Origin of the sequence: Citrobacter sp. RHBSTW-00570 (genome assembly GCF_013739755.1) — a bacterium.
GTDB classification, from domain to species: Bacteria; Pseudomonadota; Gammaproteobacteria; order Enterobacterales; family Enterobacteriaceae; genus Citrobacter; species Citrobacter braakii.
The window spans coordinates 807,018-864,688 of the sequence record NZ_CP056399.1; the positions used below are offsets into that span (position 1 = coordinate 807,018).

General features: G+C 47.2%; 47 protein-coding genes, 1 tRNA gene and 5 pseudogenes (2 of these 53 cut by a window edge). 41 read left to right on the forward strand and 12 right to left on the reverse strand.

The window, feature by feature from the left end; genetic code table 11:
• The 40 genes and pseudogenes from vgrG to HV237_RS04085 all read left to right on the forward strand — a co-directional run.
• A protein-coding gene (vgrG, locus tag HV237_RS03890) for a type VI secretion system Vgr family protein (RefSeq protein WP_047358625.1) crosses the window boundary here: on the forward strand, window positions 1–525 show its end. Its footprint begins 1,848 nt before the window's first position; the window shows 525 of its 2,373 coding nt (coding positions 1,849–2,373); the start codon falls outside the window, past its left edge; the stop codon is at window positions 523–525.
• A gap of 12 nt (window positions 526–537) precedes the next feature.
• Window positions 538–1,374, forward strand: a complete 837-nt coding sequence (locus HV237_RS03895; protein ID WP_047358624.1) for a DUF4123 domain-containing protein — start codon at window positions 538–540, stop codon at window positions 1,372–1,374.
• A gap of 25 nt (window positions 1,375–1,399) precedes the next feature.
• Window positions 1,400–3,991 (forward strand): T6SS effector BTH_I2691 family protein, encoded by a 2,592-nt coding sequence (locus HV237_RS03900; RefSeq protein ID WP_065554314.1) that lies wholly within the window; start codon window positions 1,400–1,402, stop codon window positions 3,989–3,991.
• 1 nt (window position 3,992) lies between these two features.
• The gene (locus HV237_RS03905) at window positions 3,993–5,036 is read left to right on the forward strand and encodes a DUF6708 domain-containing protein (protein WP_047358674.1); all 1,044 of its coding nucleotides are present in this window, start codon (window positions 3,993–3,995) and stop codon (window positions 5,034–5,036) included.
• A gap of 36 nt (window positions 5,037–5,072) precedes the next feature.
• Window positions 5,073–6,101: a DUF6708 domain-containing protein gene (locus HV237_RS03910; RefSeq protein WP_047358675.1), complete on the forward strand. Its 1,029-nt coding sequence runs from the start codon at window positions 5,073–5,075 to the stop codon at window positions 6,099–6,101.
• Between the two features lie 3 nt (window positions 6,102–6,104).
• The gene (locus tag HV237_RS03915) at window positions 6,105–6,371 is read left to right on the forward strand and encodes a PAAR domain-containing protein (RefSeq protein WP_047358676.1); all 267 of its coding nucleotides are present in this window, start codon (window positions 6,105–6,107) and stop codon (window positions 6,369–6,371) included.
• Window positions 6,371–7,597 (forward strand): hypothetical protein, encoded by a 1,227-nt coding sequence (locus HV237_RS03920; protein WP_047358677.1) that lies wholly within the window; start codon window positions 6,371–6,373, stop codon window positions 7,595–7,597. The genes HV237_RS03915 and HV237_RS03920 overlap by 1 nt, the downstream gene beginning before the upstream one ends.
• 399 nt (window positions 7,598–7,996) lie before the next feature.
• Window positions 7,997–11,161, forward strand: a pseudogene (locus HV237_RS03925) (ImcF-related family protein); the annotation flags it as partial.
• Entirely contained in the window at window positions 11,161–12,762 is a 1,602-nt protein-coding gene (gene tssA / locus HV237_RS03930) for a type VI secretion system protein TssA (RefSeq protein ID WP_047358678.1), read from the forward strand. The pseudogene HV237_RS03925 and the gene tssA, both read left to right, overlap by 1 nt.
• Window positions 12,763–12,804: 42 nt before the next feature.
• The gene (gene tssF, locus HV237_RS03935; protein WP_181541731.1) at window positions 12,805–14,559 is read left to right on the forward strand and encodes a type VI secretion system baseplate subunit TssF; all 1,755 of its coding nucleotides are present in this window, start codon (window positions 12,805–12,807) and stop codon (window positions 14,557–14,559) included.
• Window positions 14,523–15,608, forward strand: a complete 1,086-nt coding sequence (tssG, locus tag HV237_RS03940; RefSeq protein ID WP_047358680.1) for a type VI secretion system baseplate subunit TssG — start codon at window positions 14,523–14,525, stop codon at window positions 15,606–15,608. Before tssF ends, tssG begins: the two co-directional genes overlap by 37 nt.
• The gene (gene tssJ, locus HV237_RS03945) at window positions 15,586–16,131 is read left to right on the forward strand and encodes a type VI secretion system lipoprotein TssJ (RefSeq protein ID WP_047358681.1); all 546 of its coding nucleotides are present in this window, start codon (window positions 15,586–15,588) and stop codon (window positions 16,129–16,131) included. Before tssG ends, tssJ begins: the two co-directional genes overlap by 23 nt.
• A complete protein-coding gene (tssE, locus tag HV237_RS03950) occupies window positions 16,131–16,583 on the forward strand; it encodes a type VI secretion system baseplate subunit TssE (protein WP_047358682.1) in 453 nt (150 codons plus the stop codon). Before tssJ ends, tssE begins: the two co-directional genes overlap by 1 nt.
• Before the next feature lies 1 nt (window position 16,584).
• A complete protein-coding gene (locus HV237_RS03955) occupies window positions 16,585–17,925 on the forward strand; it encodes an ImpA domain-containing protein (protein ID WP_047358683.1) in 1,341 nt (446 codons plus the stop codon).
• 1,463 nt (window positions 17,926–19,388) lie between these two features.
• A complete protein-coding gene (locus HV237_RS03960) occupies window positions 19,389–19,907 on the forward strand; it encodes a hypothetical protein (RefSeq protein ID WP_131351417.1) in 519 nt (172 codons plus the stop codon).
• 715 nt (window positions 19,908–20,622) lie between these two features.
• Complete coding sequence (locus HV237_RS03965) at window positions 20,623–21,153, forward strand: fimbrial protein (protein ID WP_233598386.1); 531 nt, start codon at window positions 20,623–20,625, stop codon at window positions 21,151–21,153.
• A 105-nt stretch (window positions 21,154–21,258) separates the two neighbouring features.
• Entirely contained in the window at window positions 21,259–21,804 is a 546-nt protein-coding gene (locus HV237_RS03970) for a fimbrial protein (RefSeq protein ID WP_047358687.1), read from the forward strand.
• On the forward strand, window positions 21,804–24,305 hold the full coding sequence (locus HV237_RS03975; protein WP_047358688.1) for an outer membrane usher protein: 2,502 nt from the start codon (window positions 21,804–21,806) through the stop codon (window positions 24,303–24,305). The genes HV237_RS03970 and HV237_RS03975 overlap by 1 nt, the downstream gene beginning before the upstream one ends.
• Before the next feature lie 120 nt (window positions 24,306–24,425).
• Window positions 24,426–25,124 (forward strand): fimbria/pilus periplasmic chaperone, encoded by a 699-nt coding sequence (locus tag HV237_RS03980; RefSeq protein WP_053389978.1) that lies wholly within the window; start codon window positions 24,426–24,428, stop codon window positions 25,122–25,124.
• Between the two features lie 55 nt (window positions 25,125–25,179).
• Window positions 25,180–25,773, forward strand: a complete 594-nt coding sequence (locus tag HV237_RS03985; RefSeq protein ID WP_240489686.1) for a fimbrial protein — start codon at window positions 25,180–25,182, stop codon at window positions 25,771–25,773.
• Window positions 25,773–26,318, forward strand: coding sequence for a fimbrial protein (locus HV237_RS03990; protein WP_052951275.1), 546 nt, complete (start codon window positions 25,773–25,775; stop codon window positions 26,316–26,318). The genes HV237_RS03985 and HV237_RS03990 overlap by 1 nt, the downstream gene beginning before the upstream one ends.
• Complete coding sequence (locus HV237_RS03995; protein WP_131351414.1) at window positions 26,315–26,932, forward strand: fimbrial protein; 618 nt, start codon at window positions 26,315–26,317, stop codon at window positions 26,930–26,932. Before HV237_RS03990 ends, HV237_RS03995 begins: the two co-directional genes overlap by 4 nt.
• A gap of 20 nt (window positions 26,933–26,952) precedes the next feature.
• Window positions 26,953–27,459 carry a fimbrial protein gene (locus HV237_RS04000; RefSeq protein ID WP_052951276.1) on the forward strand — a complete coding sequence of 169 codons (507 nt, stop codon included), beginning with the start codon at window positions 26,953–26,955 and terminating at the stop codon, window positions 27,457–27,459.
• A gap of 78 nt (window positions 27,460–27,537) precedes the next feature.
• Complete coding sequence (locus tag HV237_RS04005; RefSeq protein WP_131351411.1) at window positions 27,538–27,930, forward strand: hypothetical protein; 393 nt, start codon at window positions 27,538–27,540, stop codon at window positions 27,928–27,930.
• Window positions 27,927–29,684 (forward strand): O-antigen ligase family protein, encoded by a 1,758-nt coding sequence (locus HV237_RS04010; RefSeq protein ID WP_047358692.1) that lies wholly within the window; start codon window positions 27,927–27,929, stop codon window positions 29,682–29,684. Before HV237_RS04005 ends, HV237_RS04010 begins: the two co-directional genes overlap by 4 nt.
• Window positions 29,681–30,841 carry a glycosyltransferase family 4 protein gene (locus HV237_RS04015; RefSeq protein WP_052951277.1) on the forward strand — a complete coding sequence of 387 codons (1,161 nt, stop codon included), beginning with the start codon at window positions 29,681–29,683 and terminating at the stop codon, window positions 30,839–30,841. Before HV237_RS04010 ends, HV237_RS04015 begins: the two co-directional genes overlap by 4 nt.
• Complete coding sequence (locus HV237_RS04020) at window positions 30,838–31,620, forward strand: ABC transporter permease (protein ID WP_047358693.1); 783 nt, start codon at window positions 30,838–30,840, stop codon at window positions 31,618–31,620. The genes HV237_RS04015 and HV237_RS04020 overlap by 4 nt, the downstream gene beginning before the upstream one ends.
• Window positions 31,620–32,378: an ABC transporter ATP-binding protein gene (locus tag HV237_RS04025; RefSeq protein ID WP_047358694.1), complete on the forward strand. Its 759-nt coding sequence runs from the start codon at window positions 31,620–31,622 to the stop codon at window positions 32,376–32,378. Before HV237_RS04020 ends, HV237_RS04025 begins: the two co-directional genes overlap by 1 nt.
• A complete protein-coding gene (locus HV237_RS04030) occupies window positions 32,375–33,535 on the forward strand; it encodes a UDP-galactopyranose mutase (protein WP_047358695.1) in 1,161 nt (386 codons plus the stop codon). The genes HV237_RS04025 and HV237_RS04030 overlap by 4 nt, the downstream gene beginning before the upstream one ends.
• Window positions 33,532–34,413 carry a glycosyltransferase gene (locus HV237_RS04035; protein ID WP_052951278.1) on the forward strand — a complete coding sequence of 294 codons (882 nt, stop codon included), beginning with the start codon at window positions 33,532–33,534 and terminating at the stop codon, window positions 34,411–34,413. The genes HV237_RS04030 and HV237_RS04035 overlap by 4 nt, the downstream gene beginning before the upstream one ends.
• The gene (locus HV237_RS04040; RefSeq protein WP_047358696.1) at window positions 34,406–36,220 is read left to right on the forward strand and encodes a DUF4422 domain-containing protein; all 1,815 of its coding nucleotides are present in this window, start codon (window positions 34,406–34,408) and stop codon (window positions 36,218–36,220) included. Before HV237_RS04035 ends, HV237_RS04040 begins: the two co-directional genes overlap by 8 nt.
• A 60-nt stretch (window positions 36,221–36,280) precedes the next feature.
• A complete protein-coding gene (locus HV237_RS04045; protein WP_131351402.1) occupies window positions 36,281–37,369 on the forward strand; it encodes a glycosyltransferase family A protein in 1,089 nt (362 codons plus the stop codon).
• Window positions 37,366–38,790, forward strand: a complete 1,425-nt coding sequence (locus tag HV237_RS04050) for a glycosyltransferase (RefSeq protein WP_052951279.1) — start codon at window positions 37,366–37,368, stop codon at window positions 38,788–38,790. The genes HV237_RS04045 and HV237_RS04050 overlap by 4 nt, the downstream gene beginning before the upstream one ends.
• The gene (locus HV237_RS04055) at window positions 38,783–40,132 is read left to right on the forward strand and encodes a hypothetical protein (protein ID WP_052951280.1); all 1,350 of its coding nucleotides are present in this window, start codon (window positions 38,783–38,785) and stop codon (window positions 40,130–40,132) included. Before HV237_RS04050 ends, HV237_RS04055 begins: the two co-directional genes overlap by 8 nt.
• A 113-nt stretch (window positions 40,133–40,245) precedes the next feature.
• Window positions 40,246–40,992, forward strand: coding sequence for a winged helix-turn-helix domain-containing protein (locus tag HV237_RS04060; protein ID WP_167593146.1), 747 nt, complete (start codon window positions 40,246–40,248; stop codon window positions 40,990–40,992).
• Complete coding sequence (locus tag HV237_RS04065; protein ID WP_047358699.1) at window positions 40,976–41,452, forward strand: hypothetical protein; 477 nt, start codon at window positions 40,976–40,978, stop codon at window positions 41,450–41,452. The genes HV237_RS04060 and HV237_RS04065 overlap by 17 nt, the downstream gene beginning before the upstream one ends.
• A 173-nt stretch (window positions 41,453–41,625) precedes the next feature.
• A complete protein-coding gene (locus HV237_RS04070) occupies window positions 41,626–42,018 on the forward strand; it encodes a FaeA/PapI family transcriptional regulator (RefSeq protein WP_165500015.1) in 393 nt (130 codons plus the stop codon).
• Between the two features lie 853 nt (window positions 42,019–42,871).
• Window positions 42,872–43,480, forward strand: a complete 609-nt coding sequence (locus HV237_RS04075) for a C10 family peptidase (protein WP_072058783.1) — start codon at window positions 42,872–42,874, stop codon at window positions 43,478–43,480.
• Complete coding sequence (locus HV237_RS04080) at window positions 43,419–45,029, forward strand: hypothetical protein (protein WP_135107973.1); 1,611 nt, start codon at window positions 43,419–43,421, stop codon at window positions 45,027–45,029. The genes HV237_RS04075 and HV237_RS04080 overlap by 62 nt, the downstream gene beginning before the upstream one ends.
• A gap of 374 nt (window positions 45,030–45,403) precedes the next feature.
• Window positions 45,404–45,786: pseudogene (locus HV237_RS04085) on the forward strand (transposase); the annotation flags it as partial.
• 238 nt (window positions 45,787–46,024) lie between these two features.
• On the opposite strand, the gene HV237_RS04090 reads toward HV237_RS04085, so the two are convergent.
• The 12 genes and pseudogenes from HV237_RS04090 to HV237_RS04145 form a co-directional block, all read right to left on the reverse strand.
• Window positions 46,025–46,963, reverse strand: coding sequence for a hypothetical protein (locus tag HV237_RS04090; protein ID WP_131405334.1), 939 nt, complete (start codon window positions 46,961–46,963; stop codon window positions 46,025–46,027).
• A gap of 254 nt (window positions 46,964–47,217) precedes the next feature.
• Window positions 47,218–47,481 carry a FaeA/PapI family transcriptional regulator gene (locus HV237_RS04095; RefSeq protein ID WP_072058784.1) on the reverse strand — a complete coding sequence of 88 codons (264 nt, stop codon included), beginning with the start codon at window positions 47,479–47,481 and terminating at the stop codon, window positions 47,218–47,220.
• Window positions 47,482–48,427: 946 nt separating this feature from the next.
• Window positions 48,428–48,904 (reverse strand): annotated as a pseudogene (locus HV237_RS04100) (IS3 family transposase); the annotation flags it as partial.
• Window positions 48,905–48,984: 80 nt separating this feature from the next.
• Window positions 48,985–50,493 carry a group II intron reverse transcriptase/maturase gene (gene ltrA / locus HV237_RS04105; protein WP_001189111.1) on the reverse strand — a complete coding sequence of 503 codons (1,509 nt, stop codon included), beginning with the start codon at window positions 50,491–50,493 and terminating at the stop codon, window positions 48,985–48,987.
• Window positions 50,494–51,165: 672 nt separating this feature from the next.
• Window positions 51,166–51,594, reverse strand: a pseudogene (locus tag HV237_RS04110) (IS3 family transposase); the annotation flags it as partial.
• 9 nt (window positions 51,595–51,603) lie between these two features.
• Entirely contained in the window at window positions 51,604–52,755 is a 1,152-nt protein-coding gene (locus HV237_RS04115) for an IS30-like element IS30 family transposase (RefSeq protein WP_001254932.1), read from the reverse strand.
• Between the two features lie 67 nt (window positions 52,756–52,822).
• Window positions 52,823–53,068, reverse strand: a pseudogene (locus HV237_RS04120) (transposase); the annotation flags it as partial.
• 161 nt (window positions 53,069–53,229) lie between these two features.
• The gene (locus tag HV237_RS04125; RefSeq protein WP_047358704.1) at window positions 53,230–53,697 is read right to left on the reverse strand and encodes a DUF6392 family protein; all 468 of its coding nucleotides are present in this window, start codon (window positions 53,695–53,697) and stop codon (window positions 53,230–53,232) included.
• A complete protein-coding gene (locus tag HV237_RS04130; RefSeq protein ID WP_167593147.1) occupies window positions 53,697–54,776 on the reverse strand; it encodes an S-type pyocin domain-containing protein in 1,080 nt (359 codons plus the stop codon). Before HV237_RS04130 ends, HV237_RS04125 begins: the two co-directional genes overlap by 1 nt.
• 37 nt (window positions 54,777–54,813) lie before the next feature.
• The gene (locus HV237_RS26105; protein WP_052951282.1) at window positions 54,814–55,476 is read right to left on the reverse strand and encodes a PAAR domain-containing protein; all 663 of its coding nucleotides are present in this window, start codon (window positions 55,474–55,476) and stop codon (window positions 54,814–54,816) included.
• A gap of 409 nt (window positions 55,477–55,885) precedes the next feature.
• Window positions 55,886–55,961 (reverse strand) — tRNA-Phe (locus HV237_RS04140).
• Window positions 55,962–56,066: 105 nt separating this feature from the next.
• Window positions 56,067–56,774, reverse strand: a complete 708-nt coding sequence (locus HV237_RS04145) for a DUF554 domain-containing protein (RefSeq protein WP_047357842.1) — start codon at window positions 56,772–56,774, stop codon at window positions 56,067–56,069.
• Window positions 56,775–57,242: 468 nt separating this feature from the next.
• Here HV237_RS04145 and HV237_RS04150 point away from each other — a divergent pair, with 468 nt between their 5' ends.
• Window positions 57,243–57,671, forward strand: the beginning of a protein-coding gene (locus HV237_RS04150) for an ornithine decarboxylase (protein WP_047357853.1). 1,707 nt of this gene lie beyond the right edge of the window; the window shows 429 of its 2,136 coding nt (coding positions 1–429); the start codon lies at window positions 57,243–57,245; its stop codon lies off the right edge, out of view.

Below are 57,671 nucleotides of genomic sequence, written 5' to 3' on the forward strand. Positions count from 1 at the left end.
CAGCTGCAACAGCCCGCCATTGTCGCGGGTGCTCCTGGTGGGATTGCCCTGTCCACTCCGCAACATATTCAGCTTAGCGCCAATCATAATCAGATGCTGACTTCCGGTGGAAGTACAGAAATCAGTGCGTTAAAGCGAATGGTGCTCGCTGCCAAATCGGGATTTGTTGCGTTTGTCCAGGAGCTTGGAATGAAACTGGTTGCAGCCAGAGGAAAGATGGAGATCCAGGCGCAAAGCGATGGCATGGATATTCTGGCCAACAAAGTACTAACAGTGATGAGCACCGATGACGAAATCATTATCAGTGCGAAGAAAAAGATAACGCTTAAGTGTGGTGGTTCGTACATCTCGATTGACCCGGCAAAAATAGAAAATGGCACGGGGGGCAATTTTAATATCAAGAGCGCAAATTTTGATTATGACGGCCCGGCAAAACAGGATGCACCTTTCCCTAAATTTACTGCTTGTGAAAATGCCGCTTCCGAAGCCCTGGCTAAGGGTGATGCTGTATTACCGCTGAGCTGAGGAGAAGGGCTAATGGATAGTTATTATCTGGAACAACCGCTGGCACCCGGTGAGCATGATTTTGCCATTATCGACAGAATGCAACATCCTGACATAAATGAAACATGGCCTGTACTTGAACTGGTCTCACCGATGCTAAAACCGCAGGCTCATCTTTATCCCTGGCTTTTGTCCTTAAAAGAGATGAAGGCTGGGGAGTGGAAAGCGCTAATAAGCGAGCTTGAACAGGCTGATTCTTCCCAAACTATGCCGGTATCCTGCCTGCTGTTTCGCAGTGAACAGCCATTGTCGGAAGTCCGGAGTCAGCTTATCAGGTCGCTCTGTTTTACTGATGAAAATCACCGGGGGCATATTCTTCGCTATTACGATCCCCGGGTGTTCTTTCACCTGGGCTGGATGTTACCACCCTGGTTGCTGGCTCAAACATTTCCTTCTTACATGTTTAGCTATTGGACGTTCTGGCTTGAAGGTCACTGGCATACGGTGACTTTTCCCTCCCCAGAGGTGGTGCAGTTCAATGAGGCACGAACTTTCCCCCGACAGCAACTTCAACGTTGTGGAATGATAAATCAGGTGCTTGGCAGATATCCACCCTATGGTGATATCGCACAACGAGAGCAGGTAAGTCACCGAATTGATGTACTTCTGGTGCAGGCCGCAGAACTGGGACTACCAACAGCGGAAGACCAGGCTGCATTTGCATTTCATGGCCTCAATCTGCGGGATTCATTCTGGACATCCCCCAAACTTTTACCTTTGCTGCAACAGGCCAGAGAAGTACCTGATTTTTTCCATGATGAAACCCGGTTATGGGATGAAGAACGCTGGAATGCCATGACGCAGCGCTAATCCGTATCAGTGAATGGAATGAAAAATGAATACAGAACAAGGTTGTAAATTTTGCCGCCGTTATGGGTTGCCGGTACTGCTTGCTCGTCCAGCCGTGATGGCAGCGGATGACAGCTTACCGCTACTGCCTGCTGACATTACTGTTTCTGTCCCTGTTCAGGGACAGACTGCTTATACAGCCAGGCTGCTGCGGGCCGGTTTTTTAAACATCTGGTCCGAATCGGGCGCACGATGGATTAATTACTATGTCACCAACGAGGGGTATTACTACCCGTTGCCTGAGAATGGTGATGTGCCTGCTGATATTGTAGACGGAACACGAAAGCCCTGTGTCAACAAACCGGAAGAGCTGGCAACCGCATCGCTGATCACTTTGCCGGTAAAACCTGCTGGAATGAAAAATGGCGTATTCTGGTTCGGCTGGTCGGAAGTGGAATGGACGGATGCAACGCGTAAAAAGCATGAAGATGCGACGTATCGTAGCCAGTACATGCAGGGTTTCGATATGGATGCATGGGTGAATGGCGGGAGCGAAAAACAAGCCTTACCTATTTCAGGGCTTGCAAATACGCTCGCGGAATACAGCCCTAAAGCCGCTTCCTGCTCCCATAAAACCTGGTCTCCGGCTCCTTTCAGGAATAGCAGGCCCCACGAAGGGCAAAATCTGATACAGGCCGCAGATGCCCTGTATGCCGGGAAGGGCGCAATTCTGGTTCTGGCCGATCCCGTTGCGGTTGCTCAGGATATTTCTGCCCTGTCGAATCATCGAATAGAAAAACAATTTTCTCAAAACCCAAAATACTCCCGAGGATTAGCACTGTCTTCAGCGCTCAGTTCCCTGAAAGAGGTGCTTTGCACTCAATTTGAACGTGATCAGCTAACTCTTGATAGTAATGTGGAGAAACAGGCCGAGGGTGGGATTGCTGTTCAAGCCGGTGTGATGTTACCCAGCATGGCTAGTGCACAACACAGTGCGCTGTATAGCCATAACAACCAGTCACTCCCGCAGCAGGTCAATATGTACTGGGCGCAGTATGAAAAATATATTGATCGAACAAAAGAGCAGGCATTTCTGAAGGAATATGATGCTGCACTTTCAGCCTATGATCAGCAAGTTATTTCACCGATGGTGAATATGTATCTGGCCTGGCTGCAAGGCCAGACGTTGCTGAACTACCTGGACAGTAATTTTGACCCGGAAGATATTGGCAGCGGTGCGTTATTCACCCAAACGGTCATGTATTGTGTTCAGCATATGCAGAATAAATCAGATGTGACGACCTGGTTTATGGAACAACTGTCTCAGCCATCGATCAGTGAGACGAATATTCTTCTTCGCGCCACTGTGTTGAATAATACGCAGTGGACCCTCAAGGTCAGTGAAGTGGTTAGCACGAATAAAGATTACAGTGATGTCCCCTGGAAAGATAAGCTAATCGACTTTTATACAAAGATTATGGATAAAGAGGTGAAGAGTGTTCAGTTTGCACTGGAAGGTTATCTGAATGCCGTCAGCAGTGCGCTGGCAGGGATGTTGGATAAAGCCGCAGACAGATTACTGCCTTCTCTGGTGGCGCTTGCTGCGTCATATGGCATGGGACTCAAGGTGATCAGCAGCACCGGTGAGCGTAAATATTTCATCAGTGCCATCGTCAGGCAGCTGGGTGAAATGACCGATCTTGATAGTCGTATCTCTGCATCCCGGCTGCGGCACTATGTCGACATTGAAGTTCGCCGAATGGAAATTGCCGGTGTATCGATGGTGGGGATTCATCAACAGAAATCCCTGGTACTGATTGATGTTGCAGAAGCCACGCAGACGCGGGCACTGCCAGAAGCTGAACGTGCCAGTGCGGCTGCAAAAACAATGCGTTCAGCCGATGAAGTCAGCAGTACGTTGTTCTCTCGTCAGTGGAGAGAAAAACTGGCGCAGGCGAAGGGCAGCACAGTGAATAATCTGGCCAATGATGGTGCGCAAATCCTGCCCTTTGCAGGATGCGTTTTTGCCATGATCATGCAGGTCGGTGCCGTCAGTAAATCGGCAAGCAGCTTGATGAAGGGGCAGCTTTCGGGGGCAGAAAAGGTCACTAAATTTATCGCTGACACCATTGGAGCTGGCGGTACATTGCTGGATGCGGCGGAAAGGGTGATTTTTAAGTTTAAAAGCCTGCGTCTGAAATCGTTGGTTCGTTTGAGTTTTGGACGGGTAGGGGCTGTCGGCCTTGAAAAGGGCCTGCAGTTTGCCGGCAGAGCGTGTGCTGCATTTGGTTTTGTGGCAGTAGGGTGGGATTTTTATCATTTTATTGATGAAGTCCAAAAAGGCAATATGGGTATGGCGACAGCATATTTCATTTCTGCAGCAGCTGGTGGGACATTAGTAGCAGCAGCCGTATTCCCTTCATTAGTATTGGGGCCGATTGGTCTGGCCATTGCAATTGCTTTTGTTCTTGGATCAGCAATTTACATTGCGATGAAAAACCGTGATGAAATTCAGAAATGGCTGGCAGCAACCTGGTGGCGTCAAATACCTGATGGCGAAAGTGAGGTACCTGCAGTCTGGCCCACCATGCAGATGGAAATGTCGCAACTTCAGCAGTTAGTTGGGGGGAGGGGATAAAATGGCAATTTCACATACGCTGGGATTGTATATCCCTTTTAAGCTTAATCGACCACTGACCAAAGAAGAAAAACAAAGTTGTTTTGTTCAAGGCAAACGGAGAAAGGGTTTAGGCGAGGCCGCTGTACTGGATCTGGATACTGTTATACGAATGAATTCATCTTACCTGGAAGTGGTGGATAAGTTCTATCCGGTGAAAGGCGTAATTGCTGGTCCAATGATGTGTATGCTTCTATTTATTACAGGGATTAGCAGTTGGTTTTATTGGGTGGCAATGTTTTCAATGGACTATAAAGGTGGTGTTGTTGGGTGTTTCATGGTTCTGATTGCATTGTTGTTTTTTATTTTTTTATTTGGAAGGCCACTTCTAAAAGACTGGCTCAGTAAGACGCACTACCCGGTACGATTTAACCGAAAAAATCAACTGGTGTATATTTTCCAGGTAAAAGGTGAGGTGATCACACTACCTTGGAAAGATATTTACTTCACGACCAGTAAACAGAAAGTCAGTTACTGCATCGTTGGTCATGTTCTCGCCGAGGACAAGGAAACAGTGTTAAATACATTCAGTTTTGGACATGTAGGCCAAAAGACAGAGTTGTCTCTTTACTGGGAATTCATTCGCTGCTATATGGAAGAGGATTGCCTTCCAGAACTGGCTAAAACCGTTTTTTATTGCCCTCCTGTTGAGAAACAAAAAGAAGGATATATCACAGGGTTGCAAACGTTGATGAAAATGGATTCCAGGCTGGAATGGATACCCAACGTATTGCTATTCCCTCTTACTCTGGTAGAGAGTATTGCCCGCTATATCGGGATGCAAACCAGCAAAATCCCACAGTGGCCGCAGGAAGTTCTTGAGGCGTGCGCTGTCGATTCAAATGACCCAATTAATATCGGTGCTGAAAATAATCCACCTCATCGCTGGCGCACCGTGCTGGCTCATGAGATGCGGGAAGCGTATGACGCCAAAAATCAACATCTGAAATCAGTAAATCAAGAGATTAAAGAAAAGCTGGATAAGAAATACGGAACGGTTTCTTGAGCCGCGAAGGAAATGACAAGGAGAGGTAAGTGCATTATGGCAATTTCACACGATATCGGTCTTTTCTTTCCCTTTAAGGTTAATAGACCTTTAACAAAGGAAGAAAAACAAAGCCGCTTTGTTCAGGGTAAAAGAAGAAAGGTGTTTGGAGAGGCTGCTGTACTCGATCTGGATACCGTTATACGAATGAATTCATCTTACCTGGAAGTGGTGGATAAGTTCTATCCCACAAAAGGGTATGTGGCATCATTTATGATGGCATTTTGCGTATTGTTTATTATTGCAATTACAGCCATTGCAATAATTACTTTTGCTAGTGGCGATGGTATTCCATTTTTTTGTTTTTTCACTCTGGCTTTTGGATGTGCCATTTATTTTTTTGGCCGGTTTTTATTGAAAGACTGGTTTAGAAAAACACATTATCCCGTCAGGTTTAACCGAAAAAAACAGCTGGTGCATGTGTATCAGGTCAGCGGTGGGATAATCACGCTACCGTGGAAAGATATTTACTTTACGACCAGTAAACAGAGAATTAGTTATTGCATTGTTGGCCATCTTCTCTCCGAAGATAAAGAAACAGTCCTAAACACATTCAGCTTTGGTTATGTCGGGCAACGGGAAGAGTTGTCACTCTACTGGGAGTTCATCCGGTGCTACATGGAAGAGGATTGCCTTGAAGAACTGGCTGAAACAGTGTTGTTTTGCCCTCCCGTAGAGAAACAAAAAGAAGGCTACATAGCAGGTTTACAGCGGCTGGTGCAAATAGATTCACGCGGTGACTGGTTGCTGCTTGTCCTGAATTTACCTTTTGCACTGGTCGAGAGTGTTGCCCGCTATATCGCTATGCAAACCAGCAAAATACCGCAGTGGCCGCAGGATGTTCTTGAAGCGTGCGCTGTCAATCCGAATGATCCCATTAATATTGGTGCTGAGAATAATCCAATCCATCGCTGGCGCACCGTTCTGGCTAATGAAACGCGAGAAGTGTATGAGGCCAAAAATCAACGGCTGGGATCTGCAAATAAAAAGATCAAAGCAAAACTTGATGCTCGGTATGGAGGGTAAAATATGAAAGGCGTGATTCGTATTGGAGATAAAACAACGGGGGGCGGCCAGGTTCTGTCAGGTTCGTCAAAAATGAAATTTAAAGGTATAGGGGCTGCGCGACTAAACGACCCGGTCAGCTGCCCTATAGAAGGCCATAGCCCGTCATATATTTCACAAGGTCACCCGACAATGAAAGACAGAGGGATCCCGGTTGCCTTTCATGATTATGAGTGTTCCTGTGGCTGTAAGCTCATCTCATCTTTGACCAATGCAACAACGAGTAAATAATGCCTGTCGATCTTTCTGCTATACCTGATGTCGCCAGAAGAACCCGCCAGCCATCGATAAAAAGGTGGCTGGTGATTTTTCTTATTTTCATGGTACTTAGCGGTTTTATTACATCCTGGTTATGGCCTTCGAACAACCCTTCTCGTGGCGCATTTTTCTGGCACTGCTTCATTACCGCACCATTGGTGGTATGGATATTATTGCTGGGCACTCGCTGGTTGTGTTATCTCGCTACTGAATGGCCTGCTGAAGGTTGGGACGACGAACGCGAGCAGGATATTGCTAATGAGATTCATCGGGGGCAACGTTTCTTGGTACTCGCAGCGCAGAGTGTCCATCTTCCGCACGCTGTAACATCAGCGGGGTTGACTCAGCAGTTTATGTTGCCACAGGGCATTGTGTTGCCATCAGTTGTCGATGAGAAAACACAGTTAGTGAGTTTTCAGGCCAGCTTCAGTGACGGGGGGCAGTACGTACCGGATAAAATACATCAGCAACTGAGCGCGCTTCTGCGTGAGCGCACATTGCAGGCCGCGATAACACGGCAGTCTGGTCGTCAATTTACTACTGTGGTTCAGATCGATGGTGGCGATGCCCTGAGCGAGGATGATAGCGCTGTTATTGAGCAGTGGGTGAAGGCGCTATTGCCAGCCTCGTCACGAGTGTTGATCTCACCAACGTTTGGATTAACAGATATCGACAACTGGCTTGATGCTCCTGAGAGTTTTGGAACTTTGCTTATCTTGTCCATTTGTATTCGTCCAATAATCGCTGATGGTGAAGGAGAAGCTATCGTTGGACTGCTCCTCCATTTTGGCGATAACGAGTCTGATGTTGATATATTATCCGCTCGTCTTCATCGTCCGGAACATGCCTGTGATGTCGATTTTAAAACATCGGCGATGCAGGCTCTGCAATGGGGATGTACTCATGCGGATAAAGTTGCCTGGCTATGGCTGGCGGGGTTGGGGACTGAAAACAAAGCTCAGATGCTGCTGGCGAACAATAATATCAAATTCCCTTGTGTCGAGTCTTCTCAGCTCACTGATATTGATATGAAGACCGGGCATAGTGGGAAAGCATCTCCCTGGCTTGCTATCGCACTGGCGGCGGAGAATACCGGACAGAGCCCAAATCCTCAATTGATTCTGAGTATGCCTGATAAAGAGGATCTTCCATGGTGGCTGGTTGTTCACCCCGCATCTGAATCACAACCACATCATTGATAATTCGTACTGCATTCCGTTCACCGATAGCCATGAACACCATTGTGCTCGGCCGTTTCGTGCCAGGAGAAAAAAGTGAAACGCTTCATACAGGGACTAAAAACCACAACCTTTCAGTTGTGGTTCATTTTGTTTGTTTTTTTGTGTCTGGGGATCGCTGCATGTCTGATACTTAAAAATGATCCGTCACAATTGGGGATTTCCCCCGGTTCAGTCTGGCAGGAGAGATTGTTTTTTGTGGCGATGATGCTGACCGGCGGACTACTTCTTTTCATCATTGTGTTTTTTATATCAACATACATTTTTGGACGATCGGCTTATCGTAAAGCAAAGGCACTTACGGGGGGGGAAAGTTCTGCATCTTCAAAAGATAAAAACACAAATGATTCTCCCATCATCAGCAGTTTGCGCGAGTTAAAGTCGCATATGCGCCGTCGCTACCATCTCTTCTGGCGTCATAAAGTCCGCCTGCTACTGGTCACTGGCGACGAAGCCGCGATTGAGCAACTGGTTCCCGGCCTGCAACAGCAGCAGTGGCTTGAAGGCAACCGTACCGTCCTGATTTATGGCGGCAGCCTGACGGCAGAACCAGACAAAGAGAAGTACACCGCGCTGCGTAAACTGCGCCGTGGACGCCCACTGGACGGGATTGTCCGGGTAATACCTCAGTCTTTTAACCTGACACCACAAATCAGTGACAACGATTTACGCGGGCTGGAAAAAATCAGCGAACTGCTGCGCTATTCCGCCCCGATCTGGCTGTGGCAACTGTGCAACAGTCAGTGGTCACAGGTAAAACGCACTGAGCAGACGGTAGGGACCAGTTTCCCGCTGTGTGCTAAGACTGACGATATTACCCGCCAGCTAGAACTGATACTGCCGGTCCTACGAACGCAGGGGGTGAGTCAGGTCGCTGAGAACAACAGCCACGACTTCCTGTTGCGCCTGGGCCAGCACCTCAAAGACGGGGGCATCGCCCGCTGGACTCAGCAACTGGCGCCATGGCTTTATGCTTCCCAGCAACGTATTTCTCTACGGGGCCTGGTGTTCAGCCTGCCGGATAAACCTGATAATGCAGGCAACTCCGATACAGAAGTCACTGGTTCTGCCGCTGCCGAAGCCGACAGTTATGTTCCTCCGTCTCAACGTCACGCCCTGACGCTGCCCGCCACCTGGCAGGGTATCGTTGATGATTGTACCCACTTGCGTGGTCGCCGGGTCGGAATGGCGTGGGAGCAGACCCTGGCCTGGACACTGATGGTTATTCTCGGCATCTGGGGCGCGGGGATGCTGCTGTCATTTGTCGTTAACCGCCTGCAGATCAGCTCTGTTGCAGAACAGGCGCATGCGCTGGTTGAGCATCCCTCGGTATCAGATCACCAACTGACCGCACTGCATACTCTGCGCAATGATGCAGGCCGCCTGCAGCACCGTATTCAGGATGGGTCTCCGTGGTATCAGCGCTTTGGTCTCGATCATAGCCAGCAACTGCTGAGTGCGATGTTGCCCTGGTACGGCGTGGCGAACGACCGCCTGATACGCGACCCGGCAAATCTCGCGTTGCAGCATAAACTGAGCGCACTGGCCAGCCTGCCAGCCAACAGCCCGCAGCGCGCCGTTCTTGCAAAACCTGGCTATGACCAGTTGAAAGCCTGGCTAATGATGTCCCGCCCGGATAAAACTGACGGCGCGTTTTACGCCAGCACAATGAAAAACGTACAACCTGTTCGTCAGGGCATCTCCACCGGGCTGTGGCAGAGCTTGTCACCGGACCTGTGGGCTTTCTATATCAATGAATTGCCATCGCAACCACGGTGGAAAATCACCCCTGATGCGCAGCTGGTCAGCCAGAGCCGTCAGGTGCTGTTGCAGCAGATTGGCCGTCGTAATGCCGAAAGTACGCTGTATGAGAACATGCTCAAGTCGGTGCGTCGTAACTTTGCCGACGTGTCTCTGGAAGACATGACCAGCGGCACCGATGCCCGTCGCCTGTTCACTACAGATGAAGTCGTGCCGGGCATGTTTACTCGCCAGGCGTGGGAAGGGGGGATTCAGAAAGCCATTGAGACAGCGGCCAACTCTCGTCGTGACGAGATTGACTGGGTGCTGAGCGACAGCCAGAAAGCGGTTTCCTCAGACCTGTCGCCGGAAGCCCTGAAAGCGCGCCTGACGCAACGTTACTTCACTGATTTTGCGGGTAGCTGGCTGAATTTTCTCAACAGCCTGCGGCTTAACCCGGCAAACAACATTGCAGACGTCACTGACCAGTTGACGCTGATGAGTGATGTGCGCCAGTCGCCACTGATTGCTCTGATGAATACTCTCGCCTGGCAGGGGCAGACCGGCCAGCAAAGCGAGGGACTTTCGGATTCCATTATCAAATCGGCTAAGGATCTTGTCGGCGGGAAAGACAAACCGGTGATTGACCAGTCTGCGTCAGGGCCGCAGGGTCCGCTGGATGAAACCTTTGGTCCGCTGCTTCAGCTTCTGGGTAAAAACAAAGGCAGCAACGTCATGTCGGCTGACACTTCGCTGAGCCTGCAAACCTACCTGACCCGTATCACCCGCGTGCGTCTGCGCCTGCAGCAGGTGGCAAGCGCTTCTGATCCACAGGAGATGATGCAGACTCTCGCCCAGACCGTGTTTAAGGGCAAGAGCGTCGATCTGACCGACACCCAGCAATACGGTAGCCTTATTTCGGCAAGCCTTGGCGAAGAGTGGAGCAGTTTTGGCAGCACGATGTTCGTGTTGCCACTGACTCAGGCCTGGGAAACGGTGCTGCAGCCGTCGGCGGCGAGCCTGAATGATAAATGGAGCCGCGCCGTGGTGGCGAACTGGCACACGGCCTTTGACGGGCGCTTCCCGTTTGCGGTGAGTAAAAGTGATGCCTCTTTGCCGATGCTGGCTGAATTTGTGCGTAAGGACAGCGGACGTATAGAGCGCTTCCTGACGACAGAGCTCAACGGTGTGCTGCACAAAGAGGGTAGTCAGTGGGTACCGGATAAGGTCAACAGCCAGAGGTTGAACTTTAACCCGGCCTTCCTGCGGGCCATTAACCAACTGAGTCAACTGTCAGACATTCTGTTCACAGATGGCAGCCAGGGCATCAGCTTTGAACTGCAGGCGCGTCCTGTGCCGCAGGTGGTGGAAACCCAGTTGACCATTGATGGACAAAAGCTGCACTACTTCAACCAGATGGCCGACTGGCAAAGCTTCCGCTGGCCGGGAGATACCTACAAGCCGGGGACGATGCTGACCTGGACCACGGTCAATGCCGGTGCGCGTCTGTTCGGGGATTTCAGTGGGACCTGGGGCTTTATTCGCTGGCTGGACCAGGGCAAGCGCCAGCAGCTTGACCGCAGTCAGTGGATGATGAGTTTTACCGCCCCGGATGGTCGCACCCTGCAGTGGGTGCTGCGCTCACAACTCGGAAAAGGTCCGCTAGCGCTGCTGGAACTGCGCGGATTCACGCTGCCGGATCAGATATTCAGTGTTGACAGCGAGGCCACCGCGCAGGCGCTGATGGCCAACACCAGAAACAATGACATGGAGGGGGGCGAATAATGAGCACACTGCAGAATCTGGTTGCCGCCTGTCAGGCTGACGAAACTCAGTTGCGGCAACAGGCGCAGGTACGCACGGAAAACTGGCAGCCCTGGCTTGCTCCGGTAAATGACACCAGTCTGATCGGAGAAGACCCCGGTTATGACGATGATTTTCAGCGTATCCGCGAGGAGGTCAATAAACTTTCCGGCATCGATACTGGCCTGATTTGCACGCTTGCCGAAAAATTGTTGACCACAACTGCCAAAGACATCCGGATTGCCACCTATTATTGCTGGGCGCGCCTGCACCAGGATGGTGAAGCTGGCTTTGCCGAAGGGCTTGAACTGCTGGCGGGATTGATACAGCGTTATGGAACGCAGCTTCATCCTCAACGTGAGCGGAGCCGTAAACCGGCGCTGGAGTGGCTCGCAGGCTCCCGCGTTCTGGACAGCCTGTCACTCTGGCCGGAAGTGGTACGCGATGATGCACTGCGCACTGCCGGTGCGCTGCTGCTCATCCGCGACAGTCTGGAGCCAGAACCAGAAGCGTCACGGCCAGAGCTCAATGCACTATATAGTGCTCTGGAATCTCGCCTGATGAAGGCCGGTGGCGTGGATGCTGTGGTACCGCAGAACGCTGGTAATAAGGCTCAGTCACAGAGCGCTACGCATACCATCGAGTCAGACACGCCGGTTTTGAGCCGCATCACCTCTGGTCAGGATTTGCTGGCCCAGGCCCGTACCCTGACCGGATATCTGCGTGAGCAGCCCGATGGCTGGCTCGCCGCACACCGGCTGATGAAAAGCCTGCGTCATGACACGCTGAGTGCTATTCCGGCACCAGATGCCGAAGGGAAAACGCGCATCGAACCGCCGCGCGCTGACCAGCGGGCCATGCTCAAACGCCTGTATCTGCAGCAGAGCTGGCTGGAAATACTGGAGCAGGCGGACAATACCTTCTCGCGCGGTGCCAATCACCTCTGGCTGGATTTGCAGTGGTATATCCACCAGGCACTGATGAAGTCAGGGCAGGATGTACTGGCCGATATCATCACTGCAGACCTGAAAGGGTTGCTGCGCCGCCTCACCGGGCTTGAAACTCTGGCCTTTAACGACGGGACGCCGTTTGCGGATGAAGTGACGCTGAACTGGATAAATCAGAGCGTACTGGACGATATGTCCGGCTGGCGGGATGAGCCGGTCAGTGCCGTCAGTGAGACGGACAACGATATTCTGGCCCTTGAGCCGGAAGCGTTGGAGAAAGCGGACACTGACGGTCTGGATGCCACACTACACTGGCTGCAGACCCGTCCGGGCACCGACTCCACAAAAGACAAATGGCTGCTGCGCCTGCTGATGGCCCGTGTTGCCGAGCAGAAGGGCAAGAATGAACTGGCGCTGCATCTGCTGGGCGAGCTCGATGGTGCTGCGCAGTCCATCACCCTCACGCAGTGGACACCGGCGCTGCTGTTTGAAGTGAAATCGCGTCGCCTCAGACTGCTGCGTATGAAAGCTACACGCAGTGAAACCGATAAATCACGGCTTCAGCCTGAGATGGACCAGCTTCTGGCTGGTCTGATTGCGCTCGATCCGGCAGGCAGTGCAGTGCTTTGCGGGTAACACCACTTGGCATACCTTTAAAACACACATATTCAGGTTTTTATGGACGATTTAACCCTGCGTTATTACGACGCTGAAATGCGCTACCTGCTGGAAGCGGGCGAAGAGTTTGCCCGTGCTCACCCGGAGCAGGCGGCAATGCTCAATCTCGATAAAGCGGGCGCGCGCGACCCGTATGTGGAACGCCTGTTTGAAGGCTTTGCCTTCCTGATGGGCCGGCTGCGTGAAAAGCTCGATGATGACCTGCCGGAACTGACCGAAGGGCTGGTCAGCCTGCTGTGGCCACATTATCTGCGCACCATTCCGTCAATGTCGGTGGTGGAGTTCACCCCCGACTGGAGCGAAATGAAAGAGCAGATGCGTATCGTCAAAGGTTTCGAGGTGAACTCGCGACCGATCGGTGAGAAGGGTACGCGCTGCCGGTACACCACTACCAAAGAGATTACCCTTCAACCGTTGTCGCTGGAGCACGCCCGACTGTCCACCGACCCTGACGGGCGTTCGGTCATCACGCTGCGCTTTAATTGCAGCCATCTTGCCGACTGGAGTCGTGTCGATCTCAGTCAGCTCCCGTTCTACTTCAATGCAGACGCTCCGCTGGCCTGCGCCATGCATGAAGCTTTTACCATGAACACGGCCCGCCTATGGTTGCGGATGCCGGGAGACATGGACAGAAGACCGCTCGACGGATATTTCACTGCGCTGGGCTTTGGTGATGACGATGACCTGTGGCCGAAGGGAAGCAGCAGCTTTAGCGGCTATCAGCTGTTGCTGGAGTACTTCACCTTCCGTGAGAAATTCATGTTCATGGGGCTGCATGGGCTGGAGACCGTGGCCTTTCCGGCTGAGCTCCCATGGTTTGAAATCGACGTGGTACTGGCGGAGCGCTGGGAGCATGATTTCAGCTTTACCGAAAAGCATCTGCGCCTGAACTGTGTGCCGGTGATTAACCTGTTCCCGCTGGAATCCGACCCGCTGACGCTCAACTCCCTGCAGACCGAATACATGCTGCGCCCAATGCGCGTGCAGGATGGCCATACCGAGATATACGCGGTGGATTCGGTAATGTCATCGAGCCAGCACACCTACGTGCCGTTTTCGAGTTTCCGCCACAAAGGTGGAATGATGCGTCATGAAGCGCCTGAATATTACTATCACACCCGCGTGCGCCGCGGTCCGTCCGGGCTGTATAACACCTGGCTTATCCTTGGCGGTGAAGCCTTTGATAACCACACCGTACCGGAAGATGAAAGCCTGTCGCTGACGCTCACCGGCACCAACGGCCAACTGCCACGACGAGCACTGCAGAGCACGGTGCTTGATACGGTGATGAAAACTACCTCGACCAGTATTGCCGTACGTAACCTGTGTGCGCCGACGCTGCCCTGTTATCCCCCGGCACAGGATCGTTTTCACTGGCGTGTGCTGAGTCATCTTGGCAGCGGCTTCCTGTCGATGATGGACAGCGCTGAAGTGCTGCGCGGTACTTTGGCGTTGTACGAGTGGACTGACAGCGAGATGAACCGCCGTCGTCTTGAAGCGATTATTGACGTGAAGCACAGCGAAACCGAGCGCTTTGAGCAGGGCTACCTGGTACGCGGTGTGCAGATTGAGGTGACGCTGGACAGCCACGGCTTTGCCGGGCGGGGCGATATCTGCCTGTTCGGCGAGATGCTGAGCCGCTTCTTCGCGCTCTACACCGATATCTATCTGTTTAACCGCCTGATTATCATCCTGCAACCAACCGGAGAGCGCCTGGAATGGGAAGAGAAGCACAATCGTCGTATTCCCGGCTGACCCCGCGGCTGGAAGCCGACCTTCACCGCATCAACTTTTACCGTTTATGCCAGTTGCTGGAGAAGCGTAATCCGGGCAGGCCGCTGATGGGCTCAACCAGCCACCCCGCAGATGACCCGGTGCGATTTGCACCACACCCCGGGATGGGCTTTCCGGCGAGCGAACTCAAAGCAGTTGAGTATGACGAAGAGAATGACAGTAAACCACCGCTCATCCGCGCGACGTTTATGGGGATGTACGGCGTTGATTCGCCGCTGCCAACCGCCTATCTCGACGACATCACCCAGCGCCGGGAAGGGCATGAGGCATTACAGGGCTTTCTGGATATCTTCAGCCACCGTATCCTGACTCAGTTTTATCGCATCTGGCGTAAATACTCTTACCCGGCCACATTCGAGCCTGGAGGGACTGACAGCATCTCGCAGTCGTTGCTGGGCCTGGTGGGGTTGGGCATTCCCGGTACGGCAAACCATATTGCCACGCCGGTATCCCGATTTCTTGCGCTGCTGGGCGTACTGCAACAGCCCGGTAAAACCCAGGAGGGAATGCAGGCGCTGGTGACGCTGCTGGCCCCGGATACCACTGTGAAGGTCAGCCCCTACTGTCTGCGCCCGGTGGAGGTCAGCCAGCCACTGGGCTTTTACGGTGATGACGATTTTCTTCTGGATGGCAACACGCCGCTCGGCGACGAAGCGATGGATGCCAACAGCCAGCTGCTCGTTGCTATCACCACGGAAAATGAACAGGAAGTACAGGGCTGGAAGCCGGATGGCCTGCTGTATCAGGACTTTCTGGTGATGCTGCGTGTCTATCTCGGCTGGCGCTTCAAGGCAAAAATCACCCTGACCACCGCCACTCGTCTGCTGGCCGCGCCGCCCCTTGGCGAAGTCCCATTCTGGCTGGGGATGAATGGCGTGCTGGGCGCGGAAGACGAAGGTCTCCCGGACGATATCCCGCAGACCTATACGACCGAACTGGGCTATTACACCGGACTTCAGCCCGCGACACCACAACAAGGAAACCGACGTGTTACGTACAAGTTTAACTAAAACCACGCGCTGGCTGTTACCGCTGCTGGCATTAAGCCTTGCAGGCTGCGGGGTGACGCAAAGCATCACCGATGGCACCAAATCGTCGTTTAATGCCGTGTTCTACAAAAAAATTAAGGTACTGCACCTCGATTTCACCGCCCGTGAAGCGCTGAATACCGATTCGCGCGAGAGTAACTCGCTGTCTGAACCGGTAGTGATCCGTATCTACCAATTGAAAGACCGCAAAGCATTCGACAAAACGGTCTACCAGCAGTTGCTGATAGACGGGGAGACCATTCTGAAAGCTGACCTGCTGGCAAGCCGTGATGTGGTGGTTAAGCCGGGCGGTGATGCGACCCTGAATATGCCGATGGAGGTCGATACACAGTTTGTGGCGGTGGTGGGTCTGTTCCGTCACCCGGATATGGTCAACAACACCTGGAAGCTGGTGATAGGCCGCGAAGAACTTGACCCGGATAAGCCGCGCATTCTGGAAGCCGGTAACAACCATCTGACGCTGCAACCGCTCAAGGACGAATGATGACCCAGGGACATAACACGCCTTCGCTGTATGAAATGCTGACCGGAAATTTTACCGGTGGTCTCAATCTCAACCAGGTCAGTGAAGAAAATCAGGTCATCCTCTCGGTACTGGATAACATGCAACGCATCCTCAACTGCCGTGCCGGCACTCTGGCGCATCTGCCAGACTACGGCCTGCCCGATATGACGAAAATCCTTCAGGGCATGCCGGGAACGGCCCATGAGCTCATGGGGACATTGTCTGCTGTTCTGCTCAAATATGAGCCTCGCCTGAAAAAAATAACGGTTGTCCTGCTGGAGCAGCACGTTCCTGGTGAACTGCGCTATGCCATTGATGCTGAGCTGAAGGGAATTGGCCTTGTGCGTTACGGCACCGAGTTTATGCCCGAGGGGCGGGTTCTGATTCGGCACCTCAAGAGGCAGGGTTGGCTTGAGACTGGAGTGTACTGACATGGAAAAGAATCGCATCAGCACCGGGGGGGACCCGCGTGCTTTCATGGAGTTCGGGCAGTTACGTGATGAAATTAGCAAGCTGACTCACCCTGCGCGCCCGGACGTTGACTGGCAAAAAGTTGAACAGTTAAGCCTCGCATTGTTTCGTCATAATGGCGTCGAACTGCAAACACTGGCCTGGTACACCGTAGCCAGAATACGTAATGCGGGACTGGAGGGACTTGCCGAAGGCACGGAACTTCTGGAGGCCTTACTGACGCACCACTGGAATGCAATATGGCCACAGCAAACCCATGCCCGCGTTGAGATCCTGGCATGGCTGTCTGTTCGCTTACAGCAAGAATTGCGTACGTTAACGCTGTCATATGCTGATTTATCAAAGGTGTATCGGGTTGAACAAAGTTTAAAACATGCCTGCGCAGTGCTGCAACGGCTTGAATTGAAAGCGCTTAGTAAACTGGAGGCTATCGTGACCTGGATGCACAATGCAGCTTTGCGTCTGGAGAAGTCCGATCCCGATTCGGGATCGGCCGTAGTGATGATACCGGCTCCAGGTGCAACAAATAACGTTGTGACGTCTTTGCCACAGTTGGTCTTTGTGGTTAATGAGCCAGCGTCGTCCGGGCAATCGAGCACAGCGGTTTTAGCGACCAAAATCGATCATGGAACCCGACGTATGTGGCTGGGGTTTGCTATCGGTGTCATGGTTACAGCAGTGGTGAGTACAGGCGCTTTTCTTGGTATCAACTATATGCGAGCTGACGGATATGAACTGGTTAAGCCATTGCCGCAGGTGCTGACACCTGAACAATTGTCCACATTGAAGCAGTCCTCAGATTTGCAGGGGAAGAAGCAAGATATAATTGCTGCAACGCAAGGGCAATTGGACGTTTTACATCGCTTGTCACCTTTGTGGTCGCGGGAATATGCTGCATCATTAGCGCAGCAGTTAGTCACTCTGTGGCCGGAAGAATCGCAGACGACAGTATTCACGAGCAGATTACAGAAACAGTTAATCACGGAAGCGTTGCCGGAAAGTGCTCTGCAAAACTGGCATAATGCCCAGCAGGGGCTGGAAGCGTTAACCGCCCAGCTAAATGCGCTTGATGAACGCAAGGGTAAATACCTGACGGGGTCGGAGTTGAAATCAGCCATTTTCACTATCCGCCGCCAGCTTGACCAAACGCCGCCGACAGAAGAATTGTTGCGTCAAATCGATGAGGAATTAAAAAAACAGGGGAGTGTATCACCCGCTTTGTATCAGCAGCTCGATATGCGGCTTAACCAACTTCTTAATCGTTATACGCTGCTGAAGCAAAATGCCATTCGAGGGCGGTAGCACTGGAAATAAGCCAGCCAAAGATCATCAACTGATTTAGTTGGTTATATAAAATTGGTTGATGATCTTCGCTATTAAATCATGAAAAATTAATAATAATATTCATCAGGGATTATTACTGAGTGCCCTAAAAGGTTAACGCCAGGATCTCTATCGGGACCCCTACAGTGCACACAGCCCATCACTGCACCCTGATGCCATAGACGCGTCCTCGGAAACAGACAGCGGCGTATCATCCAGATCAGGATGGGATGCTACCGCCAGCGCCAGGATAGTGCTGTGATCATTACCGCAGGGATAGATACTGTGTTTCGTGAGGGACGGGCATTTACAGTATTGAAGAATCCATCGAGCAACTGAATTACTGCTGCGACGTCGGCCATAGATAATGACGGTCAAACTGGAAGACCCGAATCATTCGTAATGCATTAATGCCGCTGGCTTTACGCGCGGCAAGTGTTTTGCCGGATTTTTGTGTGCCCGTTGGTTACCCGCGGTGTTTAGCGACCGCATCTTAAGAACTCCCCCTGGTGCTGGCACTCACCATTTCGAATGGTGATGAGCAGGTTACCAGCGTAACAATCCATAACCCCCGACTATTTCGCAAAAGAACAGAGCAAACCCATTATGAATCATGACCCAGCCAACTTAAGTAATCGCTTTCCCGTCCTTGGTTGTGCTGCCAGTAGCTTCCCCAAGGGAAGATTGTGCCAGGTACAGTTGCGTAAAATCACTGGGATCAATATTGCTTCTCAGCGTTCATGTCGAGCCATTGCATTCTTTATTTCATTATTCCAGCGATAACTCAATACATTAAGGTCGCTAGTGTCCAACAGCAGAATGATATTGGCTTCGGCGAAATAACGTTCTATTTCATGCTCGAAATCCTGCCTCAGAGCATTACGCCGGTCATGCCATGCGCTTTCAAGGTGAGATCCCGTCAGGTAAGCAGGGAGAAAAAGCAAAAGTGTGGATCCCGGTGAGCCGATTTAATCTGCCTAAGTACAGTCTATTTTTGTGGTCTAAAATATCGTATTTATTGCTTTGTTAGGTGTAAATGTCGCCTTTGGATTGGGTTGTCATGAAAATATCGTGTTTTTTGGTCTGAATTTTTGTTGAATCTATGTTTAGATTTCTAGGCGTAAAGTCTTTCGTATTAATTGCCACAGTTTAGCAATGAGTAATAGATGTTAGAAAATAATTTTATGGCTATTATTTAGCAAAAATTAAGGGTTCCAGGATGTACGAGAAAAGTTTTGCATTACTTGGTTTATATGCTTTTGGGCAAGTGATGGTTGTTTTGTTTTTCTGCATGTTGTGTTTACTCATAATCTATCTCACTAAATCGCGATGAATCTTCCAATTGTCATCTAATCTATTTTAATAACTGAGTTATTTATAATATAAAGATAACAATGATAATGTTTAAATCTTTTACTCATTTTTTCTAGGGATGTAGGTTTATGGCTGTCACAGTTCTTACCAATAATTCTTATTTAAGAATAGGAATTAAGGAGTTGATGCGGAACAGTAATTTAGTGGATGATGTAATTGTACTGGATCTTGACTCATTTAATTCTTTATATGAATTAATAGGTGAACTTGAGGTGTTGAGGTTACCCAAAAACAAACGGCTAACCTATGTAGGTAGCAAAAGCATTATTTTCAGGCTTATGGACAAACTGAACCCCATTCCAGTCAGTGAATCGTTATTGCGGATCAAAAACGATATTAGCGCTATCAAATTATCAACCTTCAAAGAACTGAAAGAGATGGTTAATCAGTATCACCAGCTTTCTCTACTAACGGTGAGGGAGCGTCAATGCTTACATGCTTTATGCCAGGAGGAGAACATTTTGCGCTCCGCAAAGCTTACCAACATGACCGAGAAAACTTTCTACACCATGGTCAGAAATGTAACAAGTAAGCTGAATTTGCAGGGGCTTTTGCAGTTGAGGGTCTTTTTATCAAAGGAATTTTAACGTTTAAAGATTGAGTTTTACTAAAACTAATGTCCCTCCTGCCATGATATTCTCCCCCCCCTTTTTTTATCATCACATCGCCTGACTACGTTGGGTGAAAATCTTCATATACATACTCTCGTGTCGTCTGTAACCGCCTACACCGCTCTCATTGGTGGCGGAATAAAAGCTTAGTTTTTTAAAGTATTTTATTCTGCCGTCATAATGATTCTGTACACTCTACCTAGAACCCTCTTTCCTATTTTTACCTTTCTTAACTTTGCTAATATTATATTTTCTTTATTCAGGCATTAAATATTTATTTGATGATTTAAATTAAAATTAAAAATTTTTATGTGTTAAATGTGTGTTTTTTGTTGGTTTTTATAGGTTAGATTTTAACTTTTGGTAACATATGTTGGTAAATTTAATTTGCTTGGTTTATAAGTCTGTAAAATTGGCAGCGTTTAGGTTTTTAATCTCGTGTTTTATAAAATAACAGAATATTATATCTAGATTTTAATGTGGGAGTGTTTTTGCAGTGATTATATTTTTTATGATTTTGTGTGTTTTTGATTTTTCCTTTAAATTCAGTGGCTTGGTTTATTTTTAATGGGGTTTGACTGCGCTGCATATGCTGTTTAATAATAAGCGCGTATTCGGGAGTGTATATTTTCGAACTACATTTCATTCTAAATAGACAGGAATGTCTCTAAATTCAGGAAAAGTACTTATTATGAAAAAAATTCTTCTTGCGGTAGCTATGTCCTCTGTAATGATTACTGGTGCACATGCCGCTGAGGATCAGGGCCACGGTAAAATTACCTTTAAGGGTTCTGTTGTTGATGCCCCATGTTCAATTGATTCAGAAAGCCTTGATCAGACCGTTCAATTGGGTGCTATTGCCAAAGGTGCTTTAGAGGACGGCAACCGTTCTACTCCTGTAGATTTCAGCATCCAGCTGCACGATTGTTCTTTCGACACCATCAATGAAGTGAATGTGGCTTTTAACGGTTATGAAGGTGATAAAACTCAGGGTCTGGATAGTTCCTTTGCAGTTACTGGTCAGGCTCAAGGTGTGGGCGTAACAATTACTGATATGGGTAGCAATGTAATTACTCCAAATACAACTGCAAAAGCGATCGTACTTAACGATGGCGATAACGAACTGCAGTTCCAGGCTTATGTTCAGGGTGCAACTACTTCCGGCGCTGTTGTGCCAGGTACGTTTACCTCTACTGCTAACTTCGTAATGTCTTACGAGTAAGTTTTAACTGTTGTTCTGACATTTAGAATAACAATACAGGCGCTGACAAATGTTTGCGCCTGTATTTAAATCGCCAATGCTGGTAAGCAGGAAAGAACAGTAGTTATGCATTATTTTAAAAAAATAAAATCTACAACCCTAACTTGCCTCTTGCTTGCAGCATGTTCATGTCATGTTACCGCTTCTCAACAGAGTCGTGGCCGAGTCAACATGCAGGGGAGTATCATTGATACTGCCTGCAGTATTACTATGGATGATCGCTACCAGACCGTGCAAATAACAACGCAACCTGTTGCGATGGTTATTCAGCCCACTGAAAAGGTAAGCGTTTCGTTTCATATTAATCTCGAAAGCTGCTCGTTACAGTCTGATGGTCCTCCCCCAAAACAGTGGAGCCACTTTCAGGTCACTTTCGATGGTTCATCTGATGACGGAAAGTTATTTAATGTTACAGGTGAAGCCAAAGGTATTGCGCTTGAAATTAGCGATCATAACGGGAATATAGCCATTCCTGGAAAGGCGTTACCCGCAGGAATGCTTTCACCGGGGTTAATGGCACTGAATTACCAACTTCATTTGAAAGGTAATGGCCAGGAAATCAGGCCTGGTGATTACTATAGTATTATTCGCTTTAAGGTGGATTATTTTTAATGAAACATAATCCAGGATGTTTGGGGAAAATTCGTCCGCTTGCGCTCGAAATATTTTTGGTACTTTCCAGTTGTCAGATTGCAGTGGCTGACGATAATGTTCAGTTTAATACGGATGTACTTGACCTTAAAGATCGTTCTCAAATTGATTTGAGCCAGTTTTCACAGGCCGGGTATGTGATGCCCGGGAGCTATACCCTGGCTGTTCAGATTAATAACAATACGTTGCCGGAACGAGAGATTCAATTTTTTGCCCCAGATGATGATGCAAATAAAAGCTATGCATGCCTGACTCATGATGTCGTGGAACAGTTAGGGCTGACGGAAGCTTCTGCCAAAAAGCTCACCTGGTGGCACAATAACGAATGTATGGACCCCGCATCTCTTCCCGGTATGTCTGTGGCTGGAGACCTCGGTGCCAGCGCGGTGAAAGTTAATTTACCCCAGGCTTATCTGGAGTACACCTCAGAAAACTGGGATCCTCCGTCTCGCTGGGATGAAGGGATCCCCGGCGTATTGTTTGACTACAGTGTGAATGGTCAGACAACTCACCAGCAACAGGGCAGCGATGCTAAAACGCTCAGCGGCAATGGGGTTGCCGGGATTAACGTTGGCGCATGGCGTTTTCGAGCTGACTGGCAGGGAAACTACAGTCATCAAACGAATAATAGTGGTGGTAATCAGCAGGACTGGAGCTGGAATCGTTACTATTTATACCGGTCGATAGCTGCCGCCCGGGCGAAATTGACCCTCGGGGAAGATTATTTATCCTCCGACATCTTTGACAGTTTCCGCTACACCGGGGCCAGCCTGATTTCGGATGACAGCATGCTGCCACCTAACCTGCGTGGTTATGCACCAGAGGTTACCGGGATTGCAAAGACCAATGCCAAAGTCACGATCAGTCAGCAGGGGCGAGTGATTTATGAAACTACCGTTGCTGCTGGTCCATTCCGTATTCAGGATTTGAGCAATGCCATCAGCGGTAAACTTGATGTGAAAGTTGCGGAGGAGGATGGCAGTAGCAGCCAGTATCAGGTTGATACTGCGACCATTCCTTATTTGTCCAGGCCCGGACGTGTGCGCTATAAATTTTCGACCGGTAAACCGTCGAATTATGATCATCACAGCCAAGGGCCGGTGTTTGGCACTGGAGAGTTTTCCTGGGGTGTCACTAACGGCTGGTCACTATTTGGTGGGGGCCTGACCGCAGGGGACTACACTTCACTCGCGTTGGGGGTAGGGCGTGATTTAATGGCCTTCGGTGCATTATCATTTGATATTACGCAGTCTCGGGCGGTAGTACCGGAAGAGGGGACAAAGCAAGGTGGTTCATATCGCCTTAGTTATTCCAAGCGTTTTGATGAGACTGACAGTCAGGTGACGTTTGCAGGTTATCGTTTTTCGGAACGAAACTTTATGAACGTAAACCAATACCTGAACGCGAAATATCAGGGATATAAGCAGGCTAATAGCAGCAAGCAGCTTTATACCATCAGTTTTAGCCAACAATTACGAGACTGGCGTACATCGCTTTATTTAAATTACAGCCATCAGACCTATTGGGATCATCCGACAAATAACACATATAATATATCAATGTCGCGATATTTTGATTTCATGATGTTTAAAAGTATGAGTGCAAATGTTTCCGCATTTCGCAGTGAATATAATGGCTTGAAAGATGACGGTGCTTTTGTCAGCCTTTCCATTCCATGGGGTGGGGGGGGGACATTAAGTTACGATGCATCCTACAGTGGTGGTACAAATTCTCAAAGGGCGACTTACTCTAATAGCATGGGTGACCATGACAATTATAGTCTGAGTGCGGGGGTAACACGAGACAATAGAATCAGCGGTAGCGGCTATCTATCGCACCAGGGCGATTTCAGCGAAATGAACTTTAACAGTAGTTTCGAGGGAAATCGCTATCGCGCTGCGGGAGCCTCTATGAGAGGCGGGATTACAGCCACGACGAAGGGAGCGGCATTACATCGCATTGGTGCTACAGGCGGAACGCGAATGATGGTGGATACCGGTGGCGTGTCGAATGTCCCGGTAAGAAATACAGGTGCACCGTCGTACTCAAATATGTTTGGTAAAACAGTCGTTGGTGATGTGGCGAGTTATTACCGCAATAATATTAATATAGATTTGAATAAATTGGGCGAGGATGTGGAAGCCACGCGTTCGGTTGTACAGGGAACTCTGACTCAGGGAGCAATTGGTTATCGTCGTTTTGGTATTATCGCCGGACATAAAGCGATGGCCATTATCAAACTAGCGGATGGCAGTACACCACCATTTGGTGCAACGATACTGAATAAAAATAAAGACCAGACGGGAATTATCAGTGAAGACGGTATGGTCTGGTTAACAGGTATTAAACCTGAAGAAACAATGGAAGTGAACTGGGATGGGGAGACTCAGTGTGTTATCACACTGCCTGCCACACTGCCAGATGGAAATTTGTTATTACCCTGTGTTGCCGACGTAAAATAATTAATCGGTGAATCGGGTAGATGATTATCAGTAATATTAATAGATAAGCGAAATATGAAAATGACTATTCAATCCCGTTTGGCCATTACCTCCAGGGCGTGTGCAATTACTCTGGTGTTAATGGGGCTTTCACAATCTGCGAATGCTGCCCTTGCTCTGGATCGCACTCGCGTGGTGCTGGATGGAGGAGATAACTCTGTCTCAATGGGGGTGACGAACCAGAATAAAGAGCTGCCATATCTAGCGCAGGTTTGGATTGACGATGCGCAAGGTAACAAGATTACCAGCCCTCTGACTGCGCTTCCACCCGTGCAGCGTATCGAACCCGGCGCCAAAACCCAGGTAAAAGTGCAGGCCACTCCTGGAATGAACCTGCTGGCGCAGGACCGGGAGAGCCTTTACTACTTTAACTTGCGTGAGATCCCGCCGAAGAGTAGTAAACCCAATACGTTGCAGATTGCATTACAGACGCGCATCAAACTGTTTTATCGCCCGGCAGCACTGAAGGTTGAGCCAAACAGTAAGCCTTGGCAGGAGCAGGTGACTTTGACTAAAGAGGGGGGCAAATATGTGGTGCATAACCCAACGCCTTATTTTATCACCTTTACCGCGGTGTCGACGGAATCAGGCGGGGAAAATATAAATGATTTCAAACCATTGATGCTGGAACCTATGGGGAAAGCACCATTAGGCGTGCCGGTTTCAGCGGTGGGCAACAGCCCTGTCCTGACCTATGTCAATGATTACGGCGGTCGCCCAAAACTGATTTTTAGCTGCGCAGGAAATAGCTGCACGCTTAAAAGCACTAAGGTCGGTTAAGGCCATTCTACCGGATGTTTTCGCGAAGGACGTCTGGTGGAAAATGGAGGGGTAAATGATGCGTACCAGACTGAAATTGCTGACATCGTTTTTAACGGTAGTTATGGTGGCACTGCCTGTCACCACTTTCGCTGTGGATCATTGGGATGTGGAAGGAGCGCACGGGGAAATTCATGTGCGTGGTGCATTGACCGAAGGCGTATGTCACCTCGATATGATTTCCCGCTGGCAGGATGTTGAACTGGGAGCGACGCCCACTATCGAGTTGCAGCATCCGGGCGATCGCAGTGCAGCCGTTACATTTTTGCTGCGTCTGAAAGATTGCACCCGTAAAGGCGGCAGTCTGGTGGATAAACGAACCGGCAGTCTCGCCTGGGACGCTATTCAGCCCGTTCTTTCCGTTCGATTTCAGGCGCAGGCAGACGCTGATAACCCCGAGTTGGTTGGCGTAATTGGCGTAAAAGGTATAGGCCTTCGTTTGACGGATCACCGGGGGCTGGATGTTCGCTTAGGCGAGCAGGGGCCGGCTCAATTTATCTCACCAGAACAGGATGAACTGGTTTACAGCGTGAGCGTAGAGAGAACTTCCGCCCCACTTACGGCTGGTGAGTACTACGCCACGGTGAATTTCGCACTGGAGTATGATTAATGAACGCCCGGATGATTTTGGCCGTGTTGTTGGGTTATATGTCTATTATGCCTGTTCACTCAGTGGAAAATAATATTCAAATCACCGGCAATTTAGTCACCGAACCCTGCACGTTAGCTCCGGAATCAGCGGATATTCCACTGGATTTTGGCACGATTGTCGGTAAGTACTTTCAAACGGCTAAGCGCACGCCGGGTATTCGTTTTTCTATCAAGCTCACTGATTGCGATACCAGTATGGGCAACAGTGCGACGGTTACCTTCCTCGGGGCGGAAAGCGGGTCCTTACCGGGGCTATTGGCCACCAATAACGGTGAGGAAAATGGTCTGGCTTTCGGAATTGAAACCTTGCCAGATGCCGATTCGGAAGTGGCACCACAATTGATCCCCATTAACAAGCCAAGTCCGCTCTTTCTTCTGAGCAACAAAGAGTCGGTGATTACCTTACAGGGGTATATCGAGGCGGAGCCAGAGGCTATTGAAACTAACACTGTAAAGCCTGGGCCCTTCGCAGTGACGGCGACTTTTAAGGTGGATTATCCGTGAAGAGAAGAAACTGGGGCTTAATTACCCGAACGGTAGTGTGCCATCCCTTGTTGTGGGGCTCATGGATTTACCGTTTTGGGTTGGTCTTACTAATCCTTTTGCTATGTGCTGCAGGCATGGCGCATGCCGACAGTAGCTATGCAGCGAATCGGTCTGAAATAAATATTAATATTTCAGGCACGATTGTCGTGACAGGCAAATGCACCTTCAATCAGGGGGGAGAGCTACTGGTCGATTTTGGTGATATCCGTTTTAGCTCCACGAGTAATGAATTAGGAAGAACCTATATTGAACCGCTGGTCAGTGATATGACCTGCTCGGGTGATTCGGCGGGCTCGGCGACGATGAAGCTTTCCTCAAAAGACGGCAGTTCGCAAGATTACAACGGCAATAAATTGCTAAAAGTCGGTATCGAAGGCGGGGTGGCCGCCACAGGACTTGGGATCGCACTTAAAGTGAATGGACAGATTCAGGATGTGAATACGCCGTTTGCCGTGGAGGTTGGGCAGTTTCCCACTTTGGAAGCTCAACTGGTGCAAACAGACGTCAGCAATAAACTGATCAGCGGTAATCGAATTACCTCCTCCGCCACGTTATTAATGGCATTTGATTGAGAGGGGGAGGAGAAATGAAGATGAAAAAATTCATCCTGATGCTGGCTTTCATTTTTTTTGGGACAGTATCGTGTAGCATGCTGGCTATTTCGAAGCAAACGGGAGACAGCGTGGATTTCACCTTTACCGGGCTGCTTCAGGCTATGACGGCATGTTCCATTAATAATGACCGGACCATTGAAATCGCTTTTGGCAACATTGGGATCAATAAAATAGAAAGCGAAAATTATACACGAAACATTGACTACGAGCTTGATTGTGGCAGCGTTGGCGGAGCGAATACGGTTTTATTGACCCTTAAGGCAACACCAGTGCCATCTGACGGTAGTATTATTGACTCTGGTCGCAAAGGCCTATGGATCCAATTTTATAAAGATAGCGTTCCGCTGAAACTGAACGAAGAGTTTAAGGTTGAAAACGTTACTGCTCCACCTAAGTTAATGGTGAAACTAATTACTGATCCCGCAGAGGATCCTGAAGAAGGCCCGTTTTCATGCACTGCTACCCTTATAGCAGAGTATATATAATTATGAGTTTTATAAAAAAATACATTTCTTTTCTTTTCATTGGATTTTATATCGCATTGTAGTCTTGCGTGTTCTTCGGTGTTTGGGATTGGTGCTGCAAGTAAAAATAATCTCTGTAAACAAGGCGCTTTAGGTGCCTTAGAATTTAGCCATCAGACTGGTGTTCTCATTAAATTTTTTAGTAAAAGGTTGTGTATGCTTGACGCTCTTTTATGCGATATTTGTGAGTTAAAACGACTTCAGATTCTGGAGAACGCAGTTATTCATTATAGTGACGGTATTTTTACTCTTGAAAGAAGAGCATTGGTCGGAAAGTTCCTTCTGGAGAATAATAATCCTGAAGTGGCTAAAATACTGGCCGATATTGCACGCTATCTTCATGAGCTTATAGAAGCGGGCAAGTTAAGGGATAGTCCTCTTTATAGTGCTGATGATTACCAAAAACCACTAGACTCGTTAATTAGGGGGTGATTATTCCTTTTGTTTTCCAAAGTGGTCGAGATGTTTTTTTTTATATCGTGCTGGCCTTTCTTTTCATTGCCATTCAATTTCCAACAGATAATGTTACTTCTGTAGGGCTTAATTCAGCGCACAGTGTTGTTACCTGGGGAGTAATTGCTTTGCAGTCTTTGGTTATTGTTATCCGTCAATGGAGTAATTCTGCATTTCGCGGAGGGAAATATTACCACTGGCTGCTTATGGCTCTCATTTTAATGAATATATCACTATTCATCGTACATGATAACGGATGGCGAATTAATGCTCTATCCAGAGCTGCATTTATTATTTTTATGACGGTTTTTTTTGGGTTACTGCTGCAATGTAAGTTGACGTGGTTTGATGCACGAGTATTTATTGGGGCAATAGCCGGTGCCGCTTTACTTCAGGCCATCGCTGCCATCCTTCAGCTCTATGCGCCTTATTTTTCATGGCGCTGGTTGCATCACAATCCACTGGCGGCGGAAGGCCGGCCATTAGGTATGTTTGGACAGGTAAATCTTCTGGGATCATTTTTGGCGACGGGCCTCGGTGCGACGCTGTGGTCCGTGGTGCAATGCCGCCGTAAAAATTCAATTTTTGCCTGGGTTGTTATTCTATTGACGATCGGTTTCGCCCTTTATTTGACCCACTCCAGAACAGGATGGCTGGGGGCCACTATTGCCATGGTGGGGCTGGTTATTTTTTCTCCGGCGAAAATGCGTCGAAAAACAATACTACTGATAACCGGCCTGATCGTTGGCTGCTGGCTACTGGTGCAAATCATTCCATCGCCAGGGATCCCAATTCTCGTGCCAGCTGAACACCAGATGCAATCCCAGGCTGATAAAACGGCAATAAATTCTGATGCAAAAGATGCATCGGCTTTCAGCCTTGAGCGCATGCGGGCTGAATCTTCCATCCAGCGCAGGCAAATGCTGGAAGGAAGTGTTGCGTTGATAAAACAGCATCCTCTTTTGGGTGCGGGGGCTGGCAGTTTTGAAAGCGTGTGGCCTGATGCGCTCGCAAGTACGGGGCAAGTTTCCAGCTTTGAGCATACGGTGACGCATCCGCACAATGAAATACTCTTCGTGTTGGCTGAAGGCGGCATTGTGGCATTGAGCGGGCTGCTGTTGTTTGCCGGCATTTTTTGCATCCCTTTGATTAAGGGGTCGCATCGTTCGCGTACGATCTGGGCCCTCACGCTGCCTATTGCCCTGCACTGCATGACAGAGTATCCGTTTTATCTGTCAGCCGTGCATGCCGTCATTTTTTTGCTTTTGCTTCGTCTGAGCTGGCCGGTTCGTTTGCTTAAACCTCGGGAAGTTTCACTCAGCCTGAAACGCTTCATCCTGATTGCAGTGGGGGGCCTCTGCTTATGGGGCATGTTTTTTTTGCATACGGCCTGGCAGACGCGCGCAATCCTGCGCACCGCTGAAATAAGTGGGTTAACGGATACTGAGCTACTGAAGGATGTACCAAATTCAATCGCACAGTATGACCGATTGCAATTTAACCGGTGTGTCAGTGAGCTTATGGCTTTCAATCAGACCCGAAAAACCTCTCATTTGAATCAATTTGAACGCTGTGCCAGCGCGTGGCTGCATGTGCATAACGACGCCAATGTAACAGCGTCGTTAATTACCATTGCAAAATCGAAAGGTGACCTGGAGGCGGCGGAGCAATGGCGCATCCGGGGGCATCGTGATTTTCCTTTCGATCCCCGCTTCCTCCGAGGTGATCTTTGAAACTCTGCTTTATCGTTAACGATGCGGCCTATTTTGCCTTGCATTGGCTGGACCGCGCCTGTGCGGCGAAAAAGGCCGGTTATGACGTTCATCTTTTATGCCGTCAGGGTGATGAGTTTGTTATGCGCCAATTGCATCAGGCAGGAATTCACTGGCATGAAATTTCACTGAAAGGCCCGTCAGCAAGCCCGTTTAACCTGATACAAAGCGGATTGCAAATATCGCGTTGGTTGCGCCGTTTGAAGCCTGATCTGGTGCATTGTATTACGCTAAAACCCTGCCTGATTGGTGCCGGTCTTGCTGGCCGCTGGCCGGTAGCACTGACTTTCCCTGGATTAGGCCGCTTGTGGAGTAGCACCTTTCTGTTCGCGAGACCGGCCAGGGCAATCATTGGATGGTGGTGGCGTAGGGCTGCTCGAAAACCTCAAACCCTGCTGGTGTTTGAGCACGAAGGCGATCGCAAGACGCTCATGGACAGTTGCGGTATCACAATATCCCGCACGATGGTGACCGGTTGCTCAGGGGTTAATCCCGATGCTTTTCCTTATTCGTCTTTCCCCAGAAATCGCGTACCGGTTGTGTTATTTGCGGGGAGGCTCATTCGCCCTAAAGGGCTCGACACGTTGCTTAACATTTGTCGACAGTTGCGCTCAGAGGGCGTTGCTCTGCGCCTGCAGGTGGCAGGACTCGCAGCCCCAGGTGATGTGAATCGTATTCCCGAAGCAGAGCTCGTTCAGCTTCACCACGAGGGGGAGATTGAGTGGTTGGGGGCACGACATGATATGCCAGCGTTGATTGCTCAGGCCAATATTATTGCGCTTCCATCGCGTTATGCAGAAGGGGTGCCGCGCATTCTCCTGGAGGCGGCCAGCTGCGGTCGTCCTTCAGTGGCTTTTGATCGCGGTGGATGCCGTACCATTTTACCCGCTGATAACAGTTGTGGCGCGCTGATAAAAGATGGCGATGATATTGCGTTTGCTGCTGCCCTGAGGCGGCTATTGCAGGACCCTGCTTGCTGTGAACGCAAGGGTGAAGCAGGACGACAGCGTGTGCTTCATTCTCTGACGGCCTCTCATGCTGCGGCTAAGAACCTCTCTTGTTATGAGCGAGTGCTGAGTCTCTCCGCGATCTCTGGCGTCATGGAACTTGAAAAATGAAACGTTTTATTTTGTCGTTACTGTGGCAGCGGGATCTTATTCGTGTGCTGGTCCAAAAAGAGATAAAGGTACGCTACAAAAACAGTCTGTTCGGCTGGCTGTGGTCTGTAGGGCACCCGCTGATGTTCGGGGCTATTTACTGGCTGATCTTCGGGCAGGTCATGCGGGTGCCTATTGCTGATTACCCGCTTTTTTTGTTGTGCGGTCTTTTTCCCTGGCAGTGGATTACGTCCTGCCTGAGTACGGCACCTGCTTTGTTTTTTGTAAATAGTGCCATTATCAAAAAAACCACCTTTCCACGCATAGTCTTGCCTATTACTCAGGTGTTAACGGAGGGGGTACATTTTTTATTTAGCCTCCCGGTGCTGGCTCTATTTTTGCTGGTCAGCCGTACAGGTTCAGAACCTACATTTGCCTGGCTATGGGGCGGAGCACTGCTGTTTTTAGTGCAATTTATTCTTCTGACTGGACTGTCTTGTCTTTTATCGTCACTAACGTTGTTTCTGCGCGATCTTGAACGCTTTGTACAGCTTGGGCTGATGCTCTTGTTTTACGCCACGCCGGTGCTTTATTCGCCTGAAATGGTACCTGCACGCTGGCAATGGCTTCTCAATCTTAATCCATTGGCACCTTTGATTCTGGCATGGCGTGAACTTTTTATGCATGGACGACTTTCTGGCGAACATTTGCTGTCAATGTTTGTGTTTTCCGTCGTGATGTTACTGGTTGGATATCAAGTGCTCCGTAGGCTTGCTCCCCGATTCGCGGAGGTTTTGTGATGTCATCGACGGTTGAACTTGTCAAGGTAAGTAAGAGCTACCCGCTTTGGCACCACCTCGGTTCTGGTCTTAAATCGCTATTGCTACATCCAGGACAGCTTAAAGCTCTGATCAGGCAACATCAGCACACAGCGCTGGAAAATGTGAGTTTTCGTATTCGTCGTGGAGAATCCGTGGCGCTGATAGGCCGCAATGGCGCAGGGAAAAGTACGCTATTGGGACTTGTCGCAGGCGTGCTTTCCCCTACAACCGGACAGGTAAAGGTATGTGGCCGCGTAGCCTCAATGTTGGAGCTGGGGGCCGGATTTCATCCTGAGCTCACCGGTCGGGAAAATATTGCTCTAAATGCAACGCTGCTGGGTCTGCGTCGGGAGGAAGTTAAACGAGCGATGCCGGCGATTATCGATTTCGCTGAACTTGGACGCTTTATTGACGAACCGGTACGAATCTATTCCAGCGGAATGTTAGCCAGGCTGGGTTTTGCGGTTATGACTCAAATCTCTCCGGATATTTTGCTTGTAGATGAGGTACTTGCCGTGGGGGATGCTGCTTTCCGCCAACGCTGCTATGAAGTACTAAAACGCTTTCGGGCCCAGGGCGTCACCCTTCTTTTCGTCAGCCACAATCCAAAGGATATTCAACAATTCTGCGATCGCGTGCTGTGGTTCGAAAACCATCAGATGATTGCCGATGGCTCACCAAACGACATTCTTCCACTCTATCAAGAAGCTATGCAGCAGGAAGCGAGTAAAAAATGAAAAATAAAAATATCTATATCGTAGGGGCTGGTTTATCCGGCGCGACCATCGCTCGGCTGCTGGCCGAACAGGGTGCTCAGGTTAGCATCTTTGAACAACGTGACCATGTCGCGGGAAATTGCCACGATGAACGATGCCCGCATACTCAGGTGCGTGAGCACCGTTACGGACCGCATATATTCCATACCAACGATGAAGAAGTCTGGCAGTTTGTCCAGCGCTTCGCACGATTTATGCCATATCAACATCGTGTGTTTACGACCAGCCAGGGGCAGGTCTGGAATTTGCCAGTAAATTTGCACACCTTAAACCAGTTTCGCTCAGCGGCAATGACGCCCAATGAAGCGCGAAAATGGCTTGCTTCAATGACGATTTCAACGCCTGACGGCGCAGAAAATCTTCAGCAACATGCGCATGAACTTATGGGGGCCCCCCTTTATGAGACGTTTTTCCGTGATTACACCGAAAAGCAGTGGGGATGTTCGGCTACGCAGCTTCCGGCTTCTATTCTCAAGCGCCTTCCATTCAGGTTTGACTATACAGATGGCTATTTTGATAGCCGTTTTCAGGGTATGCCACAGGACGGGTATACCGCGATGGTTCAATCTATGCTGCAACACCCCAATATTAAGGTGCAGACTGACGTCACTGTGACGGCAGAAATTGCACGTGAGTTGATGGAGAAAGGACATGTTTTCTGGTCCGGTCCACTTGATGCCTGGTTTAATCATGATGCGGGTCGCTTGCGCTGGAGGACGTTGGATTTTATTCGGGAGGCTGCAACGGCTGACGCTCAGGGGTGTGCCGTCATGAATTATGCTGATAAATCTGTTCCCTGGACGCGCATTACTGACCATGCGCGTCTGAGTCCCTGGGAGCAGCATCAACAAACGCTTTTAGTCAGGGAAATCCCTCGGGAGGCCAAAGAGAATGATATCCCTTATTACCCGCTGCGAATGGCAGATGATGAACGGCTGCTGACTCACTACCGCGAACGTGCTTCGGCTCTTACTGGTGTGACATTTATCGGGCGATTAGGGACTTATCGCTATATGGATATGGACGTTACGCTACGCCAGGCCATATCGATCGCGAAGCATTTTATAACAACCCCAGCAGGTGAGCGCTTTTTGGCCTGGCCGGATGCTAACGCATGAAAGTGGCTGCGCTGATTGTTACCTTTAACAGGTTAACGATGCTGAAAAGGACGCTGGTCCACACGCTAAATATGTCATTCGACCAGGTGCTGGTGGTTAACAACGCCTCCACCGATGGAACCAAAGAATGGCTGGATAGCCTGGATGAGCTAAGGCTGACTGTATTGCATCAACCTGAGAATCGTGGTGGTGCGGGTGGCTTTGCAGCAGGATTAGAAGCGTTAACGGCGGTGACGGGTTGGACGCACGTCTGTCTTTACGATGATGATGCGCAACCTGCACCGGATTGGCTTTGTGAACTGGCAAAGCAGCCTCAGGCCGATATTTGGTTGAGTCATGTTCGAGATGCACTCAATCAACCTTGCCGAATGAACATGCCGTTTAAGCGTTTGCCGCAAACATTACGACAATCGTTGGGCTATCTTTTCTTCCCTGAGCGATGGCTGCCCCGAGAGCCCAATATAACGTCGGTCTGTACGCTGACGTTTGTGGGTTGCTGCGTTGAGCGTAGAGTCGTACGGCAATTGCTGGATGTACTGGATACAAGATTGTTTCTTTATTTTGACGATTTGGCCGCCGGAGCCGCGCTTGCAAGACAAGGTGTCAGGATGCTGTGGTGTCCATCGCTACGATTTCAACATGATATTAACAGCCGCAGCGGCGTCTCTCCCGAGCGCCGTAAGTTATTAACACGAAACCTTTTGTGGCTATCAAGAACCCGTTCGGGTGCTCCATGGAATAACAATGTCACTGCGTTGAGGGTGCTTGAGCAATTGGCTGGCGCAATGAGTGGCCCTGAAAAACTCCGCAATATATGGCACTGGGGTATAGGGCTTCGTGACGGTCTGGCTGGTCCGGGGGAGGAAAATAATGTCTGAACCCGTGGTCCGTTTTTTCGTATGCCATCATCGCCCGGCACCATACTTTCGAAATCGTTATTTTACACCCATTCAGGCAGGGCGATCTGTTGTTTCAACTCGTCTTGATTACGCGGCGGGGGACGACGAAGGGGACAATATTTCGTCTCAAAATCCCTTCTGGAGTGAGCTTACGGCCCTTTACTGGATATGGAAAAATGTCGATGCCGACTGGTATGGGCTGATGCACTATCGGCGCATGCTGACGTTTCGTAAGAATAAGATCCTGAACGGAACATTCTCTAAACTGGATGAAAATACCCTCCATTATTTCGGCTGGACGGAGAAACAGGTCAATGAGTGTCTGGAGTCATATGATGTTATGACCGCTCCTGCGCTACCGGTACATCCCCCTGGGTTGCCTGAACAGATAATGACGGTAGCAGAGTATTATCATCGTGCACATCATGGTGCCGATCTGGAAAGCATAGTTGAAAGAGTGAAGCGAGACTGGCCAGATTTCTATCTCCCTCTGATTGACTGCCTTTCACGAACTTCGATGGTCACGGGTAATCTTGTGGTGATGCGACATCCTTATTTTCAGGATTACTGTTCGTTTCTTTTTGGAGTATTACTACCGGAATCGCAACAACGCTCTCTTGAGCATTACACGCATTATCAGCAGCGAGTTTGGGGCTTTCTTGCCGAGCGTTTGACGCAGGCCTGGCTCATTGCGGCTCAGCAGCGTTGGCCAGAGATGAGGATTGGGCAAACAGGGGTAGCAACGGGCGTTTCTCCTGCATACCTCAAGCCTTCTCAACCCGTAGAGCCAGATCGAAGCCAGTTGATTGATGAGGCAATACAAGTCGCTATCGCAGTCGATGACGCCTATGTTGTTCATGCCGATACATTCTTGTCATCGCTGATTACAGGGCTACATCCGAAACAAAGACTCATCATCCATTTACTGTGCGATGAAACATTATCTCAAAAAAGCAGAGCGCTCCTGTCCAACGAAAGGGGTGACAACATCCGCTTTCAGTTTCATCAGGTTTCACATAACTCTCTTGAGTATCTCCCCAATAACCGACGCCATATTAGCCATCGAACGTGGTATCGACTATTGCTTGCGGAATTGCTTACTGATGTATCCCGAGTGCTGTGGTTGGATGCGGATATGGTGGTATGCGGCAACCTTCTTCCTCTCTGGCAGTATGATTTGCCGGCAAATGTAGTAATGGGAGCCTGCGCGGATGAGGGCGGAAGAGATCAGGCGCAGAGGCTTGGTATTGAGAGCCTTTACATTAATGCTGGGGTACTCCTTATCAACCTGGATGCACTCAGAGCGCGTTATCCGTCTCCATTAAAAGAATACCTGACCATTTATTACCGCTTTCAGCAAGTTATTCGATTGCAGGATCAGGATGTGCTGAATTTGGCGCATCAGGGAGAAATTCATACTCTGCCTTTAATTTACAACGTCCAGACGCGTTGTTACTTGCCGGACATCCTGACACCTTCTTTTAGTGCCCAGGAGCACGTTGCAGCGCTGGCCGGACCCGTCATATTACATTTTACAGGCCCGGATAAGCCATGGCTTCCTGGCTGTCGTCATCCGCTTCGACGCGAGTATTTTAGGCATTTAAGAACGCCCCGCACTCCAATGGGCAAGCTTCGGTTTACGTTATCGGATGGTTTAATTCGCATTTATCGCCATCTGTGGTTTCGGATCGGAGGGCAGAAGATACAGGATTGTATACGAGGTTCACGGCGTCTGAGGGCGCTGCGCCGGGCGTATAGCATCTACCAGAATTTAATTTTTAAGTGAGAGGGAATTAACCTGAAACCTGACATTATTCTTGATACTCGCAGTGCAGAAATACCGGTGGTGAGCATCGTCGTTCCTGTTTATAACACAGCTGCTTGGGTAGAAATGACGCTTGCTTCATTGTCCTCATCATTACTGACTAATGCTGAATTGATCGTCATTGATGACGGCAGTACCGATGATAGTTTCAAGTGTTTGCCGGATTTGTTGGCGAAATTTCCAGGACAGGTTCTTCTGTTGAAGCAACCCAATCAGGGACTGTCGGCTACTCGTAATAAAGGGGTGTGTCTGGCAAGAGGTGACTGGATTGCTTTTTGTGATAGTGATGACTGGTTAAATGCATTAACGCTAATGGTGGCCATTGATCGTGGTGAAAGGAATCATGCTGATGCTGTTTTTTGGCGCAGTATGGTTTATGACGATATTAATCAGACACTGTCTCCTTTCTATGATGAAAAGAGCTATTCTCAGTCGCGCAAGTATTGTGATGATGGGGTTACTACGTTTATTGCGGCCCCTGAATTATTAGGTCTTGAGCCAAATATTAATACCGGAGTTTATCGGAGGAATTTTTGGTTGCACAACGTTGGCTTTTTTCGTGATGGCAAAGTATTTGAAGATTTGGTTCCTCATTACCGTGTTCTTTTTAGCGAAGGAAAAATAATGTTGATGGACATAGTCGGTTACTATTATCGGGTAGGAAGGCCCGGTAAAATCACGGAGGAACGAAGCCATCGCCGACGCGATATGGTAGACGCAGTAGCGGGAGTCATTGACGCAGTGCCTGCAACACTTTCCAGTAATCATTGCAGAATATTAATGGGGCAGCTATTACGTATGTTGCACTGGAGTGGCGTCGCTTCTCTACCCGAAGATCGCAAACCCTACTATGTTGCATCGTGTTCGCTGTTTGAGCATGCCCGTCCGCGTCAGGTGCTTGCTACGGCATTCAAGGCTGGGTTGCCAGCGGGGCAGGCCATTATTGCTTTGGCGTTGTTAGTGGGTAGCTCACATGGACTGTCTCGACTGGCTGCTGGCTACCGATGGAGCAGTCTGCCGTTTTTGGTCCCCGGTTTACTGTTTCGTCCGATGTTATGGCTCGGTATCTTTCGTCTGATGGGGAAAATGATTAAAGGCGGTTCACAATGAAAGTTATTTCTTCCTGTATCGATGGCAGACACCCTTATTTTGCTCAGCGTCCTGATATCCCACTGATTATCATTCCGGGTGACAAATTGATTAGCCCAAATATGATTAATTCATTAAAAGAGCATGAGGCACCTATCTGGATTGTGGACTCAGAATCTGCTGGCCAACGAAGGTGGAGTTCGTTACTTTCGCATTCAGATATTTATGTCGTGTCAGATATAAATCAGCTTATTAATAAATCTCCTGTAGATAAGAGATACGAACTCTATGCTGTGCTGGACCAAAACAACTCGGAACAAATAAAAAAATTAATTCTTTCTCACGCTCCAGATATTGTCTGCGGCGTTCTGGAACGTTCAGCGGGAGACTGGCTGCAATGGTACCAATTTTCAGCGAAACATTGTGAGCGTTTTAGCTGGTGGGTGGATGAAGCTTCAACGCAAGTCAGTGGGCGCTTGTCTTCAGTACCCGTTAGTGTTGTCGTACCTGTCTATAATGTTGTCGATTGGCTGGATGAGTGCCTTTCATCATTAGCTCATCAGGATTTGGACGGGCTGGAAGTCATTGTTGTTGATGATGGTTCAACCGATGGTAGTGGGGAAATTGCAAAAAAATGGCAGATACAATATCCGCAACGCTTCAAAACGATTCATCAACAAAATTCTGGGTGTGCGACTGCACGAAACACCGGTCTTTCAGCTGCTCGGGGAACATTTACTGGGTTTGTTGATAGCGATGATTTTGTTGCACCGAACATGTTTAGCTCTCTATTCCGTTCTGCTGTGCTGCGTCAGTCTGATGTGGCTCAATGCGGCTGGACTGAATTTTATCCCGATGGTGGGAAGGTGGAATGCCTGGGTAATGAGAATGCGTTGCTTTGTGATGAGTTAAGTTCGCGTCCCACGATTTGGCGTAAGATCTACCGTACAGCGATGCTGAAAGAAAAGGCGATTGTATTCCCGGCACATATTCGTCGTTTCGATGATCTTCCTTTTCAGTTTGAAGCATTGTTCGCAGCCCGAAAGTTAACAACGATTACGGATTGTCACTATTTTTACCGTCAGGCAAGGCCAGGACAGGATATCGGCATCAAGGATGAACGCTTATTGGTACATGTTGAGCTTTTCGAATGGCTTATGTTGCGCCTTAAACCAGAGATAACACGTTCCACGGCAATGCAAGCTTTTAGATTGATGTTAAATACACACTATTGGGGATGGTTTATTATTGAAGAGCCCCTAAAAAAACATTACCTGAACAATATATTCAAACAATGCCTTGGAGCATCATTTCCACTCACTCATTTTGAGCGATTCTTACTGGCAAGGAAGATGGGAAGTAAAATGTTTAACTTTTATATGCGTTTAACCCTCTGTAGCCTGGTGTCCAGATTTGGTTTAAAAGGCAAAAGTAATGGTTAGATCTCTGATCACAATGGGTATTCGTAGAGTATTTCCTGGGATAACTCTGCGTTATAGGCGGCTTATAGACTCAATTAACGCCATTTTAAGCAACAGTGTTCATCAACAATCGCAGATAGACTCGCTCTCTTCTCAGCTGAATGATATTCGCCAGAAACTTTTGGTTGTATCGCAATCTATTCATCATTCTGAGCGTCTGATAATGAAAAGAAAAGCACCATGGCGTTGTGTTTTTCTTGTCCACAGTGTTGAAATATGGAGTAGTTTGCACGCTGTTTGGCTCGCAATGAGTAAAGATCCTCGATTTGATCCGATAGTTGTGACTATCCCGCGAAAGTATCCTGGAAGCGAAAAGCTTTGTAATGAAGAGAATACCCATAATAGCATGAAATCTAAAGGTATTCCGCATATCAGGATTATCTCGGGAGATCTTTTTGATGACTTGTCTACTCTTCGAGCATTAGAACCTCAAATTATTTTTAGACAATCACATTGGGATGCTGATATATCGCCAGCTTTTGCTGCCGAATGGCTTGGTTTTGCGAAGATTTATTATATAGATTACAGTATTGCCCCGATTCATGTCTCAGGATTTCGGGCGAGTCCTTTGTATCGACGAGCCAGTGGAATATTTATTGCGAATGATGCAATACGCGAGTTTATGCCATCAACATTACCCGTAATCACTTCTGGGCATCCACGAGTTGATTATTTGTGCCACGCAGAACCCATCTGGCCGATAAATACAGGAAATAACTTTAAAATAATATGGAGTGCTCACCACTCCACGGGTACTGAATGGACCAATTTCGGTACATTTTGGATGGTGAAATCATTTATGCTGAATCTGGCACAGGTGCATCCTGAAATTGATTTTTTGTTCAGTCCTCATCCTGCGCTTGTCAGCCAAATGCAATCAATTTCAAACACATCCTCTTCAGAGTTTGATGTATTTTGTGCCAGATGGTGTGCATTACCGAATACAGGAGTACTTACAAATGGCGACTACGCCGGTCCGTTCAAGGCTTCCGATTTACTGATCGTTGATGGGATTAGTTTTCTGCTTGAATACCAGCTTAATCAAAAGCCTGTATTGTTTTTAGAGCGTGAAGATCATAGCCCCTTCAATGCATTTGGCGTTCACGTCAAGAAAGGGGTTCATCCTATCCCAGCAGAGCAGCCAGAGATGTTAGTCCCATGGTTAGATCATTTTTCATCCGGAGGTAAAGACCCGTTGCAAAATGAGCAGAAAGCCTTGTGCGAAACGTATTTCAACCAACAAAGGGTGCCAGAAGCTATACTAGAAAGCATTGCTAATGACATGGCAGCATCATCAAAATAAAAATAAGTAGTATAAATTTCTGCAAGTTAGAACTGTAAGGACTATAATTTATCCATTATGTTGATACGTATCTGCATCAAATGCTGATCAATTTGTTAGAGACATTTATCAAAATGAAATTTTTGATTAACAATTCTATAGTTTACAATCCTGATGATGGTTCTTTAGTTAACAAAAATAGTGCGGACGATATTATTGTTTTACCACATATGGCTGCACGTGTTCTTACATGCTTGTTAATCAACGCAGGGAAGGTTGTCCCCAGAGAAGCGATTTTTGATTATGTATGGTCTGGAAATGAGATGCTTGCATCAAATAACAGTCTTACTCAATATGTTTCTTTTATAAGAAAAACGCTTACAGACTTGGAATGTCAAGAGGAGTTAATTAAGACAATACCACGCGTTGGTTTTTATTTATCTGGCGATAATGTTAGTAATTATAAAGATGGTGGTTTTAGTTTGCTCAAGGATGTTTTTTTTCGTAAATATCTTTTTGCAATTCTAAGTTTTATGATTTTGCTTATGGTTTTATTATATCAGATTTTTTTCCTTAAAGACCGATTAACAAACAAGGAGCTCTTTTATTTTGGTAAAATAGATTCTTGTAAAATTTACACGCTTAAAAAGGTAAGCGAGCATGATTTTGCATCAATTCGCTCCAGGATTGAGAAGATGGTTGAAAATGAAAATTTCAACATAGCCTGTACTAAGGGTTTCTCGTATGTGTATCAATCTGATGAACGTATTTCACTAGAGGGTAAGGGGCGGGAATTTATTAGTCGTTGCAATATTTCTGGTGAGAAAGATAATATTATTTCAGCTTGCAATGGAGTGTATATCAATGCGCGCAATTATTAAGTTAACCATACTTATATCTTTCATTGTGATTACTCTGGCTAATATATATTATTACTTTGATGTGTCCAGGCGAGAAATGATTAATTGTGAGTCACCCGTACTGATCCCCATGCCAAAAAAAGGATTTCAATACAGCGGTATAATCGGTATGACTTTTAATCCCAACGGGACTGGAATGGCTTCTTTTTCTGGTGAACTCACAGAGTTAGATACTAATACTACATTTGATGTACTGAGGATTATATATTTCGATTACTCGATTGAATACTATAGCTATTTCACATTATCAAATTTCGTTATCAAGAAAAATGTTAATGATTCAACTGATGATCAGATGTTCAATCGACTAATGTTTGATTTAAGTACAGCTGGTCGTCGAATTCGAGTTGAAAGATTGAAGGACACCGCTTTCCTTATCGAAAATACATTTAATCCGATTTTCATTTGCATTGAAAGATGATTAATAATCGGTGTAAAAATTAGAACGCTCAAAAGATTTTTATTCTGTAAATTATTTAAAAAACGGAATTTTAACCTATATTTATATGCTATTTTAACTAAATATGCCGTTTTAATGGGTTTTGAGGATATCATTTGCAACAATTCTGAATGACTCCGAGGTTGGCTTTTCTTATGAGCAGTAATGCGGTAAATGATAATGTTTATTATTTGTTGTTGGGTGAAACGGAAAGAAATATAATTGGAAAAAGTCTTTCTGAAAAAGATGCAAAAGAAGAATTAAGTGGTGATTCATCTATTAAAACAGATGTTGCTTTAAGAAAAATTGGGAAGCTTAATGAAACAATGCGTCTTGCTAAAGGGCGTAAAGGATACGCTAACTTGAGTCTTATATATCAAGCGCTTAGTACCACCTCTGAAGCAGGATTGACAACGAGACAGATAGCAGATATTTGTGGATTATCTATTTACGTTACCCGAAATTGGTTAACAAAGCTGAATGAGGCTGGGGTAATATGTTGTCATCTTTTTGATGGAAAATCTTTAGGTTGGACTATTGATTTGTAATACTTGCGTTCTATTTGAGATGCAAGACTTTTAAACAAATTTTAAAAAAAAAGTATTGTCAGTGGTAGTAATCTCTGGCTTCTGTTTCCCTATGTTTATAGATATAGCTGTCAATTAGAGCATTATAGGTATCTATGTTGACCTACGATTCAGTGCTGGATGTGGACGATACTCATTCAATTGTCACGGATATAGGTGTATGTCATTCAGACGATTTTTCAAAGTAAAATATGCCACTCATTAGTAACCTGCTACAGTTCTTTTGGGATTTGTAGGGGGGCGGCCTGAGTATTTGACTGTGCGTTGTTAGCAGACAATTCCGGCTATACTTATTTATCCTGGTGTAGATATTCTGAGATGCGATATAAATATGTGATGCTGCTCTGATGAACAGGATGACCTCATTCAACTATTCGTTTTAACGTTGTAACTTAAAATTGTTGTGTTAACGTTTACAGTTTATGGTCATTATCTTTTTTAACTATTTTAAATCACTCTAATGTGTCCGTTAAATCTGTGTCGATTCAGTTGCATTAAGTATCATTAGTGTTTCATCTTGTATGTATATCTTTCATTGAATTTTAAATCTATATTTTTGATGTGTTCAACTAAATGTTTCTCCTTAAGGCATGTGGTTGTATTGTCTTTGCGACGAAACTTTATCTTTTCTCTATCTTTTCTCTATTAATTAAAGAGGTTTTTTTTACCGGTGTATGGTCCAGAATGGGAGGGCAATACTGATTTTAGAATATAAAGTCAAAATGATATTCATTGTAGGTCTATGGTTTTTATTATTTGCTGTCAGAAATTTAAATAATCTATAAAGTGTTAATTAATTGTTTTGAAATTGAGGATGGAAAATGAAACGCGCAAGTGTGAAAGAAAGTATCTTATAGGACCATTAACAACAAGTCAATGGATTCAATCGGCACCGTATAATAACTTTGTAAAACCGTACTTAGTTGGTTGTACTGCTCTGGCTATTGCTCAATTAATGAGAGCTAATTCCTATCCAGCTAAAGGTAAGGGGATGATTAATGGTATTATGGCAGAAGATCCAAAAATTAATATCGATGGATATGTGTATCGTTGGGATTTAATGGATGATAAGGCTCTATCAGAAGAAGCACGAGATGCAATATCAACTATGATTGGACATGTTGCATGTGCAATCAACACGCGCTTTGGTTTATCATCTAGCTCTCAACTGGATTTTTTAGAAGAGATAAGTGCGCTTGTCGATAACTTTAGCTATGAAGATGACATATCATATATCTCATACAAAGAGACGAATAACTTTACCGATTATATTCAACAATCAACTATAAACGATGCCGTTATAGAAAACCTGCAAATGGGATTCCCTGTTTTGGTTGATATTCCAGGGCATTCAACTGTATGTGATGGTTACATGGGGGATGGTGTTTTTTCTTTTAATTATGGCTGGGGGGGGGGGCAGTAGCTATTACTATAACTTAACTAATGATATGCAGGGTTGTAAACCAGTGTGTATTATATTTGGCATTAGGCCATCATCTGAACCGTTGTTGGTAGCAGAAAAATTATTAGTAACTAATAATGTTTTAACCCAGCTATCTTCGAGTTCTGTTGAGGTCGTTATAAAAAATAATACAGATACTAGTTTTGAGGGACATTTGAACTTAGTTTCCTGTGATAAAAATAATTTTAAAAGAAATGTTATAAGCAAAAATGTTAATATTTCCCTCGCATCAGGTGAGGAGTCTAGTTTAATAATTCCTATTGAAATGCCGATTGATATATCTTTTGGCGAAAGATATGTGGAAGTAATGTATCTTAGCAAAGATGGTATGATGCAAAAGCTTAAGGATAGTAGCAATAATATCTTAAAAGAAAAGGTTACGATTAATCGGCATGTATGTGAGACATTACATTTAGTAAATGATGTAGTGATTCCCACTACTATTCCTTATGGAAGTCAAATAGAAGTAGAAATAAAAATACATAGTGAGATTGATGAGGAAAAAGAATTTTTCCTATTGCTTACTGATATCAATACTAACATTATTAAAACTCTAGGTAGTACTATTGTACGTTTAGATAATGGTGAAAACTCACTATTTGTAATTAAAGGCGACTTCAATGAAATATCTGTAGAACAAAATTATAGAGTTATTATTGCTACAAAAAGTGAAGAAGTGTTCCCCGTTTTCGAGAAGTTAGATTTATTTGAATCTGATGTTTATATTTTATCAGAAGAAAATTATAGTGAATTTTTTTCCTTATCAAAGAATATACCGCTACCAGATGTTTTATATTCAGGTGCAACTTACCCACCATCTGAGGTTGTTATTCAACCTATAGTTTTTGAAGGTAATAAGCTTTACGATTTTTACATTGAATATTTGGATGTAAACGGACGTATTATCAGGAGTAATAAAAAAAGTTATGGGGTTACAGAACTGGGGGAAATTAAGATTGACCTTAATATAAACCCTGGTCAACTCAATGTTGATCAGTCACACCCTGTTGCAGAATATTCAATACGGTTGACGCATAGTGATTTCGACGATAATGAGAATCGATATATTGTTAAGCCTGAAGATATTTCCGTTAGTAATCCAGCACTAGTCAATATATTTTACCGGAATCCTTATGATTTTATGTTCCTGACTAAAAGTATTGAAGTGAGTAAGAATGAATTCAATCATTTAGAACAGTTTGATGTTACATTTTCATCGCAATATATGATTGAATATTCGCATCTTCCAAGTGTGGAAATTGTAACGTTCAATGTTAAATTAAAAGATGAGGATTTTAATGAGTACTTAATAGGGTCTGAAAAAGGACTTATCTATTTAAATGAAAGTTTTTCCAACACCATCAGTTCGAAGGTTAGTGAACATATTCCAAGTGGTAAATATACACTCTATGTCCAGATCGTATGTGATCATTATAATGACCCATTGCCAGAGAAAGTGTATGGATACACGAATGAGGTCTTAGATGGGATAAGTATTACTATTATTTAGCTAGCTCTTTTATGTTGGTATAATAAATGTAGCGCGCTCGTGTTAATTCTGACACATTCGGGCTTTAAGTCATCAGCCTGTACTCTTCCTGTGTCAGGTTATTCAGCAACTCATGGGGGCGCTTGTTCTGCCCTCTTTTTTAGATACAACCATCATCAAGTAATACCTGTTATTACATGTCATAATTCTGTTTCATCTGCCTATTGCAAATGCAGTCTGGGATTTAGGTACAGGAACAACTCTCATTTCGTCACTCTTGTAGACCGGTAATCACTGTGAGTTCAACGGGCCGATGTGTAAGTATCCCGCATAATCGTGCCATTCACATTTAGAGATCCTCCGGCATAATCAATCTGCCAACAAAGTAGATTGCTATGCGTAAAGCCCGTTTTACTGAGCATCAGATCATTGCCGTGATTAAGTCGGTTGAAGCCGGACGAACTGTTAAGGATGTCTGCCGGGAGGCCGGTATCTCTGAAGCCACTTACTACAAATGGAAGTCCAGATACGGCGGCCTGGAGGCTTCTGATATTAAAAAGATAAAGGATCTTGAGGATGAGAACCGGCGTCTCAAACAGATATTTGCCGACCTCAGTCTGGAATGCCGCGCGTTGAAAGACGTCATCGAAAATAAGTTTTAAAACCAGCTATAAAGTGCAAGCCCGTCAGCTATCTGACGGTGCAATTTGGCATGAGCTTACGTCAGACATGCAGGACTTTATCGCTGAGCAGGACAGTGTGTTTTTATCAGCCCGATATCCGCTGAAGATGCGGATGGATAATGGGCCAGAACTGGTGTCGCTGCACCGGCGCAGTGGGCGGAAGAATACAGGCTGATGGCCAAAAACACGGAAATCTCAAGAAGTGCGTGGAACTAAAACGGGTGTGTTTACAGTATGGCGATGTTAAATTCCATTCCTGCTGCCGAACCAAAAAAGCATTCATTTGGGAAAGTGAATGCTTTTGAAATATTATGCTTAATACAATGAATGATATTACTCTATCGTTATTATCATTACAGCGTTTGCTGTAAATGCGTCGGCAGGAATATCCTCAGGTTTCATGTTTGGGTCTCGTACTATCTGAAATTCAATGTTACGCTCATTATTCCCAGTCATAAATGTCTCATTAATAATATCCGTGGTACTTGCCGCTTTACCATTATAAAATAAAGCGATACCCAGGCCTGAGCGAGATGACTGAATCACTTGATTACCTCCAACTGACAGGGGAGTAAACTTAAATTGTGTGCTAGACGTTACACTTGCTTCTTCGCCATTACATAGAATTATTAGCTGTTTTTTAATATTCCCGACAGCCCCGAGCATGGGGTTTGATGTAATATCAGTTCGCTCAACATCACCCATGCTAACATTTAAATCACTATTATTGTAATTTATGTAACATATTGAAGGTTCCTCGGGCAGCAGGGTAGCATCTTGGCATGTTCTGTCTGCGGAAGTGCTCCACTGTTTGCCTTGTTCATCTTGAAAAGTAAAGCATACAGTACCGGCCTGAGATTGTGAGGGCCCTGCCCCTCCCCCAAAGTCAGGATTTTGCGAAGAAATACCTTTGCTTGTATTCAATTCAACTTCTTTAGAACTTACATAATGGCTAATTGCATTTTGCAAATTGCAGATTGCATTTCCCGGGCAAAAGTGAGTAACCATTCTCCATTTGCCAGTAAATGGAACATAGGATTCAAAACCATCATACATGTTCGCCTGTGCATCATTGCGTCCAGACCATGTTGTAGCTCCACCAAAATAGCTATTTTGTGTGTTCGGCTTACATACAGTATTGTAGCTCGTAACGTCGATTGAACCACTCGGGCACCTGTCAGGTAAAGGCATACCCATAATCACTGCCTTTGAGTTAGATGCGAGAAGAAACACACAACATAAAATTATCATTATTGATACTACTATTTTCATAACTTATACCCATTTAGTACATGAATAACATTTATTCTGACATTACATCCGACTTTGAGCTATATATACTTTCAAGCATAAGACACATACATTAGTAATATAGCTAATATCTATATCAAATTTAAAATATATCATTGGTGTTATATATTGAGTTGATGGAAAATAATTAATTAGAACTGGATTGAAAATGTTAGAACGCATACCTTTCTCATGAAAGGTACGAACTACTATCGCAATTGATATAGAAAAGAGCATTACAAATCAATAGACCAATATAAAGATTTTCCATCAAAAAGATGACAACATATCAACCCAGCCTGATTTAGCTTTGTTAACCAGTTCCGGGTAACGTAAATGGATAGTCCACAATTATCTGCTATCTGTCTTGTTGTCAATCCTGCTTCAGAAGATGTGCTGAGCGTTTGATATATGGTACTCAAGTTAGTAAGTCCTTTACGACCTTTAGCAAGGTGCATTGTTTCATTAAGATTTTCAATGTTATTTAAAGAAACATCCATTTCATTGTTTTCACTTCTAAACTAATTTCGTTTTCACTTCTAAACTAATTTCGCTTTTTGCATCTTTTTTAGTAAACTTTTTTTATTATATTCATTCCGAATTACGTTTCACCAGGCACCAGATAATCAGCATTCATGCTCATAAGGAAAAAACTCTTAAGTAATTCAGGATTGATACAAACGATATCCTTAAAAGGTTATCGATTAATACATTTAGTTGGGTTGTGATGTAAATATAGGTTTATGTTCCAATATTTATTTGTTTTTAAGCATGAAGTTCTGTTCATGCTCAGGTTCCTATACTGCCAGTTCATCACCTTTCGGTGCAAATGAAATCGGATTAAATGTATTTTCGATAAGGAAAGCGTTGTCCTTCACCCTTTCAACTCGAATTCGACGATCGGATGCGTTCAAATCAAACATCAGTCGATTAAACATCTGATCATCAGACGAATCGTTAACATTTTTCTTAATAACAAAATTTGATAATGTGAAATAACTATATTACTCAATCAAATAATTGAAATGGATTATTCTCAGCACATCAAATGTAGTATTAGTATCCAACTCTGTGAGTTCACCAGAAAAAGAACCCATTCCACTCCCGTTGGGATTGAAATTCATACCGATTATACCGCTGTATTGAAATCCTTTTTGGTGTGTGGATTAGCACGGATGACTCACTATTAATCATTTCTTGTCTTAGTATATCAAGGTTATAAAATAAATTAGCCAAAATAATCACTATGAAAAATATATAAGTGATGCATTTGATAATTACTCTAATTAATATGAATTCTATTGCAGGCTGAAATAAAATTATTTTGGGGGGCGGAAATAATGCAGCGACCAATAAATTTCTGCCCCCTTCCTCTAATGCAATACGTTCATCCGACTGATATACATACAAGAAACCCGAAATACAGGATGAATCGCCACGGATAATCTAGACACTTCCGAGCCGTTGATAATATTGTTTTTCATATTCCGTCGGTGGCATCTGATCACTCGAACCATGCCGACGCTTACTGTTATAAAACATTTCGATGTAATCAAAAATATCGCTGCGTGCTTCTTCCCGTTTTCCGTAGATCTTTTTCTTTATCCGTTCACACTTCAGTAGCTGGAAAAAGCTTTATGCAACTGCGTTGTCGTGACAGTTACCACGACGGCTCATACTGCCCTCCAGACCGTGTGACTTCAGGAACGACTGCCACTCATGACTTGTGTATTGACTGCCCTGGTCTGAGTGAACCAGCACCTGTTTTTGGGGATTACGTCGCCACACGGCCATCAAAAGCGCATTCAGAACAATATCTTTTGTCATCCGGGGTTGCATTGACCAGCCGATAACTTTGCGCGAGAACAAGTCAACAACTACGGCCAGATACAGCCAGCCTTCGTGGGTTCGGAGTAGAGTAAGAGGCAGGGCGTAGTCGGACTATTTCCCTGCCTCTCCTCCCCGAACCGGACGTGCACCTTTCAGCGCATCCGGCTCTCCATTTAAATGCTGGCGAACGCCATTGCCACTTCTGTAAAGCGCGATGTATACGTGTTTCTGGTCTCCGTCCTCAGATAGGGATTACCTTCGGGTAGCCGCCAGCGGAACAGCTTCTTGCCTTGCCCCACCAACCGGTACAGTATTTCGCCGCTGAGCTTGCCGTGATTGGTTTTACCAAATAAAACCCACGTTTTGCTCTGACCCGGTTTCGGTGATTTACACCACCACCTCATCAGGGAAGCGATACCTGTACGGTATTTGCGGGCCAGCCAGTGAGCCAGCTTCCAGAACACGACACGGTCGATATAACTGAAGACTTTGGCCTTAAAATCAACGAACTGATAGAACATGGCCCAGCCTTTCAGTTTTCGGTTGAGTTGTTCAGCCATATCGACTTTGCTTTCACTGTAGTTGCCTGATAACAGTGCTGTCAGCGATGCGGCGAAGTTTCTGGCTTTCTCCTGCGGGATCGTTGAGACCACTCGCATCTCGCCATAACGACTGCGTTTGCGAATGATCCTGTGCCCCAGAAAGATAAAGCCGTCATTAACATGGGTGATTTTAGTCTTATCCATGTTCAGCCTGAGTTTCAGACTGCCTTCGAGCACACCCCGACACTCCTCCCTGATGGCTTCCGCCTGTGCTTTGGTGCCTTTGACGATGAGGACAAAATCATCGGCATAGCGGCAGTACGCCACCGCGGGTTTCCACTGCCAGTTTTCTCTGACCGCCGTACTTCGGCCCCGTTGGATACTGTTATTCCAGTACCACCGATCTTTTCTGGCTTTCCCGCTCAGGTAGCGCTCATGCAGGTATTGATCGAACTCATTCAGCATGATGTTCGATAATAGCGGCGATATAACACCGCCCTGTGGTACACCTTCACTGGCCGCCCGAAAGAGACCGACATCGATATGTCCCGCCTTGATGGTTTTCCACAGCAGAGTCATGAAACGTGCGTCACTGATCCTGCGGCGTACAGCCTTCATCAGCAGTCGATGATGTACGGTGTCGAAGTAACTGGACAGGTCGCCTTCAATCACCCAGCGTCCCCGGGTTTCACCACAGTCTGTGAGCTGTAATTTCACCGTGCGGATCGCGTGGTGGACACTGCGCTCAGGCCGGAAGCCATATGAGAGCGTATGAAAATCACTCTCCCATATCGGCTCCATCGCCATCAGCATGGCCCGCTGAACAATACGATCCCGCAACGCGGGGATACCCAGTGGTCGCAGTTTGCCGTTGCTTTTAGGGATGTAAACCCGTCTGGCGGGCAAGGGCTGGTAGTGGCCTGAGAGTAATTCATCCCTGAGGATTTGCAGCTCAACAGCCAGTCTGGCCTGTAGCATTGTTTTGTTCACGCCATCAACGCCGGGGGTATGGGCCCCCTTTGATGAAAGCGTGATCCGCGCCGCTTCAGCCAGCCATTCTGGTTGTGTTATCAGACGCAGCAGCCGTTGAATCCGTAGGGACGGATCGGTGGCTGCCCATGTGGCAAGCTTGCGTTGCATTTCGCTGATTATCAAAGGTCTTCACCTCGTTAGGTCAGTTAATTCACGTCGCAAACACATTCAAACTGCTTCCCTTCGCCATGTAATGGGCTTTCCCCATCGCGGACTACTACGGAAGCTCCGCCAGCCAGCGCGTCATCGGAGCCATGCCCCCTTAACATCCGTCGCTGACCTTCCCCGGTTTACCTGCCTGGACTCAGGCATACTGAGGAGGCTGCCCGTCGCACTCTTTATCCTTGCTTGCCGCAAGTTGGCAGAAGTCAGCAACGCAAGCGTGATAGACGCTGCTGCCCCGGTGTTTCGCATACATGTCAAAACACCTTCGACCGGCAGTGCTTACGTATCACTGCCAGTTCCTCCTGCACGGCCTGTCAGATCACGTAGGCCGTGGTGACGTTTTCAACCCACAGAGGCGGATTAACGGGTTCATGTTCTTCAGCCTTTCAGTACTTAACCTTGAGGATCATCTCGGCTTAGTGATCTCGCCTCAATCCCCGTTGTCAGCGGGTTACATCACCCTGCGGGCATGCCGCAGGTCACTGCCGCTCAGGTTCTCCACCGTCACACCCGGTGGGATTGTTGGGTTTCTCATCGTGAGTTACCGGTTCAATATTCCAGACAGACTCGCGGTTCATTTAAGCATCCATGCCCGCCCTGAACTCCGGGCACACTGTAAGTTATGTCCGTTACCCAACGTTCATCCGGAGCTTCCGGGTTGAACTGTCGCTGGAGCCTGTTGGGTTTCACGATACTGACTTCACCTTTACGCGCTCGTGGGCTTCGATATCCGACCTGAGCCTTTATCCCGGCACGCTTCATCAGCCGCCAGACCCGGTTAATCCCACATTGTTGCCCGCTATCTCGCAGGTCGAGATGGATTTTTCGATAGCCATAAACGCAACCGGACTCCAGCCAGAACTGTTTGATTTGTCCTGTCAGTCTGAGATCCGCCTGAAGCTGTAGTGAATGCGGCTGCTGAAGCCAGGTGTAAAACCCACTCGGATGAACATTCAGAATCCGGCAGAGTAGAAGAACGGGCCAACAACAGGAGTTGTCACGGATAAAGGCGTACCTCAGTCGGACAGCTTTACGAAGTACGCCGCTGTAGATTCAATCTGTCAATGCAACACCCCTTTCAATTATCTCTTTCGGTGTTTTGAACTTCAGTGTCTTTCTCGGTCTGTTGTTTAGCTGAGCAGCAACCAGATCTAGTTCATGTTGAGTATATTGGGCAAGACATGTCTTTTTAGGAAAGTACTGCCGAATTAGCCCATTTGTGTTCTCATTTGTTCCCCGCTGCCAAGGACTCTGAGGATCGCAGAAGTAAACTTTAACGCCGGTGCTGACAGTAAATTCTAGATGTCTGGCCAGTTCCATTCCTCTGTCCCATGTCAGTGATTTTCTGAGTTCTGACGGTAAACTCAGGAATTTGTCGGTAAGAGCCTGATTTACTGAGACAGAATCTTTGCCCCTGAGTCTAAGGATGATCGTATAACGTGATTTTCGGTCTACAAGTGTGGCTATATGAGAGTTTTTTGTACCTGAGACTAAATCGCCCTCCCAATGCCCCAGAGAGCGTCTGTTATCGATATTTCGGGAACGTTCGTGAATTGGTGTTCCGTTCACTATGTTAATCGTACCTCTTTCGCCTTTGCGGGTATGACGCCTGCCATGGCGAAGGCTATGCGACCGTCGCAGATGCTGTATATTCAGGTGGTGTAGCGCTTCACGGCTACGAAAGTACAGCGTTTTATAAATTGTCTCAGGTGATATTCGCAGCGTTTTTTGACGTGGTTTTGTTCGCCTTAACCATCCTGATATTTGCTCTGGAGACCATTTCATCTCCAGCTTTTCCAGAACAAGCTTTCGCAATGGTAAATTTTGATCCAGTAAGCACGGTTTTGGCCTTTTCGCCATTCTGTTGGCTCGGTTATTAGCATCAACAGCTTTGTAATAGCGTCTGCCCCGATTACGCTGAACTTCACGTGAGATCGTCGAAGGACTGCGATTCAGCGCAGTAGCTATCGCACGAATGCTCATTTTGGCTGACAAACCAGCTCGTATCTCCTCGCGCTCAGACAGTGTCAGGTGAGCTACAGCCCGCTTACGCTCATGGGGTTTTATGCCTCCAGTATCCCTTAACATAGTGAAGATCGTTCCGGGTTTTGAACCCAGGATATTCGCTATTTCACTGAAGCCTGTTCCGTTCTTCCATAGTTCAAAAACAGAGGCTTTTTCCTCTGCTGTAAATGTTCGTCTCATTCAAAAAACCTCCGCAACCCCATGTTTTCACATAACTGTTGCGTTGACCAATTGAATCTACAGCGGTTTTTTTTAATATGTCCCGTTCATCAGTAACCCGCTTCAGCTCCTTCTGGAGTCGGCGGATCTCAACCTGAGCATCTGACTGCTCTCTGTTGGTGGAAGAGTCCGGCCCGTATTTCTTTATCCAGGCATAAAGACTGTGGGTAGTGATATCGAGACGTGTTGCGACACTGGAAACAGAATGTCCACGATCAACAACCTGTTTGACTGCTTCAATTTTAAACTCTTCAGGATAACGCTTACTGCTCATGTGCACCTCTCTATAAGCCATTTTAAATGACTCCGAGGTGTCTGTTAAACCTGTGGCGATTCAGATTCTGTCATGCATGATTCAGCTTTCTGTGATGACCTTAACGTTTCTTTTCCTGGGTGAGGCTGGAAACGGCACCCCGAAAGGTGCTGTTATGACCATTACCAGCGGAGCTCAGATGTTGCTATGAATGCCACCTCTTTGACTCGCTCCTGCAAGTCGTAATCGACTTGCATACTGATCGGAATATGAAAATCCGTTACTGTGAACAAATCTGTGTAGCCAATCTCTTGGCGTAACCGTTTCCGGGGAGGCAAGAATCTGTCAGGAGGTCCGAATTGTGAATGCACCCAAGATCGCACCATCTCAGGTTGTAGTGGGGATGGCAGCTCATTAGGAAATTTATAGTTCGTTTTCTTCTCATTCTGTAAAAAAAGCTCAATTGAAAAAAGCGTTGTACCTTCTCGCTTAAAGGCTAAGTAAATTCCTTCATTCATCATGCTTAACGTTAGATCAGGATCTCCCGGGTAGCCTGTCGGCTTGGTCTTGTAGGGAATCAATCCGGCATCAAAAATTTCCTGATATGGCTTACCTAAGTAGCGAATCAATGCTTCGACATTAACGGTCATTAGTATAATCCCTGTTCCTGATTTAATTGATGCATCTTAGCTTTTGCTTCATCGATTTGGCTATCTGTTACGCCACGCTGTTTAAGCTCAGTGCGTATGGTCTCAATGTCGCGTTCTACAGCCGCTCGCAAATCTCTGGAGTCTTGCTGTATTTGCGTAGGACTATTTCTGCCGCCATAAGTGGCACTAAGTTTTTGGTGAATATCAGCAGGAATGATGATAGACGCAACGTCTTTCGCCATACGGTCAATTTCGGCAGGTTTTGCGTCTGGGAATTCACGTCGTAAGTAGGCCCGTACTGCTGCGGCTGAGGGCATGTGATCAGCATGAGTACCGTTTCGTGCTCTACCTGTGAAGTTGCTATATAAGTCAACTTCTAGCAGTTCTACTGGAGGCTTGCTGAGATAGATGTAAATCGGCGGATGGACGTTGCCCGGAAACACCAGAATATAGTCCCGGAAGTCCTTTTCCTCTGGCGGTGGCGTGGTGGTGATGGTCACGCTCTGAATGTCAGGGTGCTCAAGCCCCGGAATTGCTACCGTTCCTGCCTGTGGGCTTTGGTTCCCGGTGTTCCACCCACTGGCATCTGTGTTGCCCGGAGCATCGGCTGGTGTCCATGTTATTTGTACCTTTCCGCCCAGTCCATCACCCCAAAAGCGGTATTTCCCGTCAAATCGCTTTTCCATTAGCCTGACTTTCACCTGATCACGCCCACTTTCCGGGCTGGTGTGATAGCCCACGGCTTTCAGCCGCCCGGTTTCCGGGTCTTCCACCCAGTTATAGCGTACCCGTGTTGGTACCGTACCGCCGCTTTGGGCTACCGCGAGCAGTTTCTCCGCTGTCAGCAGGTCAGACTTTTCACCTTTCAGCATTGAGTGCAGTACTGCCCCCATGACCACGAACGGTAAATTCAGTTCAAACCGGCTTTCCCATACCGCTGGCCCGGACAGGTGTTTCATCTGGTACGTTAATGCCTTAGCTGCGTCCTGATTCGCTTTTGTTGTAGCCCCTCCTGCCGAAGCAGCCATTCCTGCTTCGGCTGAACCGCCCATAACAACAGGTGGCGGGGGAAGTGGCATTGCTTCCGCTTCACCAAAGAAGAATCCCGTTACTTTATCAAACAGGGATTTTTTTCCTCTCCGGCACGGCATCAATCAGCCCGGAGGTGGTCTTTGTCTTCTTCGCCGCCTGAGCGTGCTGTTCTGGCTCATTGCTGGTTGCCGTTGAGGATGACTCTGGGGGCGGAGAAGCAGGCAGTGACTGGTAAATGCTCATCGCAGCAAAGTTTGCCTGTGGCTCATCCTCGGTTCCGGCATCGGTACATCCGGCCCCACGCAGGCAAGATTTGGCAAAAACTGGTACAGGGGCCAGTTTCACGCCATCAGACCCTTCCCCCTGTGCTCCGCTCCCGACCAGTGCAGCAGAAGCCTCAGCCTGTTTAGCTTCCCGTTCCCGCTCGGCCACGCGACCGGCATTACAATCACTTTCATAATAGTGTGAAAATACTGTCGGAACGAACCGGGCCCGGCAGGGGCAGGAGCTGTAACTATCCAGCGAACCCGCCCACTCTTTCAGGACACCGCCTACTTCGTAGGTGTCTCCCATGCCGCCACAGACGCGGAAAAGCCCCTCATGCTTCCCGCAAGTCACCGGGTCTCCCTCCCGGACCTGCTGCCGTACAATGCCGCCGATTTCATAATCGGTGTCAGACGCACCGGAAAGAATTCGCCCCCCGCATGTGGTTTTATCCAGATGATACAGAAAGTATCCCGTAGCCATAATCCCTCATGAATCATATTGATATCGCAGGAATAATACCCAAAAGATGACTAAAGCTAAATCAATTGGGGTGAAAAGCGTTCAGTGTGATATAGAGGGATTGTTGGAAAAGGTTGGGCATTAGGCTCAAGGTTTGTGGTTCTCGCTTTACTTCAGACCGGACAAAGACCGGGTACAGACTTGTTTCAATGAATTCATTAGCCATGACGCATGATGGAAATAGTGTCTATTGGGAATTTGAATTCTGACAGATGGGCCTACAGCAACCAGAGGGATTGGTGGCTACTTAAGAGAAATGTTCATGTTGGATGGCAGATGCTGGGGGGTAACATCTGCCGCCAGCGCGACCTGAAATCTACCGGAACCCCAGAAAGCAAAAACCCAGCCATAGGCTGGGTTCTTTAAATAGTGGTGCCCGGACTCGGAATCGAACCAAGGACACGGGGATTTTCAATCCCCTGCTCTACCGACTGAGCTATCCGGGCAACGAGGCGCATTAAACCCGATTCGCTTCGCTTCGTCAACGAAATTTCTTCAAATCAATGCAGACTGCACAATCTATCACCACATTGCTGCTAATGCACGCATTCTCAGGCAAAAAATGCCGTCCAGGCGGCGGAAAGCGGCATTGCCAGCAGCAGGGCAGGAAGCATATTCACAACCGCAAACATCTTGATGCCGCAAATACGCAAACCGGTTGCCAGCAGCAATAGACCACCTACGGCGCTGAAATCGGCCATCATAGCTGGCGTCGTCAGGGGTAAAATCAGTGCTGCACAGGTGGCAAGCGTTAACTGGATTGCCAACATCGGCATGCAAATGGCGGATACCGCGATTCCTAATGAGCAGGCAAAAATGATGGCCGTGAAGAAATCCAAAAATGACTTGGCGATTAAAATATTCGGGTCGCCGGTCATCCCTTCATGTATCGCACCGAAGATCCCGGTACCGCTGGCGCAAAACAGCACAATGATAGCCACATAGCTTTGAATAAAGGATTCGTGCGTTACGTTAGCGTCCGAGCGGGTGAAAAGCTGCTGCGCTTTGGCTACCGCAGCATTGATCCCTTTTTCCAGATGACAGAATTCGCCAATTAACGCGCCGACCAGCGTTGCCAGAACCATCACCGGTAGATTGGCGCATTTGATAACCAGCAAGATACCAATCCCTAACGAGGCCAGCCCGAAAATAGAGGTCATGGAGACCCGAATACGTTCTGGTATATGCTGGCTGAGCAGCGCGCCGAGAATTCCACCAAATAAAATGGCGCTGGCATTAATAAAGGGTCCGATTACCACATATGCTCCTGCATACCCATCATCGTCTTGATAATAAAGGCAATTAGCTGGGTGAAATTATGTTTCAGATTGCATTATTATGCCGCAACTTTCAGACGAAATACTTGCTTATCTGTAAGGTTTTCGCACAGGATTTTATCTTGCGCCTGTAAGTGAAAGGTGCCATGATTGCGCGAATTTTCTCCTGTCTGAATGGGGCTGCCTGGGATGATATTACTCCCCCTACATCGCCTTCAACATCGCCTTTTTGCGCGACGTCTGCCCCTTCCCGCGACTTATCTTTATGCTCCCACCATGCGGTGAGGGCAGCGCACGCTCACTGCAGGATAACAGTAAAATCAGAGGCTATCTGCTTTTACTGATGTCTGGCGGTCGGGGCTGGTAACCAGTTTGACCTGTCATTTCGTGGGCAAAGCCATGCGGCGTTGTCCGGGACTTTTGATTTTCCCGAAACGGGTTATTGCGCTTATGAAATCAATGAAAATTGCCGCCAGTAGTGAACTGGTTTCTCGTCTGTCCAGCCATCGTCAGGTGGTGTCGCTGGACAGTACCGATTTTACTGACGTTGCGGCAGTCGTCATTACCGTTGCGGACAGCCGCAGTGGGATCCTGGCTTTGCTGAAACGCACCGGTTTTCATCTACCTGTGTTTCTGTTCGCAGAGTCTGATGTTGATGTGCCTGCGGGCGTTAATGCGGTAATTCGCGGTCAGGCCCAGGACTGGCTGGAGCTGGAATCTGCTGCCTGTCAGTATGAGGAAGAGCTGCTGCCGCCGTTCTATGACACGCTTACCCAGTATGTCGAAATGGGGAACAGCACGTTTGCCTGCCCGGGACACCAACACGGTGAGTTTTTTAAGAAGCATCCTGCGGGCCGACATTTCTATGAGTTCTTTGGT

What these genes read in the sequence shown, in the direction of transcription:
- HV237_RS03895 (WP_047358624.1), top strand. Translation starts at nt 538, where the DNA reads ATGGATAGTTATTATCTGGAACAACCGCTGGCACCCGGTGAGCATGAT.
- HV237_RS03900 (WP_065554314.1), top strand. Translation starts at nt 1,400, where the DNA reads ATGAATACAGAACAAGGTTGTAAATTTTGCCGCCGTTATGGGTTGCCG.
- HV237_RS03905 (WP_047358674.1), top strand. Translation starts at nt 3,993, where the DNA reads ATGGCAATTTCACATACGCTGGGATTGTATATCCCTTTTAAGCTTAAT.
- HV237_RS03910 (WP_047358675.1), top strand. Translation starts at nt 5,073, where the DNA reads ATGGCAATTTCACACGATATCGGTCTTTTCTTTCCCTTTAAGGTTAAT.
- HV237_RS03915 (WP_047358676.1), top strand. Translation starts at nt 6,105, where the DNA reads ATGAAAGGCGTGATTCGTATTGGAGATAAAACAACGGGGGGCGGCCAG.
- HV237_RS03920 (WP_047358677.1), top strand. Translation starts at nt 6,371, where the DNA reads ATGCCTGTCGATCTTTCTGCTATACCTGATGTCGCCAGAAGAACCCGC.
- tssA (WP_047358678.1), top strand. Translation starts at nt 11,161, where the DNA reads ATGAGCACACTGCAGAATCTGGTTGCCGCCTGTCAGGCTGACGAAACT.
- tssF (WP_181541731.1), top strand. Translation starts at nt 12,805, where the DNA reads ATGGACGATTTAACCCTGCGTTATTACGACGCTGAAATGCGCTACCTG.
- tssG (WP_047358680.1), top strand. Translation starts at nt 14,523, where the DNA reads ATGGGAAGAGAAGCACAATCGTCGTATTCCCGGCTGACCCCGCGGCTG.
- tssE (WP_047358682.1), top strand. Translation starts at nt 16,131, where the DNA reads ATGACCCAGGGACATAACACGCCTTCGCTGTATGAAATGCTGACCGGA.
- HV237_RS03955 (WP_047358683.1), top strand. Translation starts at nt 16,585, where the DNA reads ATGGAAAAGAATCGCATCAGCACCGGGGGGGACCCGCGTGCTTTCATG.
- HV237_RS03960 (WP_131351417.1), top strand. Translation starts at nt 19,389, where the DNA reads ATGGCTGTCACAGTTCTTACCAATAATTCTTATTTAAGAATAGGAATT.
- HV237_RS03965 (WP_233598386.1), top strand. Translation starts at nt 20,623, where the DNA reads ATGAAAAAAATTCTTCTTGCGGTAGCTATGTCCTCTGTAATGATTACT.
- HV237_RS03970 (WP_047358687.1), top strand. Translation starts at nt 21,259, where the DNA reads ATGCATTATTTTAAAAAAATAAAATCTACAACCCTAACTTGCCTCTTG.
- HV237_RS03975 (WP_047358688.1), top strand. Translation starts at nt 21,804, where the DNA reads ATGAAACATAATCCAGGATGTTTGGGGAAAATTCGTCCGCTTGCGCTC.
- HV237_RS03980 (WP_053389978.1), top strand. Translation starts at nt 24,426, where the DNA reads ATGGGGCTTTCACAATCTGCGAATGCTGCCCTTGCTCTGGATCGCACT.
- HV237_RS03985 (WP_240489686.1), top strand. Translation starts at nt 25,180, where the DNA reads ATGATGCGTACCAGACTGAAATTGCTGACATCGTTTTTAACGGTAGTT.
- HV237_RS03990 (WP_052951275.1), top strand. Translation starts at nt 25,773, where the DNA reads ATGAACGCCCGGATGATTTTGGCCGTGTTGTTGGGTTATATGTCTATT.
- HV237_RS04000 (WP_052951276.1), top strand. Translation starts at nt 26,953, where the DNA reads ATGAAAAAATTCATCCTGATGCTGGCTTTCATTTTTTTTGGGACAGTA.
- HV237_RS04020 (WP_047358693.1), top strand. Translation starts at nt 30,838, where the DNA reads ATGAAACGTTTTATTTTGTCGTTACTGTGGCAGCGGGATCTTATTCGT.
- HV237_RS04025 (WP_047358694.1), top strand. Translation starts at nt 31,620, where the DNA reads ATGTCATCGACGGTTGAACTTGTCAAGGTAAGTAAGAGCTACCCGCTT.
- HV237_RS04030 (WP_047358695.1), top strand. Translation starts at nt 32,375, where the DNA reads ATGAAAAATAAAAATATCTATATCGTAGGGGCTGGTTTATCCGGCGCG.
- HV237_RS04035 (WP_052951278.1), top strand. Translation starts at nt 33,532, where the DNA reads ATGAAAGTGGCTGCGCTGATTGTTACCTTTAACAGGTTAACGATGCTG.
- HV237_RS04040 (WP_047358696.1), top strand. Translation starts at nt 34,406, where the DNA reads ATGTCTGAACCCGTGGTCCGTTTTTTCGTATGCCATCATCGCCCGGCA.
- HV237_RS04050 (WP_052951279.1), top strand. Translation starts at nt 37,366, where the DNA reads ATGAAAGTTATTTCTTCCTGTATCGATGGCAGACACCCTTATTTTGCT.
- HV237_RS04055 (WP_052951280.1), top strand. Translation starts at nt 38,783, where the DNA reads ATGGTTAGATCTCTGATCACAATGGGTATTCGTAGAGTATTTCCTGGG.
- HV237_RS04060 (WP_167593146.1), top strand. Translation starts at nt 40,246, where the DNA reads ATGAAATTTTTGATTAACAATTCTATAGTTTACAATCCTGATGATGGT.
- HV237_RS04065 (WP_047358699.1), top strand. Translation starts at nt 40,976, where the DNA reads ATGCGCGCAATTATTAAGTTAACCATACTTATATCTTTCATTGTGATT.
- HV237_RS04070 (WP_165500015.1), top strand. Translation starts at nt 41,626, where the DNA reads ATGAGCAGTAATGCGGTAAATGATAATGTTTATTATTTGTTGTTGGGT.
- HV237_RS04075 (WP_072058783.1), top strand. Translation starts at nt 42,872, where the DNA reads ATGGAAAATGAAACGCGCAAGTGTGAAAGAAAGTATCTTATAGGACCA.
- HV237_RS04090 (WP_131405334.1), bottom strand. Translation starts at nt 46,963, where the DNA reads ATGAAAATAGTAGTATCAATAATGATAATTTTATGTTGTGTGTTTCTT.
- HV237_RS04095 (WP_072058784.1), bottom strand. Translation starts at nt 47,481, where the DNA reads ATGGATGTTTCTTTAAATAACATTGAAAATCTTAATGAAACAATGCAC.
- ltrA (WP_001189111.1), bottom strand. Translation starts at nt 50,493, where the DNA reads ATGCAACGCAAGCTTGCCACATGGGCAGCCACCGATCCGTCCCTACGG.
- HV237_RS04115 (WP_001254932.1), bottom strand. Translation starts at nt 52,755, where the DNA reads ATGAGACGAACATTTACAGCAGAGGAAAAAGCCTCTGTTTTTGAACTA.
- HV237_RS04125 (WP_047358704.1), bottom strand. Translation starts at nt 53,697, where the DNA reads ATGACCGTTAATGTCGAAGCATTGATTCGCTACTTAGGTAAGCCATAT.
- HV237_RS04130 (WP_167593147.1), bottom strand. Translation starts at nt 54,776, where the DNA reads ATGCCACTTCCCCCGCCACCTGTTGTTATGGGCGGTTCAGCCGAAGCA.
- HV237_RS26105 (WP_052951282.1), bottom strand. Translation starts at nt 55,476, where the DNA reads ATGGCTACGGGATACTTTCTGTATCATCTGGATAAAACCACATGCGGG.